This is a genomic window from Polaribacter sp. IC066, assembly GCF_007997085.1.
Classification (GTDB): domain Bacteria; phylum Bacteroidota; class Bacteroidia; order Flavobacteriales; family Flavobacteriaceae; genus Polaribacter.
This window is the reverse complement of record NZ_VORR01000030.1, coordinates 1-53,538: the sequence shown is the minus strand read 5'-3', so window position 1 is coordinate 53,538 and position 53,538 is coordinate 1. Positions and strand designations below refer to the sequence as shown.

41 protein-coding genes are annotated in these 53,538 nt (G+C 31.0%); 19 read left to right on the top strand and 22 right to left on the bottom strand.

What is annotated here, in order from left to right; translation table 11 throughout:
* Positions 1 to 406: 406 nt before the first annotated feature.
* The 6 genes from ES044_RS11290 to ES044_RS11265 all read right to left on the bottom strand — a co-directional run bounded on the left by ES044_RS11290 (position 407) and on the right by ES044_RS11265 (position 5,533).
* A complete protein-coding gene (locus ES044_RS11290; RefSeq protein WP_147119368.1) occupies positions 407 to 649 on the bottom strand; it encodes a hypothetical protein in 243 nt (80 codons plus the stop codon).
* A 198-nt stretch (positions 650 to 847) separates the two neighbouring features.
* Entirely contained in the window at positions 848 to 3,289 is a 2,442-nt protein-coding gene (locus ES044_RS11285; RefSeq protein ID WP_147119367.1) for a M1 family metallopeptidase, read from the bottom strand.
* A gap of 150 nt (positions 3,290 to 3,439) precedes the next feature.
* Positions 3,440 to 3,979: a DUF4252 domain-containing protein gene (locus tag ES044_RS11280; protein ID WP_147119366.1), complete on the bottom strand. Its 540-nt coding sequence runs from the start codon at positions 3,977 to 3,979 to the stop codon at positions 3,440 to 3,442.
* 62 nt (positions 3,980 to 4,041) lie between these two features.
* Positions 4,042 to 4,560, bottom strand: a complete 519-nt coding sequence (locus ES044_RS11275; RefSeq protein ID WP_147119365.1) for a DUF4252 domain-containing protein — start codon at positions 4,558 to 4,560, stop codon at positions 4,042 to 4,044.
* Positions 4,561 to 4,602: 42 nt separating this feature from the next.
* A complete protein-coding gene (locus ES044_RS11270; RefSeq protein WP_147119364.1) occupies positions 4,603 to 5,037 on the bottom strand; it encodes a hypothetical protein in 435 nt (144 codons plus the stop codon).
* Entirely contained in the window at positions 5,024 to 5,533 is a 510-nt protein-coding gene (locus tag ES044_RS11265) for an RNA polymerase sigma factor (protein ID WP_147119363.1), read from the bottom strand. The genes ES044_RS11270 and ES044_RS11265 overlap by 14 nt, the downstream gene beginning before the upstream one ends.
* Positions 5,534 to 5,688: 155 nt before the next feature.
* Here ES044_RS11265 and ES044_RS11260 point away from each other — a divergent pair, with 155 nt between their 5' ends.
* On the top strand, positions 5,689 to 7,158 hold the full coding sequence (locus ES044_RS11260; protein ID WP_147119362.1) for a S41 family peptidase: 1,470 nt from the start codon (positions 5,689 to 5,691) through the stop codon (positions 7,156 to 7,158).
* A 1-nt stretch (position 7,159) separates the two neighbouring features.
* The gene (locus ES044_RS11255; protein ID WP_147119361.1) at positions 7,160 to 8,623 is read left to right on the top strand and encodes a S41 family peptidase; all 1,464 of its coding nucleotides are present in this window, start codon (positions 7,160 to 7,162) and stop codon (positions 8,621 to 8,623) included.
* 465 nt (positions 8,624 to 9,088) lie between these two features.
* Here ES044_RS11255 and ES044_RS11250 read toward each other — a convergent pair whose 3' ends face one another.
* A complete protein-coding gene (locus ES044_RS11250; protein WP_147119360.1) occupies positions 9,089 to 9,994 on the bottom strand; it encodes a DUF72 domain-containing protein in 906 nt (301 codons plus the stop codon).
* 75 nt (positions 9,995 to 10,069) lie between these two features.
* Complete coding sequence (locus tag ES044_RS11245) at positions 10,070 to 11,038, bottom strand: patatin family protein (RefSeq protein ID WP_147119359.1); 969 nt, start codon at positions 11,036 to 11,038, stop codon at positions 10,070 to 10,072.
* A gap of 45 nt (positions 11,039 to 11,083) precedes the next feature.
* Here ES044_RS11245 and ES044_RS11240 point away from each other — a divergent pair, with 45 nt between their 5' ends.
* From ES044_RS11240 to pepT, 3 genes are all read left to right on the top strand, one after another.
* On the top strand, positions 11,084 to 12,127 hold the full coding sequence (locus tag ES044_RS11240; protein ID WP_147119358.1) for an oxidoreductase: 1,044 nt from the start codon (positions 11,084 to 11,086) through the stop codon (positions 12,125 to 12,127).
* 70 nt (positions 12,128 to 12,197) lie between these two features.
* Positions 12,198 to 12,755, top strand: a complete 558-nt coding sequence (locus tag ES044_RS11235) for a hypothetical protein (RefSeq protein WP_147119357.1) — start codon at positions 12,198 to 12,200, stop codon at positions 12,753 to 12,755.
* Positions 12,755 to 13,996: a peptidase T gene (gene pepT, locus ES044_RS11230; RefSeq protein WP_147119356.1), complete on the top strand. Its 1,242-nt coding sequence runs from the start codon at positions 12,755 to 12,757 to the stop codon at positions 13,994 to 13,996. Before ES044_RS11235 ends, pepT begins: the two co-directional genes overlap by 1 nt.
* Before the next feature lie 63 nt (positions 13,997 to 14,059).
* Here the strand turns inward: pepT and ES044_RS11225 are convergent, their stop codons facing one another.
* Positions 14,060 to 14,599, bottom strand: coding sequence for a 1-acyl-sn-glycerol-3-phosphate acyltransferase (locus tag ES044_RS11225; protein ID WP_147119355.1), 540 nt, complete (start codon positions 14,597 to 14,599; stop codon positions 14,060 to 14,062).
* A 239-nt stretch (positions 14,600 to 14,838) separates the two neighbouring features.
* Here ES044_RS11225 and rmuC point away from each other — a divergent pair, with 239 nt between their 5' ends.
* A complete protein-coding gene (rmuC, locus tag ES044_RS11220) occupies positions 14,839 to 16,182 on the top strand; it encodes a DNA recombination protein RmuC (RefSeq protein WP_147119354.1) in 1,344 nt (447 codons plus the stop codon).
* 410 nt (positions 16,183 to 16,592) lie between these two features.
* Here the strand turns inward: rmuC and ES044_RS11215 are convergent, their stop codons facing one another.
* Together ES044_RS11215 and glyA are read right to left on the bottom strand one after the other, a co-directional pair.
* A complete protein-coding gene (locus ES044_RS11215) occupies positions 16,593 to 17,837 on the bottom strand; it encodes a cation:proton antiporter (protein WP_147119353.1) in 1,245 nt (414 codons plus the stop codon).
* Positions 17,838 to 17,979: 142 nt separating this feature from the next.
* Positions 17,980 to 19,254, bottom strand: a complete 1,275-nt coding sequence (gene glyA, locus ES044_RS11210) for a serine hydroxymethyltransferase (RefSeq protein WP_147119352.1) — start codon at positions 19,252 to 19,254, stop codon at positions 17,980 to 17,982.
* Between the two features lie 197 nt (positions 19,255 to 19,451).
* On the opposite strand from glyA, the gene fahA reads away from it, so the two are divergent.
* From fahA to ES044_RS11185, 5 genes are all read left to right on the top strand, one after another.
* Complete coding sequence (gene fahA / locus ES044_RS11205; protein WP_147119351.1) at positions 19,452 to 20,729, top strand: fumarylacetoacetase; 1,278 nt, start codon at positions 19,452 to 19,454, stop codon at positions 20,727 to 20,729.
* Positions 20,730 to 21,136: 407 nt separating this feature from the next.
* Positions 21,137 to 22,240, top strand: a complete 1,104-nt coding sequence (locus ES044_RS11200) for an aminotransferase class V-fold PLP-dependent enzyme (RefSeq protein ID WP_147119350.1) — start codon at positions 21,137 to 21,139, stop codon at positions 22,238 to 22,240.
* A gap of 613 nt (positions 22,241 to 22,853) precedes the next feature.
* Positions 22,854 to 24,209: a dihydroorotase gene (locus tag ES044_RS11195; protein WP_147119349.1), complete on the top strand. Its 1,356-nt coding sequence runs from the start codon at positions 22,854 to 22,856 to the stop codon at positions 24,207 to 24,209.
* A gap of 15 nt (positions 24,210 to 24,224) precedes the next feature.
* The gene (locus ES044_RS11190) at positions 24,225 to 25,061 is read left to right on the top strand and encodes a DUF6671 family protein (protein WP_147119348.1); all 837 of its coding nucleotides are present in this window, start codon (positions 24,225 to 24,227) and stop codon (positions 25,059 to 25,061) included.
* Positions 25,062 to 25,355: 294 nt separating this feature from the next.
* Positions 25,356 to 26,879 carry a carbon-nitrogen hydrolase family protein gene (locus ES044_RS11185; RefSeq protein WP_147119347.1) on the top strand — a complete coding sequence of 508 codons (1,524 nt, stop codon included), beginning with the start codon at positions 25,356 to 25,358 and terminating at the stop codon, positions 26,877 to 26,879.
* Positions 26,880 to 26,996: 117 nt separating this feature from the next.
* Here ES044_RS11185 and ES044_RS11180 read toward each other — a convergent pair whose 3' ends face one another.
* The 6 genes from ES044_RS11180 to ytxJ all read right to left on the bottom strand — a co-directional run bounded on the left by ES044_RS11180 (position 26,997) and on the right by ytxJ (position 32,998).
* A complete protein-coding gene (locus ES044_RS11180) occupies positions 26,997 to 27,278 on the bottom strand; it encodes a hypothetical protein (protein WP_147119346.1) in 282 nt (93 codons plus the stop codon).
* A gap of 5 nt (positions 27,279 to 27,283) precedes the next feature.
* Positions 27,284 to 28,261 (bottom strand): deoxyhypusine synthase family protein, encoded by a 978-nt coding sequence (locus tag ES044_RS11175; RefSeq protein WP_147119345.1) that lies wholly within the window; start codon positions 28,259 to 28,261, stop codon positions 27,284 to 27,286.
* Positions 28,251 to 29,195 carry an agmatinase gene (gene speB, locus ES044_RS11170; protein WP_147119344.1) on the bottom strand — a complete coding sequence of 315 codons (945 nt, stop codon included), beginning with the start codon at positions 29,193 to 29,195 and terminating at the stop codon, positions 28,251 to 28,253. The genes ES044_RS11175 and speB overlap by 11 nt, the downstream gene beginning before the upstream one ends.
* A gap of 42 nt (positions 29,196 to 29,237) precedes the next feature.
* Entirely contained in the window at positions 29,238 to 30,629 is a 1,392-nt protein-coding gene (locus ES044_RS11165) for an arginine decarboxylase (protein ID WP_147119343.1), read from the bottom strand.
* Between the two features lie 359 nt (positions 30,630 to 30,988).
* The gene (locus tag ES044_RS11160; protein WP_147119342.1) at positions 30,989 to 32,536 is read right to left on the bottom strand and encodes a DEAD/DEAH box helicase; all 1,548 of its coding nucleotides are present in this window, start codon (positions 32,534 to 32,536) and stop codon (positions 30,989 to 30,991) included.
* A 60-nt stretch (positions 32,537 to 32,596) separates the two neighbouring features.
* Positions 32,597 to 32,998 carry a bacillithiol system redox-active protein YtxJ gene (gene ytxJ, locus ES044_RS11155; RefSeq protein WP_147119341.1) on the bottom strand — a complete coding sequence of 134 codons (402 nt, stop codon included), beginning with the start codon at positions 32,996 to 32,998 and terminating at the stop codon, positions 32,597 to 32,599.
* Positions 32,999 to 33,197: 199 nt separating this feature from the next.
* Between ytxJ and clpB the strand changes: the two genes are divergently transcribed.
* Both clpB and ES044_RS11145 read left to right on the top strand, forming a co-directional pair.
* On the top strand, positions 33,198 to 35,807 hold the full coding sequence (gene clpB / locus ES044_RS11150; RefSeq protein ID WP_147119340.1) for an ATP-dependent chaperone ClpB: 2,610 nt from the start codon (positions 33,198 to 33,200) through the stop codon (positions 35,805 to 35,807).
* 183 nt (positions 35,808 to 35,990) lie between these two features.
* The gene (locus tag ES044_RS11145; RefSeq protein WP_147119339.1) at positions 35,991 to 36,488 is read left to right on the top strand and encodes a SixA phosphatase family protein; all 498 of its coding nucleotides are present in this window, start codon (positions 35,991 to 35,993) and stop codon (positions 36,486 to 36,488) included.
* Positions 36,489 to 36,599: 111 nt separating this feature from the next.
* Here the strand turns inward: ES044_RS11145 and ES044_RS11140 are convergent, their stop codons facing one another.
* A complete protein-coding gene (locus tag ES044_RS11140) occupies positions 36,600 to 37,328 on the bottom strand; it encodes a DUF6503 family protein (protein WP_147119338.1) in 729 nt (242 codons plus the stop codon).
* A 102-nt stretch (positions 37,329 to 37,430) separates the two neighbouring features.
* On the opposite strand from ES044_RS11140, the gene smpB reads away from it, so the two are divergent.
* From smpB to ES044_RS11120, 4 genes are all read left to right on the top strand, one after another.
* Complete coding sequence (smpB, locus tag ES044_RS11135; protein ID WP_018942058.1) at positions 37,431 to 37,898, top strand: SsrA-binding protein SmpB; 468 nt, start codon at positions 37,431 to 37,433, stop codon at positions 37,896 to 37,898.
* An 11-nt stretch (positions 37,899 to 37,909) separates the two neighbouring features.
* A complete protein-coding gene (locus tag ES044_RS11130; RefSeq protein ID WP_147119337.1) occupies positions 37,910 to 38,488 on the top strand; it encodes a Maf-like protein in 579 nt (192 codons plus the stop codon).
* Positions 38,489 to 38,549: 61 nt separating this feature from the next.
* Positions 38,550 to 39,503 carry a transketolase family protein gene (locus ES044_RS11125; RefSeq protein WP_147119336.1) on the top strand — a complete coding sequence of 318 codons (954 nt, stop codon included), beginning with the start codon at positions 38,550 to 38,552 and terminating at the stop codon, positions 39,501 to 39,503.
* A gap of 48 nt (positions 39,504 to 39,551) precedes the next feature.
* Positions 39,552 to 40,163 (top strand): porin family protein, encoded by a 612-nt coding sequence (locus ES044_RS11120; RefSeq protein ID WP_147119335.1) that lies wholly within the window; start codon positions 39,552 to 39,554, stop codon positions 40,161 to 40,163.
* Between the two features lie 250 nt (positions 40,164 to 40,413).
* On the opposite strand, the gene ES044_RS11115 is transcribed toward ES044_RS11120, so the two are convergent.
* Both ES044_RS11115 and bcp read right to left on the bottom strand, forming a co-directional pair.
* Positions 40,414 to 46,503, bottom strand: coding sequence for a T9SS type A sorting domain-containing protein (locus tag ES044_RS11115; protein WP_147187167.1), 6,090 nt, complete (start codon positions 46,501 to 46,503; stop codon positions 40,414 to 40,416).
* A 147-nt stretch (positions 46,504 to 46,650) separates the two neighbouring features.
* Positions 46,651 to 47,103: a thioredoxin-dependent thiol peroxidase gene (bcp, locus tag ES044_RS11110; protein WP_147119333.1), complete on the bottom strand. Its 453-nt coding sequence runs from the start codon at positions 47,101 to 47,103 to the stop codon at positions 46,651 to 46,653.
* 114 nt (positions 47,104 to 47,217) lie between these two features.
* Between bcp and ES044_RS11105 the strand changes: the two genes are divergently transcribed.
* A complete protein-coding gene (locus tag ES044_RS11105) occupies positions 47,218 to 47,874 on the top strand; it encodes an endonuclease III domain-containing protein (RefSeq protein WP_147119332.1) in 657 nt (218 codons plus the stop codon).
* 415 nt (positions 47,875 to 48,289) lie between these two features.
* Here the strand turns inward: ES044_RS11105 and ES044_RS11100 are convergent, their stop codons facing one another.
* Together ES044_RS11100 and ES044_RS11095 are read right to left on the bottom strand one after the other, a co-directional pair.
* Positions 48,290 to 48,913 carry an SDR family oxidoreductase gene (locus ES044_RS11100; RefSeq protein WP_147119331.1) on the bottom strand — a complete coding sequence of 208 codons (624 nt, stop codon included), beginning with the start codon at positions 48,911 to 48,913 and terminating at the stop codon, positions 48,290 to 48,292.
* 787 nt (positions 48,914 to 49,700) lie between these two features.
* Positions 49,701 to 50,288 carry an RNA polymerase sigma factor gene (locus tag ES044_RS11095; protein WP_147119330.1) on the bottom strand — a complete coding sequence of 196 codons (588 nt, stop codon included), beginning with the start codon at positions 50,286 to 50,288 and terminating at the stop codon, positions 49,701 to 49,703.
* Between the two features lie 215 nt (positions 50,289 to 50,503).
* On the opposite strand from ES044_RS11095, the gene uvrA reads away from it, so the two are divergent.
* Positions 50,504 to 53,296, top strand: a complete 2,793-nt coding sequence (gene uvrA, locus ES044_RS11090) for an excinuclease ABC subunit UvrA (protein WP_147119329.1) — start codon at positions 50,504 to 50,506, stop codon at positions 53,294 to 53,296.
* Positions 53,297 to 53,538: the final 242 nt, after the last annotated feature.

The window sequence follows — 53,538 nt, the reverse complement described above, 5'->3', positions numbered from 1 at the left end:
GCACAATATTTTGCTAGAATTAGAGGATATATTACAACGCTCAAAAAAAATAAACAAAAAGTACTAGAAAATATTCAGCTTGCTTTTAGCAAAAATCCGTTCCTACCGGAAATGGCTGAATAGTTACAAACAAAGTATACATTAGAATAAAATATAAAAACGATTACTAACCTTGCAGTTAAAAGCACTTTTTATCTAAATTGTGCGCGAGATTAGTAAATCGTTTTCAAAGTGTCTTATTACAATAAAAGGCTTTTTTTAGTTCATAAAGTTTATGTTTAATTTATCTTAAAAGCATGGCAATAAGTTGATAATAAAGTTAGTATTGTTGCTAATTTAAACCTAAAGATAAAATAAGTTATTCATAATTATACGTTAAGTTTTCGTATATTTTCACATTAAAAAATTAAAATACAAGTTGAAATGAGCATAAGATGAGATTTATAGCAGTTAATGTTACTTCGTGCTCTGAAGCAGCTTCTTTTTGATCTGGATTGCCGGTTAAATTATTACTTCCCATTGTAAAAGTGCCTCCATCAATGTCTTTCATAACCACACTACTTGGCAAAGTTTGCGCTCTTAAAATTGATTTTGGAATAAAAAAAGAGAAAATTAAAAGTGTAAGAATAACGTGTAATTGTGTTTTCATTATTTGGTTTTTAACGGTTGCTTGTTTTGTGAAAGTAGGTGTAAATAAGTAGATAATCCTAAAAACAGACTACAATCTTATGTATAACACTTTCTAAATACCGTTAAAACAAGCGTAATTATTGTAAATGCTGCCATAGATTAGATAAAAACCAATCAAAATAAGTCAAAAATTTATAGATAAAAAGAATTAAAACATTTACAACAACTTCGCCATAGCCGTTTTAATAATTTCTATGTTTCTTTCTCTGTTTGGTTTGTCTACTTTCTTTTGATCATTAATCATATCTCGCATTAAATTAATAACTACTTTATCGAAGTTAAAACCCTTAAACTGTTTTCCTTTTAAAATCATATCATCTACCACATTCTGGATAGCTTCTGTATTATTGCTTTCAGAAATTTGTGTAAATGCTTTTTGATATAACACTTTTGTACTGTCGTCATTGGTTAAAAACATACCAGAAATAACAGTTTTTGCTATAAAAGGCAACTCAGATGCGTCATTTTCTTCAATAAAAATTCTAGTTAAAGGTGTTGCTAATATTTTACGCACTTCATCTGGCAATTCTTTAGATTTTTTAATGGCCGTTGGTTTATCAATATAATAAAGAGAAACAAGTGCTTTTCCTAAAACAGAATACGATTTACTTTCTAATGCTTTTGTAAAAATCGGTTGTAATTCAGGGTCTGTTAATTTCCCTAATGTATTTAAAGCCTCTGCTTGCACAATTGTTTTTGCATCACTATTTGCCATTTGCATAATTTTTTTAATCGCATCTTTTTTAGAAAACTTATTAATCAAATCTATTTGTTGCAACGCTAACTGTCTAATTTTAAATGAAGGATCACTTAAAGCAGCAACCACTGCGTTAAAAGCATCTTTATCATCTTGTTTTTGAACAACTTCTAATAAAGCTTCTCTTCTATGTGCATAATTATCGGCATGTTTTAATTGAAACATATAATCGCTGAACACTTTATTTTCATAGATCGTACACACTAAAGTATTATCTGCATTTACCTGAATTAAATTAGGCTGTTTGTCATAAGGAAAGGTAAAAGAAGCATCATTACCATCTACAAAAACGTTGTGTCTTGTTTTGTTGTTGCCTTCAAAAACATCAATGGCAAAAGGAAACTTAAAGGTTTCTCCTTGCAATTGAATCATATTTACAGTGACTGTTTTTTGCAACGTATTGTAATCATAAGAAATTTCTATTTTGGGATGATTTGCCCCAAAATACCATTGGTTAAAGAACCAATTTAAATCTTTACCCGTTAATTCTTCGAAAACCAAACGCAATTCGTGCACTTCAGCGGCCTGGTATTTATATTTGGTTAAATACTGTTTTAATCCCAAGAAAAAAGCCTCATCACCTAAATAATTACGCAACATGTGTAAGATAGCGCCACCTTTATTGTAGCTAACTAAATCAAACATATCTTCTTTATCGTCATATCTATAACGAACTAAACTTTTGTTTTCATTTTGCCCGTTTTTATACGCCTTTACTTGCTCAAAATAATGCATTTCTGCAGCTACTTTTCCGTGTTTGTAAGCCTGCCATAAATACTCGCTATAATTGGCAAAAGATTCGTTTAAGGTAAGATTAGACCAACTCTCTGAAGTTACCAAATTACCAAACCAATGATGAAAAACTTCATGAGCAATGGTATTTTCTTGCACATTTTCATCGATTAACTGTCCTGGTTTTTGATAAGCTTGTTCTCCATGAACAACAGCTGTGGTATTTTCCATAGCGCCAGAAACATAATCTCTTACTACAATTTGACTATATTTTTCCCATGGATACTCAACACCCAACTTATCAGAAAAGAAACCAATCATCTCTGGCGTTAATCCAAAAATATCCTTAGCGTAGGGTGCATATTCCTTCTCTACATAATAATTTACAGGAATGTTTTTGTAAGAGTCCTTAATAATTTCAAATTCGCCAACCGCCATAAAAGCTAAATAAGGAGCATGTTTTTGATCAAATTTCCAATAATCAGTTCTGTTATTTCCGTTGGATGTTTGCGAGATTAAACTTCCGTTAGAAAGTGTTTTGTATTGATTAGGAACTGTAATATATATTTCTTGTGATGTTTTTTGATTCGGAGCATCTATGGTAGGAAACCAAGCACTGTTTGCTTCGGTTTCACCTTGCGTCCAGATTTGCGTTGGTTTATTTTTATCGGCACCATCGGCATTTATAAAATAAAGCCCTTTTGCATCTGTAATCGCTAAACTGCCTTTATCTTTTACTTTTTCTGGTCTTGCAATATATTTAATGTAGATGGTAAATTCTTCATCTTTTTTATAGGTTTTTGGTAAGTCGATACTTAAATCATAATCGTCATACGCATATACTAACTTTTTAGTATTCATAGAAACGTCCTCAATAATCATCGATTTTGCATCTAACGTAATTTTATCAGTGCTATAAAAATGAGGTTTTGCTGTAACCCAAGCTTCCCCATTCATTGTTTTTTCTTTAAAATTAAAATCGACTTTTAATTTTGTGTGTACTAAATCATGTATTTTTTCTCTTTCGGGTCTATAATTTGCCTGAATTTGAGCAAAACCAATAGTTGACCAAACCATAAAAACTAGCAATACGATTTTCTGAAACTTCATAAATATCATTTTCTTCGAGCTTCAAAAATAGTAAATAAGCTGATAGAAGCTGTTAATTGGTCGTTAAATTCAAAAAGCATACCAAAACAGCATAAAAAAGCTGCAATCTCTAAAGAAATTACAGCTTTTAAAATGCGTTTATACGGTTTACTATTGAAACATTTTGGCAAAATTCTTTAAAGAATCATTATCTGCGTCCATTTGCATGCTATTCATCACTTCCATAATTTTTGCAGGATTCATGTTTTCTCCTAATAATCTTGCAATACCAACGCCAACATCCTTGCTGTAGCCAAAAGCAATTACTTCATCTATAGATTCTGTCTCTCCTGCATAATAAATTTTTACATTCATACCTTTTGCCCTCATAGACATTAAGGCTTTATAATCATCATTATCTTTAAAGATATTTTTTAACGTTGCTTTTTCAGTTTCGTACGCCACATTGTTTTCTGCTGTCTTTTTTAAAAAAACAACATTTATTTTCTTAATACTTTGTATCGTTTCTTTTACTTCATCAGAAACAGCTGCTTTTGCACTTAAAACAGAACTTACGGGCAAGTCTCCTGTAAAGAAACCTTTTTTGCCGCTTGCATCTACTAAATAGGATTGTAAAGATTTTTCATTTTTACAAGAACTTGCAAAAAGAACTAAAAATACTAGCGAAAATAAGGTGGTTAATTTTTTCATTATATCAGTTTTTATGATAAAAAGTCAGATCTATAAAAACCTGACTTTTAATCTTGGTTGATTTACTTGTTTTCTCTCACAATTTTATCGGTAAAATCAGACATTTTGTTAATGTCTATATTACCTGTTAAAGACATCACTATTGCTTCAGACATTCCTTTTGTTTGCTTGTCAATCCCTTTTACAAACATTAAAACTTCACTCACGTAATCTTTGTTTTTAGTGGCTTTTACATAAATTTTAATACGCGAATTATCATCTTTTATTCGCATTAACTGCGTTAAATTAGCTTTCTTAATAGCAGAATTTACCATTTTTTCCATTTTAGAAGCAATTTCTAAATTACTTGTAGAAAACATTTTAAATTCACTTAAATCGTTAATCATTTCAAAAGCCTGCATTACTTCATTCGCTTTTACGTCTGCGCTTTTTGTTTTAAACTTGTTTAGCAATTCAAAAGCGTCTTTGGTTACAATGACCATATCTACGCCATCCATATCTTCTAAAGTGTCGAAAATAGACTGTGCGCTGGTGAACATTGGTGCTACCATAAACGCTATTAATAAGATTATTTTTTTCATACTATCTGTGTTTACTTGGTTTCAATAATTTTTTACTTGGTTTTATTTTAATGCTTTATTTGCTTTGCTTTGGTATGCATATAAAGTGGCAACTGCTTGTTCTCCTTTTTTTAGGTTTGTAGACAACAACTTTAACCCTTTACTTACTTGCGCATAAATTAGTGCTGCTTTTTTTCTTTGTTGATGTTCATCATATTGATGTTTGCCAATAAAGACACTAATCAAAAGTGCTACTGCTGCTGCTACAGAGAGCCATTTTAAGTTTCTAGTTTTAGATTTCGTAGGTTTTAACTTAACGGTTTTTGTGTAAGTTTCATCTTTTGCAAGCTCAAAATAAGAAAATAAATACATGTACTCTTGCAAGTGTGGTGCAACGTCCTCTTTTGTAAAATAGTTTTTTAGGGTTGCCTCTTCTTGCAGCGTAGTTTCTGCATTTTCGTATTTTTCTACTAATTTTTCTATGTTAGCTAACTCCATAGTTGTGTTTTTTAGTTAATTCTTCTCTTATTGTTTTTCTTGCTCTAGATAATGCAACCCTTACTGCAGTTGGTTTCATATCAACCATTTTACAGATTTCCTCAAAATCATATTGTTCAATATCTCTTAACTGAATAATAATTTTTTGTTGTTCGGGTAATTTTTCTATCAATACATGCACTTGGTTTACGCTGTCTTGATATTCTAGTTTCTTATCTAAAGACGTTTCTTTTTCTTTATAATTACTATGAACTAATGTTAAATTACTTGCTTGTTTACTTTTTAAGCGATCATAACAGTAATTTTTTGTCATGGTCATGGCAAAGGCTTCAACGTTTTTATAATCAGCTATTTTCTCTTTATTTTTCCACAATTTAAAAATAAGTTCTTGGGTAGCATCTTCTGCTTCTTCTCTAGAAACTAGCAATCTTTTTGCCAATCTAAAGACCTTATCTTTAAAGGGTAAAACAACTTTTAAAAAGTCTGATTCATTCATTTATTGTTGTTGTTTATCTACTTTTTTAAAATTGATACTAGTAGGTTTACATATTTAAGACGAACTATAATTTAATTTGTTACATGTTAATTTTTAACACGTACTAAATATGTTTAAATTGCGTTAAATTTACTACAATCAAAAGACTTTTTTACATGAAGATTTTTTTTAAAGTTATTTACCTTTCTCTCTTTATCGCAGCGTTTGTAAGTTGTTCTAAAGAATATGAAATTCCGCAAGATTTAGTGGTACAAGACTTTGTTTGGAAAGGTTTAAATGCATATTATTTGCATCAAGATAAAATTGAAGATTTGTCTGACAGACGCTTTAGCTCTGACCAGCAATTAAATACCTTTTTAAATACGTTTCCTAATTATAATTCTCTGTTCTCTAATTTGTTAATTCCTTCGGATGTAAAGTCTTTATTAGTAGAAGATTTTAATACAATTGCACCACCAGCATTAAGAACTGACTTTACAAATGGTTTAGAGTTTGGTGTTTTTCAAGAACAAGATTCAGACACTCTTATTGGCTATGCGTTAGATATTTTACCTCTTTCTTACGCCGCTAATGAACCAATTTCTAGAGGCGATTATTTTTATGCTATTGTAAACACTGCTAATGATACAATCCGTTTACAGAGAGACAATTACATCGATTTACTTGTAAATTATACACAAGATACGTTAAAGCTAGTTATGGTAGATTATGATGGTATCGATATTACTTTAACTGGTAAAAAAGTGGCGTTAGTAAAGAAGCAATACAATTATGAAGCTGTTAATTTTACAAAAACAATGGTAAAAAATGCTGATAAAATTGGCTACATCATGTACAATAACGATTTTTCTACCAATTATATAAATGATTTGAATAATACCTTTTTAGAACTTAAAAATGAAGCTGTTAATGAGTTAATTTTAGATGTTAGGTATAATATTGGTGGAGGAAGTTTTGCTGAAAATATTGCACAAATTGCAAGTATGATAACGGGGCAATTTGAAGATGAAGTTTTTATCAAAGAAGAGTGGAATGCAAAGGCGCAACCTTGGTTTATAGCGTATCAACCAGATGCTATTTTAACAAAGTTTCCAGAGAAATTAAATGAAAACACAACCATTAATAGCCTTAATTTAACAGATATTTACCTTGTTTTAAATGGCAATAATTTTACGGGTTCTTCTGCTGTAGAATTACTTATCAATAGCTTAAAACCATATATAAATGTGCACGTTATTGGCAATCAAACCGCAGGAAATAACACAGGAGCTATCACTTTATACAATTCTGAAGATTATAATTTTCCGTTAAAAAAGGAAACTCATTCGGTAGCTTTAAAGCCTGTTGTGTTAAGTTTCTTAAATAAAGACGACCAAACCTATGAAAACGGATTTTCGCCTAATTTAAGTCTGTGTGCAAATGAGGACGCTTTAAATTTAGGTGTTTTAGGAGAAGATTCAGATCCTATTCTAAACAGTGTTTTAGCCTATATTGCAACCGGAACGGCAATTTCTAATACCAATTGTAATCCTAATAATTTTGAATATCTATATCATAGTATAAACTTGCAAAGATCTCGAGATACCGGCGTATTTATAGAACAAGATTTACCAAACACAAACTAGAATGAAAAAAATTACGCTTCTTTTAATAGCAACGATATTCCTTATTTCTTGTGAAAAAAGTGAAAAATCTACCATAGAACCAACAAGCAATGACGATATAAATTATTTTATATGGAAAGGTTTAACAAATTACTATTTATGGCAAAAAGAAGTACCTGATTTAGTAGATGATAGGTTTTCTGGTTTCGATGATTTATATACCTATTTTAGAGGATATTCATCGCCCCAAGATGTTTTCGAAAGTTTGTTAAAAAGACCAGAAGATCGTTTTTCTTGGATTGTTGAAGATTATATTGCTTTAGAGAATTCTTTTCAGGGAATTAATTTAAGCAACGGAATGGAGTTTGGTTTGGTACGGTATAAAAATGGTTCTAGTGACGTTTTTGGATATGTGCGCTATGTTGTTGCGAATTCTGATGCCGCCGATAAAAGAATTGAAAGAGGTGCAATTTTTAATACAATTGATGGGGCTCAATTAACTGAAACTAATTTTAATGGGTTACTTTTTGGCAACAATACAAATTACACTGTGGGTTTTGCTGATTTTAATGATGGCAACCCTACTGCTAACACAAATTCAACATCGCTATTAAAAACTGAAATTCAAGAAAACCCAATAGCGGTCTCAAAAGTAATCACCGAAGGAAATCAAAAAACAGGCTATTTACTTTACAACCAGTTTGCAAAAAATTATGATGGCCAATTAAATGCTGTTTTTGCAAATTTTAAAGCTGAAAATGTAGATCAATTGATTATCGATTTAAGATATAATCCAGGAGGCTCATCAACCACTGCCACCTATTTAGGAAGTATGGTTACGGGGCAGTTTACTGGGCAATTATACTCTCAAGAAGTTTGGAATGATAAAGTAAGAAATGCTTTACCAGCAGATCGATTTATTAACAATTTTACAAATCAAATTAGAAATATAGATGCAAATGGCACCGTTGTTTTACAAGAAAGCATTCATAGTTTGGGGTTAAATAAAGTTTACTTTATTGTGAGTAATGGCTCTGCTTCAGCATCAGAATTAGTAATTAATTCTTTAAGTTCGCATATTAACGTGCGCGTTGTTGGTAAAACAACAAGAGGAAAACAAGTGGGTTCTATTACCTTATATGATTCAGATGATTTACAAAGATCTGGCAATAATCTAAACCCAAATCATCGATATGCCATGCAACCTTTAGTGTTTGAGATAAGTAATAAAGACAATGTAAATTATCCGAACGGAATTATACCAGCAAGTGCCAATTTTCCGGGTATTGAGTTGGGCGAATCTTATGGGAATTTGGGGGTTCTTGGCGAACGCTCTGATCCTTTATTAAGCGCTACTTTAGATTATATTGCTACGGGCGCTAAAACTATTTTTTCTAAAAAAAATAGCTACGATTTTGAAGAAATATACAGTTCTAAATTAGCAACACCCGCAAGTGATAATATGTTTGTTGATATAAAAAAATAATTATTTAAAATAATGGCAGTGTTATTTCTGAATAGTTAATTATTAGTGTCCGATTAAAAATCTTTTTAGTTTGATAAACTCTCTTAAAATAATAGATCTCGCGAATTTTTTAAATGACACCTTGCTTTTTGAAAATAATTTCATAAAAATAAAGGAGACAATTTTATTTCAAGTTATGTTTGTTTGTCAAATAGTTAGGATTAAGTCTGGGTTCTTGAGTCTAAAAGAGCAGCAATCTTGAGTCTTTTATCGAAAAAGAATAATATTTAATAATGATTTTTATTAGCAAATGTATGGTTCAGCGCAGTTTAAGTTTCAATTATTAGGATAAATAGTTTTAGACTTGAGCCTATTGTAAGCCTTGTAAAAAGAGACAAACAGACAAAGTGAATTTAGTTCAATAGCTCTTATATAAAAACTTACATTTAATGCTTTGAAACAGTTTTAAAAACGGACTGCTATATGTTAAAACAAACTCATCTGTACATCGGGCGTTGTATCATTATTCTTATTCGGAATTTTTAAGGCTAAACCAAATTCGGAATTTATTTCTTTGATAAAATAAGTGGCTAATAATGGCACTTCTTCTTGTAAATTTTGATGAATAAAAAAGTGAATATTTTGTAAGCCGGCAGCTTGCCATTCTTTTAATTTTTGCACCCAACTATCTAACCGATCATAATCTACAGGATGGTTTGCACCCACAAATCGTATAAAAACTTCATTATTTGTTAAACGCATGTGCATCATATCTCTTCTACCAGCGGCATCAACTAAAACATTTGCAATATTATTTTCTTCTAATAAATGCGCAAAATTCTTAAAAACTGTTGCATCTTCAAACCAATCTTTATGACGAACTTCAATAGCTAAAGGCAAATCTTTAGGCCAATTTTCTACAAAATTTTGCAAAAAATCAAAGTTTTTAGGACTAAAATTAGCAGGTAATTGTAAGAATATGGTTCCTAATTTTTCTTGAAGTGTGCTAAAATTATTAATGTAAGAATTTACCACTTCTTCTAAGCCGTTTAACCGTTTAAAATGACTAATTTCTTGACCTAATTTAGGAAAAAATTTAAAGGTACTAGGCGTTTTTGCCTTCCACTTTTCAAATTGTTGTGCATCGAAATTTCTATAAAAAGTAGCATTTAATTCTATAGAATTAAACTGTTTGGCATAATACTCTAGCTCATCTTTTGTTCTTTTCGGATAAAACCCTTTTAGATTCGCTTTATTCCAGCTTGCACAACCCACAAAAAAAGAAGGTTTGTCTGTTTTTTTGAACGTTGCTAAAATTCGTACCGTTTCAGGATGTGTTTTTGCTAAAGTAAAATCGATTTGTTCAGGATTGTCTATGCGTCCGAAATTCATACTTTATTTTTTTGCACCTAGTTTTACTAAGAGTTAGCCTGTTTTTTTTTGCAGATTTACAAATTAAAATTGTGTCTAAATTTTTAAGTTATCTACATCATCAATGCCTTCTTCAATTTCTTTATCTGTTAAAATATCAGGTCTAAACTCGCTCATTAACTCCTCGCGTTTAGATTTTGCGTATTTAAAACCAGATTTCCACCATTTACGCATTAATGTTTCATCAAAAACTAGCGAATTTGTGGTTAAAACAGTCGGTGTATAATATAAATTCAGCTTTACATTTTTATTAGTTGCCGCTAGTTTACCAATTGTAATATTATGCCTTTCTACATGTGCTAGCATAAAATCGAACACATCAAAAAGAAGTGAAAACGGATTTTTAGAAGGAATCTTATTAATTTGTGTTACTTCTGTTTCTAAAATAATTGCATCAATCTCTTTGGCTCCTCTTAAAATAGCTTCTCTTATTGGCACTAAAGAGCCAAAACCGCCGTCTGCATAATGACAGTGATTTTTTTCTAACAGGCTCATAAATGGCACGTAGTTACAAGAACCCCAAATCCAATCACAAAAATCTTCATAGGTGCACTCATTACTAGATTTATATTCAATTTGATTGGCAGTTAAATTAGAAACAGTTACCACAACTTCTTTACCACTTTTTTTAATGTCATCAAACATTTTTTTGGTGATTTTATTCTTAATCAAATTTCGAAGATTTTTACTTTCGCCAAAAGTTTTTCTTCCGTTTATTAAATTCCAAAGTGTATTTAAATGATTAATACTCACCACTTTTTCGCCAGCAACAACTTTTACAATAAAAGGACTGTTGCTAAAAATAGTTTCTTGATTTACGTTTGTATACACTTCCTTTAGCTCGTCTAACATACCCAACGCTAAATGAGAAACCATTAAACTCCCCGTAGAAGTGCCAATAAACAAGTCGTAACTTCTATTTTCTTTTTCCATAAGGTATTGAGCAACTCCGCCGGCAAAGGCTCCTTTACTTCCACCACCAGAAATTACCAAGGCTTTTTTCATGATCTGTTATAATTTGTTTACTTTAGTTCTATAAAAATATTAAAAATGAAAAGAATATCGGTACTAATTGTAGCTTTCCTTTTAATTATCTCTTGTACAAAAAAAGAACTAGCCAGAACTATAGAAAGTATTACTATTAAAAAGTTTGACATCGAAAACTCAAGCATTAGAGCAATTAAAGCAATTGACTCTAAAGTAGTTTATTATGCGGGTTCTAATGGTGATGTTGGGGGTACTTTAGACGGCGGTACATCGTGGACTAAAACAGATATTAGATACAAAGACTCCATTATTCCTCATTTTAGAAGTTTAGCCTTTAATGGTTCAGATTATTTTGCTTTATCTATAGAAAATCCTGCGCTGTTATATAAAATATCTAAAGGAGTAGCAACTTTGCAGTATCTAGAAGAAAATGATAAAGTTTTTTACGATTCGCTTACGTTTTTTGATGATACTTTACACGGAATTGCCGTTGGAGATCCAACAGAAAATTGTGCTTCTATTCTTATTACAGAAGACGGTGGAGAAACTTGGAATAAAATAACCTGTGATAATTTACCAGAAATAACGGAAGGTGAAGCCTTTTTTGCGGCGAGTAATACCAATATTAAAACCATGGGAAGTACTGCTTGGATTGCTTCTGGTGGTAAAAAAGCACGTATTTTAAAGTCGGAAGATTTTGGCAAAACTTGGCAAATTTATGAAACCCCAATTATTCATGGGAATGGGCCTCAAGGAATTTACTCGATTGATTTTGCTGATGAAAATAACGGAATTATAATTGGTGGCGATTATACAAAACCATTAGAAAACAAAGCAAATAAAGCAATTACGAAAGATGGTGGTAAAACATGGACTTTAATAGCCGATCAACAAAATCCTAATTTTAAAAGTTGTGTGCAGTATGTGCCTAATACTGGTGGAAAAGAAATTTTTGCTGTTGGATTTACAGGTGTTTCCTTTTCTAATGATGGCGGTATTTCTTGGAAAGAAGTTTCTAAAGATCGTTATTACGCTATTCAGTTTGTAGATAAAAACACAGCCTGGTTAGGCGGTCAACAAAAAATGGGCAAATTAATTCTAAAATAATTTCAGAATATTTAGGTTCTAAAGAAAGCTAAAACACTTACCAAAAGCACTTTAAACATTTGTAAGAATCATGAAATATGGTTTTATTTTTATCGCTTTACTCCTATTTTTTTCGTGCAACAAAAAAACAGGCATTAGCAAGCATCTTAATTGTGAAACAACTGAATTTAAAAATTTAGAAAAGGTAGAAGATGTAAAGAATTTATTCTCTGTAGATTTTCCGAAAAACTGGAAAATTAATTTATATCAAGATGAAATTCAATCTTCTATTTTTGCTGCAGATACGACAAAACAACTTACCGAAACCATCTTGTTAGACGTTACTTTTATCAACCAAAAAATAAATTTAGACGAATCATTTTTATTAAAACAAGAGCAAGAAAATCTCGTTAACAACCTCATTAAAATAAAAACAAAAGAATTTATATTTCTAGAAAAGCCATCTATTTATATGATATATAGAGGCAAAAAAGGAAAATTCTCTTATCAAATATGTACTATCTTTATACAGATAAATGAAGAAAATTCTATGTTAGCAAAAACCGAAATTTATGGGGATATACATATTAACAACCGTTTTTGTAGCGCATTTTCACTTCTAGAAAACATCAAATTAAATCAAGAATAATGATTCATAAACAACACATTATAAGTCGCTTTATAAAATATGTAACCATTGATACAGAATCCGACCCTAACAACCCGGCGTTTCCAAGTACTGCAAAACAATGGAATTTAGCCAAAGTGTTAGAAAAGGAGCTCAATGAAATAGGGATGCAAGAGGTAGTATTAGATGAGAACTGTTATCTCATGGCTACTTTACCCAGTAATTTAACCTATCAAGTGCCTACAATTGGCTTTATTTCTCATATAGATACAAGTCCAGATTTTACAGGAGCAAACGTAAAACCCCAAATTATAGAAAATTATGATGGCAAAGACATCATTTTAAATAAGGAAAAAAACATTATTTTATCTCCAGATTATTTTGATGATTTATTGCAATACAAAGGTCAGACGATCATTACAACAGATGGTACTACGCTTTTAGGTGCTGATGATAAAGCCGGAATTACAGAAATTGTTTCTGCGATGGAATATTTAATTAAACATCCAGAAATTAAGCATGGCAAAATAAGAATCTGCTTTACGCCAGACGAAGAAGTAGGCAAAGGTGCTCATCTGTTTGATGTAGAAAAGTTTGGTGCAGAGTGGGCATACACCATGGATGGAAGCCAAATTGGCGAATTAGAATTTGAAAACTTTAATGCAGCTTCTGCAAAAATAACCATTTCAGGTAAAATTGTACATCCGGGTTATGCAAAAGGAAAAATGATTAATTCTATGTTAATTGGCAATGACTTTATTGCCGCAGTACCTGCGGATGAAGTTCCTGAAAAAACTACAGGCTATGAAGGTTTTTTTCATTTACATGATATGAAGGGCAATGTAGAAGAAACTGTTTTAGAGTATATTATTAGAGATCACGATTTAGATCTTTTTGAACAAAGAAAATATTTGATGCAAAAAATAGCGTTTGATTTTAATGAACGTTTAGAGCAAAATTTAGTGCATGTTGAGATTAAAAATCAATATTTTAATATGAAAGAAAAAATAACTCCTGTAATGCATATTGTAAATATTGCCGAAGAAGTTATGAAAGATATGGGTTTATCACCCTTAATAAAGCCGATTAGAGGCGGTACAGACGGTTCTCAACTTTCTTACAAAGGGTTGCCTTGTCCTAATATTTTTGCAGGGGGCCATAATTTTCATGGACGTTTTGAATATGTACCCGTAGAATCGATGATAAAAGCTACAGAAGTGATTGTAGGAATAGCACAAAAAGTTTCAGAAAAATATGCATAAAAAAATCTCCAAGAATTACTTCTTGGAGATTCTGTAATACAAATAAAAAACTATTAAAATATTTTATGAAAGTTCAGGGTTTTTCCCTTTTACATTAGAGTAAAAAGCCTTAAAAAACTCAAAATCCTTGTTTAGATCGTTTGTTGTATAATACGGTTCAGAAATTTTTAGCTTTTTATTTTCAAAATCTAACGTCGCCATTACAATGGGCACATTTGCGCCTTTAGCAATATAATAAAATCCGGTTTTCCATGTATTTACCTTTTTACGAGTTCCTTCTGGAGACAATGCTAACCTAAAAACTTCTTTTTTATGAAAGATTTCTATAATGGCATCTACCAAATTATTACTCTGACTTCTATCTACTGGTGTGCCCCCTAGAAGTCTAAAAAAGTAACCAAAAGGCCATGTAAAAAGTGACTTTTTTCCAACAAAATTTATCATAATTCCAGAACTCATTCTCGCTAAAATGCTAATAGGAAAATCTAACCAGCTTGTGTGTGGCGCAGCGATTACCACATACTTTTTTACTTCTTTAGAGAAATCTCCATCTAATCTCCACCCTAATAGTGTAAAGAATATAAAACTTGCTACTTTTTTCATTTTGATTTTTGAATTCGTCAACAAAATTAAGCATTTAAATAGATATTGAATAAAAATTGAATTGCAATTTACTGTTAAAAGCGGAAGAACTTAAAAATGGTTCTTTTATGTAATAAATAGCATCTAAATATTTTAAAGAATGTCCTTTAAATTGCATCAACTTTATATGTCATGGTAAAGACTAAAAATCAATAAAGCTACATTAATTACTTACTTTTACGCTATTAAAAACTGATACCATGACAGAACTCATAACGTATTTATTAATAGCCCTAATTTTTAGTTTCATAGGTTTTTTTATAGGAAAATTACTTTCTAAACTAAATTTCGAAAAACAAAGAACGAGCATCGAAAAAGAAAAATCTACTTTAGAAGAACGGGTTACTTTGCTGCAACAATCTAAAGACATGGTAGAAGATAATTTTATCGAACTTCAAAAAGATATCAAGAAAAATCAACTAGAAAAAGAAACATTAATAACGTTAAACACTCGCCAAGATTCAGAAATACAGAATTTGCAATTAAAATTAACGGAACATCAAAGTGAGGTAGAAAAATTGCAAGATAAATTTACAGTAGAATTTGAGAATCTAGCCAATAAAATTTTAGAAGAAAAATCGAATAAATTCACGCTACAAAACAAAGAAAATTTAAAAATCATTTTAAATCCGCTGCAAGAAAAAATAAAAGTTTTTGAAGATAAGGTGGATAAAACTCATAAAGAAAGTATCGATTATCATGCCGCTTTACGTCAGCAAATTTTGGGCTTAAAAGAATTAAATCAGCAAATGAGTAAAGACACTTTAAATTTAACAAAAGCTTTAAAAGGCGATAGTAAAATGCAAGGAAATTGGGGCGAACTAGTGTTAGAACGTGTTTTAGAAAAATCTGGTTTAGAGAAAGATAGAGAGTATTATGTGCAACAAAGCTTTACCACAGAAGAAGGTAAAAGAGTACTGCCAGATGTGGTGATTCACTTACCAGATAATAAAAAAATGATTGTAGATTCTAAAGTTTCTTTAACAGCATACGAACGCTTTATAAATGAAGATGATGTTCTTTTAAAAGAACAATTTTTAAAAGAACACGTTGCTTCTTTAAAGCGTCATATTGAGCAATTATCAGAAAAAAAATATGAAGATATTTATCAAATAGAATCACCAGATTTTGTACTCCTTTTTATTCCGATTGAGCCTGCATTTGCAGTCGCTTTAAATGCAGATACGTATTTATATAACAAAGCATTTGAAAAAAATATTATTATTGTGACACCTTCTACATTATTAGCAACTTTACGAACTATAGATTCTATGTGGAATAATGAAAAACAACAAAGAAATGCTTTAGAAATTGCAAAACAAGCAGGAGCACTATACGATAAGTTTGATGGTCTTTTAAAAGATTTAGTGGGCATTGGAAAGCGCATTGATGATAGTAAAAAAGAATATTCAAATGCTATGAATAAGCTTTTTGATGGTAGAGGCAACTTAATTAGTAGCGTAGAAAAATTAAAAAAGATGGGCGCTAAAGCCAAAAAATCACTTCCAGAAAATAGTATCAACCGAGCAAAAAACGAGCATTAATTTGCTATTGAGTTAAAATTTGAATGGATACACCACAAAATATTTCTTTTATATTTTGATTTAGATTGGTAAATAAAATAGGGAAATTATGAGCGATTTTAAAAAAAACAATACAGATTAAGAAGGTTTTCTACAAACTGTAATTTTTAGGTCAATTTAAGTAGCATATTTAACGAGACCTCAAAGGTCTTTGAAACCTTTGAGGTCTGAAAGCTACTTTTAGAAAACTAGAAAAACATCGAACTACATTAAAGAACGTATAACAATAATCGTATTATTCCAAATAGTATGAACCACTGCATTTAAATTAAGCTTACTTCGTTCTTATCAAAAAAATAGTATAATCAAGGTTTTACTAATAAACCAAAAAAAAATAATTTACGCATGCATCGTTATAAATTTTAACTTTATTACAAGATTTTTTTTAGCTTTTGCACTAATTTACCAACGGTTAATCCTTGTACAATAATAGAAAAAACAACCACAATATAAGTAATTACAAGAAATAAATCACGGTGCATTTCTGTAGACAATCCCAAGGCCAAGGCAATAGAAATGCCACCTCGTAATCCTCCCCAAGTCATAATTAAATTTGTTTTAGGAACAAAGTCTAATTTCTTTTTAAATAAATTAATAGGAAGGAATAATGAAATATATCTACAAGCTAATACCACAGGAATTGCGATTAGACCCGCAACAATATATTTTCCTTCAAAAACTAATAGCAACATTTCCATACCAATTAAAACGAATAAAACTGCGTTTAAAAGAATATCTATCAATTCCCAAAATTTATCTACATACTTTTCTGTAATTTCAGACATGGATGCATTTCTAACAGTATCATTACCAACAATTAAACCTGCTGTAACCATGGCCAATGGCGCAGATAAATGCAATTTATGAGCGATGACTGTTCCGCCCATTACAGCCGCTAAAGTAATAATCACTTCAATATCATAATCATCAATAGAACGCATTAATTTATAAGAAACCCAGCCTAAAACACCACCTAAAGCAATACCACCTAAAACTTCTTGTCCAAATAATTGAAGGATGTCGGTAGCGCTTGTGTTTTCTGCGCCTAAATTTGCCATTTGAAAAATCGTTAAAAACACAACAACTCCTACTCCATCGTTAAACAAAGATTCGCCAACAATTTTGGTCTCTAACTTTTTAGGAACTTCTGCTTTCTTTAAAATTCCTAAAACTGCAATTGGGTCTGTAGGCGAAATTAATGCCCCAAACAAAAGACAATAAATGAAATCGATCTCAAAATTTAAAACCTGAAAAATAAAGAACATGGCAATACCAACTAAAAAAGTAGACGTTAAAACCCCTAATGTAGAAAATAAAAGAATGGGCCAACGTTGAATTTTTAATTGCTCGAAGTTAGTATGTAAGGCACCTGCAAATAATAAGAAACTTAACATTTCGTCTAATAACACCGTTTTAAAATCGATGCTCGAAATAATAGATTTTTCGAGATCTAACAATGTAGAATCGACCACACTTATGAGCAAAACAATTAGGGTAAAGATGATGGTAATAATCATTAACCCAATTGTATTGGGCATTTTTAAAAACCGTACGTTAATATACCCGAAAATTGCAGATAAGAAAATTAAAACTGTAGCAATAAAATAAGCATCCATAAATTTTTTTTAATTGGAAATATATAAAAAAGCATCAAGAATTAACTTGATGCTTATTATTTAAACTAGGATCTAACTTTTTAGTTTAAGTAAGTTGTCTTTTTAAACAAAACTTTACCAAAACCAATTTAGAATTTATATTTTACATTACAAATAATCTACGAGAACCCATCATATCAGCAACTCTCTCACTTATTTCATGTAATTTTACATCATTACTTGCATTTATAATCGCTTCATCAATAAAATCAACAACCGCTTTCATATCTTTAGTTTTTAAACCCCTCGTTGTAACTGCAGGCGTTCCAACACGGATTCCTGAAGTTACAAATGGAGATTTATCATCAAAAGGAACCATATTTTTGTTTACAGTAATTTCAGCTTTTCCTAAAGCAATTTCTGCATCTTTTCCAGAAATATTTTTGTTACGTAAATCGATGAGCATACAGTGATTGTCTGTACCGCCAGAAATTATATTATACCCTTTGGCAACAAATTCTTTTGCCATTTCTGCAGCATTTTCTTTTACTTGAATTTGATATTCCAAAAACTCATCTGTTAAAGCTTCACCAAAAGCAATTGCCTTCGCAGCAATTACATGTTCTAAAGGACCTCCTTGGTTTCCAGGGAAAACAGCAGAATTTAACAAAGTAGACATCATTTTCAATTTTCCGTTTTTCAATTTTTGACCAAACGGATTTTCAAAATCTTTACCAACCATGATAATTCCACCTCTAGGACCACGTAAGGTTTTATGTGTTGTAGACGTAACGATATGACAATGAGGTAATGGATCGTTTAAAATTCCTTTTGCAATCATACCTGCCGGATGCGAAATATCTGCTAATAAAATAGCGCCAACAGAATCTGCAATTTCTCTAAAGCGTTTAAAATCAATATCTCTAGAATAGGCAGAGGCACCTGCAATAATTAATTTTGGCTGTTCTTTAGTAGCCGTTTCTTGAATTTTATCATAATTTAAAACACCTGTTTCTTTCTCTACTCCGTAAAAAGTTGGATTGTATAAGGTACCTGAAAAATTTACAGAAGAACCATGTGTTAAATGACCACCATGAGATAAATCAAAACCTAAAATAGTATCACCGGGTTTTAAGCATGCAAAAAATACAGCTGTATTTGCTTGAGAACCAGAGTGAGGTTGCACATTTACATATTCTGCACCAAATAATTCTTTAGCTCTATCAATAGCAATTTGTTCTACGATATCAACAATTTCACAACCTCCATAATACCTTTTACCAGGATACCCTTCAGCATATTTATTGGTTAAAATAGAACCTTGCGCTAACATTACTTGATCACTTACAAAGTTTTCTGAAGCGATTAACTCTAAACCATTTAATTGTCTTTCTTTTTCTTCCTGAATAAGGTCAAAGATTTGATTGTCTATTTGCATTTTTGTAGTTTTAAAACAAGTACCAAAAGTAACTAAAAACGAGGTTTTAAAGAACAAGTTTTAAGAATATTTAATAACTTTTATAGCGTTTTATATAAAGGATGGTAAAGTGATGTTAAAAATGTATTTTTCACATGTTTTTTAGTTTAAAATGACAAAAATTAATTAGATTTGAGGAACTAAACAAATTCAAAAGAATGATCATTACAGCAAATAATCCAAAAAGAAAATCTTGGTTAAAAGTTAAGGGGAATTCAGATTTCCCAATTCAAAATATTCCTTTTGGCGTTTTTATAACAAGAGATGATATTATAACCATAGGAAGTAGAATTGGTGATTTCGCCATCGATTTAGGTGCGTTTCATCAATTAGGATACTTTGAAGGAATACCGCTTACAGATGATATTTTTTTACAAGATAATTTAAATGATTTTATTGCAGACGGTCGTAAAACTTGGCGTTTGGTAAGAAATAGAATAGCAGAAGTTTTTGATGTAACCAATGGTACTTTAAGAGATAACGCAAATCATAAAGATAAAATTATCTTTAGAATGGATGAAGTAGAGATGTTATTGCCTGTTGCTGTTGGTGATTATACAGATTTTTACTCTAGCAAAGAGCACGCTACAAACGTAGGTTCTCTATTTAGAGATCCAGAGAATGCATTATTGCCAAACTGGTTGCACATTCCGGTTGGCTATCATGGTAGAAGTTCTTCTATAATCCCTTCAGGAGTTCCTATTAGAAGACCTTACGGACAAACAAAACCAGCCGAAGGAAGCAATACTCCGGGGTTCGGCCCAACTAAATTATTAGATTTTGAATTGGAAATGGCATTTATTACAACGGATGCTAATGTTTTAGGAGAAAGAATTCCGATTGAAGAAACAGAAGAATATATTTTTGGATTGGTACAATTTAACGATTGGTCTGCAAGAGATATTCAAGCTTGGGAATATGTGCCTTTAGGACCCTTTTTAGGAAAGAGCTTTGCCTCTACAATTTCTCCTTGGATTGTAACTTTAGATGCTTTAGAGCCTTTTAGAACCGAGAACCCAAAACAAGTTATAGAGCCACTACCCTACTTAAAACAAGAAGGAAAAGGAAGTTACGATATTCATTTACAAGTAGGAATCAAACCAGAAAATGGCGAAGAAACTGTAGTTGCTAATTCTAACTTTAAGTACATGTATTGGACGATGGCGCAACAATTAGCGCATCATACTGTAAATGGTTGCCCGGTAGAAGCTGGAGATATGATGGGTTCTGGTACTATTTCTGGACCAACAAAAGATAGTTACGGTTCTATGTTAGAGTTAACTTGGAAAGGTCAAAACCCAATCACACTAAAAGACGGAACAACTCGTAAATTTATCAATGATAATGATACGGTAATTATGCGTGCTCATTGTAAAAATGATAAAGTTCGTATTGGTTTTGGTGAGTGTATTGGTAAAGTTTTGCCTGCTAAATAAAATGTTGTTTTAGAGTGATCAAAACAAAATCCGTTTCAAATATGAAACGGATTTTTGCTTTTACTATCTTTTTTAACATTAGTGTCCGATTAAGAATATTTTTAGTTTAACAAACCCAGCTAAAATAAAGGATTTTGCGAATTTTTTAAATGAAACCTTGCTTTTTGAAAATAATTTCATGGAGATAAAGTAAACAAATTTAAGTTATGTTTGTTTGTTTGTTTGTTTGTTTGTCAGCTAGTTAGAATCAAGTCTTGGTTCCCTGCCTGCCGGCATTCAGGTTGGTTTTAAAAGCGCAACAATCTTACTTCTTTTATCGGAAAAGAATGATTTTTTAATTGAATTTTGATTTAAAAATACACCGCTAAAACTATAATGGTACTTTAAAATATTTAAAGCAAAAAAAAATGAATGTAGAACAAATTAGAGATTTATTTCCTGTAACAAAAGAAGCTATTTATTTTAATAATGCATCACAAGGGCCTCTAAATTCATTGGTATACAATGCGCTTCAAACGCATTTAGAAACAGAAATAAATCCTTTAGAAAAAAAAGGTTTTAATCGGGATGTAATACGAATTTTACTTTCCAAAATATTAGGGGGCTTACCCGAAGAATATGCTTTAACAACGAGTACCGGTGTTGGTTTAGGAATTATAGCACAAGGTTTAGAATTTAAAAAAGGAGATAATATTATTATTCCTGAACGCGAACATTGGAACAATGCTTTTCCTTGGTTACAATTAGAACAAAAAGGTGTTGAAATTAGATTCGCAAAATTAAATGAGGACCACAGTATCGATCCGCAAGCTATTGAAAAATTGATCGATCACAATACAAAAGTTGTGGCCATTGCAGCTGTTCGATATAACAGTGGATTTAGACCTAACCTTTCTGCCATAGGGAAAATTGCACATCAAAAAGGCGCTTTATTTGTGGTAGATGCCGCGCAAGCTGCTGGGATGATTCCTATCGATGTAGAAAAGTATCAAATTGATATTATGGCAGGTTGCGGATTTAAATGGTTACTAGGATTGCACGGCACAGGTTTTTTATACGTAAGTAAAAGGGTTATAAAAAGAATTACGCCAGTGTTACCAGGCATGTATGCGGCAGAGAGAATTCATGATAAACTTTCTTTATTTGATGATGCTAGAAAGTTTGAAACAGGAACGCTGCCCTATTCGTTATTTGATGCTTGGTCTGCAGGTCTTCAATTAGTGCTGGATATTGGTGTCGATAATATTTACAAAAAGGCTATAGAAAACACCGATCTTATTATTGAAGGACTTCAAAAAAAAGAATACAAAATCATAACACCAATTAGAAAAAAAGAGGAAAGAACAGCCATTATTCATTTTAACACGGGTTCTTTAGAAACTACAGAGGCCCTTTATAAAAAATTGAGAGCGCATAAAGTTATTTTAACATTACAAGTTGAAAACATTAGAGTGAGTCCTAATTTTTTTAACACAAAAGAAGAAATTAAAACTTTTTTAGAGTTGCTTTAAATTTCTTGATTCTTTTTAAAGTTGAATTCTTGCAGATGAAATTAAAAGAATAAATCATTTGTAAATTTATAAATGTTAGGAAAAATATAATTATGACTGCAAACTGTAAAATGATAAAGTTCGCTTTAGTTGTAACAAATGCGTTCGTAATTTTTTCGCAGCTGTATCGTTTTACAGATCGTCATTAAAACTTAAGGCAGCTTTTAAGATTAAACCTCACAAAATTTGAGGTTTTTTTTTGTTTTTAAGTCAAAAAACGAATTAGTTTTAACCTCACAAAAAATAAGAATAATTTTACATCTTAATGAATACCTAAATCCGTTAAACAGATGTTAAAAAAGCAGATAAGTTTACAATAGCAGTAGCAATACTATTATATTTGAACGTAAGTTAAGAAACACTTAAATTATATGTCATTTGTCATCATAAAACTTTTAAAAAGTAACGCAGAACCAAAACAATTTTGGCTATTTGTATTATAAGAGTATCATTTCAAATGTTAATTTGAAATCTATTCGTTTATATGTATTTAAGTTTAACATCATGATTAAAAATGATTTGACCCCTCAAAGTTGGGAGAGTTTAAAAGTTCAAAACAAAGAAAAAAAACAAAATGAAAAAGAATATATTAATTAGGAATACAACAATTGTAAATGAAGGAAAATCATTTATTGCAGATGTACTTTTGGGAGACGGACGAATTCAACAGATTGGAAATATTGCTATTGAACCAGAATACAAAGTAATCGACGGAACAAGCAAACACCTATTTCCAGGAATTATTGACGGACAAGTTCATTTTAGAGATCCCGGACTCACACATAAAGGAGATTTATATACCGAAAGCAAAGCGGCTATTGCGGGTGGTGTTACTTCCTTTATTGATATGCCAAATACAGTTCCGAATATACTAACGGTTAAAAGTCTAGAAGAAAAGTATGAAATTGCTTCAAAAAAATCTTTAGCCAATTATTCGTTTTTTTTAGGTGTTAATGGCGATAATATTGATGAAGTCATAAAAATGGATACGAGTAAATTTATTGGTGTTTCTGATGACGGCTTGTATTTTACTAAAAAAGGAAATTTACTTGCAGACAATCCAGAAACCATGGAAAAACTATTTGCAAACTGCAAATCTATTATCGCCATTCATTCAGAAAAAGAAGAGATTGTAGAAAGAAATGAACAGGCATTTAGAGAAAAATATGGTGAGGAAATTCCAGCAAAATTTCATCCCATTATAAGAAGTACTGAAGGTTGTTATGAAGCAACAAAACGGGCAATTGAATTGGCTAAAAAACACAATGTTCGGTTGCACATTTTACATTTAACGACGGAGGCAGAAACCCACTTATTCCGAAACGACATTCCGTTACAAGATAAAAAAATAACAACAGAGGTTTCTGTGCATCACCTTTGGTTTTCAGACAAAGACTATGACGAATTAGGGATGCTGATTAAATGGAACCCTGCGATTAAAACCGAACAGGACAAAGCAGGTTTGTTAAAGGCAGTGCTTGATGATCGCATCGATATTATAACCACCGACCACGCACCGCATACTTTAGAAGAAAAACAACAAACCTATTTTAAATCGATGTCAGGCGCTCCAATGGTGCAACACACACTAAATTGTATGTTAGAGTTTTACAAACAAAACAAAATTTCTTTAGAAAAGATAGTTGAGAAAATGTGCCACAATCCTGCAATTCTCTATAATATGACAAACAGAGGATTTATTCGAGAGGGATATCACGCAGACTTAACCCTAGTCGATTTAAATAGCCCTTGGACCGTTGCTAAAGACAATTTGCTTTATAAATGTGGTTGGTCGCCACTAGAAGGAACTACATTTCAAACTAAAATTAAACAAACCTTCGTTAATGGAAATTTAGTGTTTGATGATGGTATTTGGCATGAGGAAGTTAAAGGTATGTCTATCAATTTCACGAATACAAATGAAAATTAAAAACAGACATCTATCATGTTTAAAGGCAGGAGCATAATTATAGCAACAAAGCACGAAAAAGAAAAGGTGATTGCACCGTTAATAGCGGGTAGTTTAGGTGTAATTAGTTTTGTAAATGCAAATTTTGATACGGATACTTTAGGAACTTTTTCTGGGGAAGTTAAAAGAAAACTCGATCCTATAGCAACAGCAAGAAAAAAATGTTTGTTAGCAATGGAGTTAAGCAATTGCGATTTAGGAATAGCAAGTGAAGGTTCTTTTGGTGCACATCCTTCTCTATTTTTTGCAAGCGCAGATGATGAATTTTTGATATTTATTGATAAAAAAAACGATTTAGAAATTGTTGCTAGAGAATTAAGTACCGCAACTAATTTTAACGGGAGTGAAATTAAAAATGAGCAAGAACTTTTAGAGTTTGCTGATTTGGTGCTGTTCCCTTCACACGGATTGATCCTTCGTACATCAAAAACGAGTAATAAAGACATCATAAAAGACATTAAAAATTTAGAAGATTTAAAAAAGTCCTTTCATTTCATGTTTGATACCTTTAAAAGTGTGTATGCAGAAACTGATATGAGAGCCATGCACAACCCAAGTAGAATGGTCGTAATTGAGACTGCTACTAAAAAATTAGTAGACAAAATAAACTCCTGTTGCCCTCAATGTACTACTCCTGGTTTTAGTATTACAGATGTTCAAAAAGGATTAGAATGTGATTTGTGCGGATCACCGACCAACTCCACGTTAAGTTTTATACATAGCTGCAAAAAATGTAATTTCAAAAAAGAAGAAATGTATCCACATCAAAAAACAACAGAAGACCCAATGTATTGCGACTATTGCAACCCATAATTAATAAAAAGAAAACGAACATGAATCGTAAAATATCTTTTTAGACTTTAAAACATACTTATAATTTTAAAAATGGTTCTGTGTTTCTAAATATCTTTTGTATTTCATAAGGTTAAAAATAAAAAATACGTGAAATTGTAAATAATTTTAACTCCAGAATCACACTTCTTACCCACTATAATTCAGACTATTAGTCGAGTTTAAAATATTTTTTTATTTTTAAAAACCAATCCTTTTTTTATCTAATTTTGCAGTCATAAAATGGTCTATTTTAAAAAACCATAACCATTAAAAATGATACAAAATATAGAAAACATTGAGCTTCATTATTTAACTTTAAATGATTACAAACAGTTAAAAGAAGCTATGATTGAGGCATATGCAAGCATGCCAAATTCTTATTGGAGAGAAAATCAAATAAAATCTTTAATTGATAAATTTCCTGAAGGACAAGTTGTAATTAAAATTAACGGAGAGTTGGCAGGATGTGCACTTTCTATAATTTTAGATTACGACAGCTTTGATGAGAAACATACGTATGAAGATATAACGGGCAATTATACCTTTAACACGCATACAGAAGATGGTGATGTTTTATATGGCATTGATGTTTTTATAAAGAGTGAATACAGAGGTTTACGCTTAGGCAGAAGATTATACGATTACAGAAAAGAGTTAACAGAAAAGCTAAACTTAAGAGGAATTGCTTTTGGTGGTAGAATTCCGAATTATCATAAATACGCAACTACACTTACACCAAAAGAATATATAGAAAAGGTAAAACGTAAAGAAATTCATGATCCTGTTTTAAATTTTCAGATTTCGAATGATTTTCATCCATCAAAAATATTAAAAGGATATTTAGAGGGTGATGAAAATTCTGGAGAGTTTGCCGTATTATTAGAATGGGATAATATTTATTATGCTAAAAAATCAAAAAAAGCATCTAAAAAGAAAACGGTTGTTCGTTTAGGATTGATTCAATGGCAAATGCGTTTGTACAAAGATTTAGAAGAATTAATGCAACAAGCAGAATATTTTGTAGATGCTGTTTCTGCATATCGTTCTGATTTTGCGCTATTTCCAGAGTTTTTTAACGCGCCATTAATGGCAGATAATAATCATTTACCAGAAAGTGAAGCCATTAGAGAGTTGGCAAAACATACCCCAAAAATTGTTCAAAAATTTTCGGAATTAGCCATCAGTTACAACATCAATATTATTACTGGTAGTATGCCAGAAATTAGAGACGAGTTGTTGTACAATGTAGGTTATATCTGCAAAAGAGACGGGTCTACAGAGCGTTATGAAAAATTACATGTAACACCCGATGAAGCGAAGGTATGGGGAATGCAAGGCGGAAATGAATTAAGAACTTTTGATACGGATTGTGGTAAAATTGGTGTTTTAATTTGTTATGATTCAGAGTTTCCTGAATTAAGTAGATTATTAGCAGATGAAGGCATGGATATTTTGTTTATTCCGTTTTTAACAGACACACAAAACGGCTATTCTAGAGTGCGCCATTGTGCGCAAGCAAGAGCCATCGAAAACGAGTGCTATGTGGCTATTGCTGGGAGTGTAGGTAATTTACCAAAAGTGAATAACATGGATATTCAGTATGCACAATCGATGGTTTTTACACCTTGTGATTTTTCTTTTCCGGCAAACGGAATTAAAGCAGAAGCAACTACAAACACAGAAATGATTTTAATTGCGGATGTAGATTTAGATTTATTAAAAGACTTAAATCAATTTGGTAGTGTTCGAAACTTAAAAGATAGAAGAAAAGATATTTTTGAGTTGCGTAAAAAGTAGTTTTAGTAGAAGAATTCACAAGCATTTTCATTAAAAAAAATCTCTAAAAGTTGATTTTTAATCATAAAAAAAAAGCTCCGATATTTCGGAGCTATTTTTCTTTATGCTATTTTTTATTTAATCTTCATCCTCTTCTAAATCATCTAAATCTAAATCGCTTTCATCTTCAAATGAATCTTCATCTTCTGCATAATCTTCCATAGTTTGCTCAAGTTTAGAACTAATTTTAACTAAATAAATAGTGTCTTCTGTCTTTACTTCTACGGCTTTTATGGTTTCCCCTTTTGCATTTTTAAAGGAAATTACATCTGAATACTCATATCCGTCAGGGTACTTTTCAACTAACATATCTAAAATATCAGTTGTCAATTTTGCATATTCTACAATGACTCTTTTCATAACAGTTACATTTCTAATAAATAAGCAAAAATTAAGGGTGCAACAATCGTTGCATCACTTTCGATTATAAATTTAGGCGTATTAATATCTAACTTACCCCAAGTAATTTTTTCGTTTGGTACAGCACCAGAATACGAACCATAGCTTGTTGTAGAATCAGAAATCTGACAAAAATAACTCCAAAAAGGTGTATCAGTTCTTTCCATATCTTGATACAACATTGGTACTACACAAATAGGAAAATCACCAGCGATTCCTCCTCCTATTTGAAAGAAACCAATTCCGTTAGCTGAATTTTCTGTATACCAATCTGCTAAAAAAGTCATATACTCAATACCAGATTTCATGGTAGTTGCTTTTAACTCTCCTTTCATTACATACGATGCAAAAATATTACCCATGGTTGAATCTTCCCAGCCAGGACAAATAATTGGTAAGTTTTTTTCTGCAGCAGCATACATCCAAGAATCTTTAATATCTATTTCATAATGCTCTTCCAAAACTCCAGAAAGCAATAATTTGTACATATATTCATGTGGTAAAAAACGCTCATTATTTGCTTCAGCATCTTTCCATATTTTTACAATATGTTTTTGAATTCTTCTAAAAGCTTCTTCTTCTGGAATACAAGTATCTGTAACCCTATTTAATCCCTTTTCTAATAAATCCCATTCGTCTTGTGGCGTTAAATCTCTATAGTTAGGTACTCTCTTATAATGAGAATGCGCAACTAAATTCATTACATCTTCCTCTAAATTGGCACCGGTACAAGAAATAATATGTACTTTATCTTGGCGAATCATTTCTGCAAAAATCTTTCCTATTTCTGCGGTACTCATAGCCCCTGCTAAAGAAACTAGCATTTTAGAGCCCTTTTCTAATTGCACTTCATATCCTTTTGCAGCATCTACTAATGCAGCCGCGTTAAAATGCAGAAAATATTTTTCTATAAATTCTGAAATTGGTTTTTTATTAGTATTCATCTTCTTCATTTTTAAATTTTGATAACTTGCTAAATGGGTTTGAGTCGTCTTTTTCATCTCGACTGTCGTAAGAGTCTTGGTTTTCTGCAAACTTGTAGCTTAACATTTTATAAAAAAGTTTAGCTGCTAAAAAATCAGATGATTTTTCATCCTTATTTGGGCATAACTCTACCATATCAAATCCTACCACATTTTTCTCTTCAAAAACACGTTTAAGAAATTCTAATGTTTCATAATAAAATAAACCTCCCGGTTCTGGAGTTCCTGTAGAGGGCATTATAGAAGGATCTAGTACATCTAAATCAAACGTAATAAAAATATTATTTGTTAATTGATCTAAAACATCATCTATCCAGTCTTCATTTGCAGCCATTTCATGCGCAAAAAACACCTTATCAAGATTCATTTCTCTCTTTTCTGAAATATCCATACTTCTAATTCCTACCTGAACCAAGTTGGTGTTTTTATTTGCTTCGTACACTGCACACGCATGGTTGCATTTAGAACCATCATATTCTTTGCGTAAATCTGCGTGCGCATCAATATGAAGAACTGTTAAATTATCGAAACATTCGTTAAATGCTCTAATAGTTCCTATAGAAATTGAATGCTCACCACCAAAAACAGTTACAAATTTATTTCTGTTAAGGTATTTTTTAGTTGTTTGATGCACTTCTTCTACAACCGCTTCTGGAGACGATTTTTCTGTAATTGCATCTGCTAAAAACACCCCTTTTTTGTACACTTCAGAATCTGTTTCTATATCGTACAACTCCATGTTTTCTGATGCCTCTAAAAATGCTTGCGGCCCTTTATCAGCTCCTTTTTGCCATGTACTTGTACCGTCATAAGGAACAGGAATAATTACTATTTTTGATGTGGATAGGTTTCCAAACTCTTGTGGAATGCCTGCGTATGTTTTATTGTTATTCATGTTGTTTTTTTTGATCAAGAAATTTTCTTCTTGTAATTTGTTTTAATATCCTAAAATTGAAAGTAATTCGCTACTTTTTTGTTGTTCCTTAAACAGTTTAATCTGTAGTTCTCCATTTTCATCTCGATCTATAATTAAATGTTTAGGATGCGGAACCAAGCAATGTTGTAAGCCACCAAAACCACCAATAGTTTCTTGGTAAGCACCTGTATTAAAAAAGCCTATATACAAGGGTTTGTCTTTTTCATACACGGGCAAATAAATTCCGTTAACATGTTGCTCTGAATTGTAATAATCATCACTATCACAGGTTAAACCACCTAATAAAACACGCTCATATTGTCTGTTCCATTTATTTAATGGCAACATAATAAAACGCTTATTAATTGCCCAAGTATCTGGCAATGTTGTGATAAAAGAGGAATTAATCATGTTCCACAACTCTCTGTCGTTTTGTTTTTTCTGATATAAAACTTCGTAAATAGCAGCACCAGATTCTCCTACGGTAAAACTACCAAATTCAGTATAAATATTAGGTACATCTACTTCTGCTTCGTCACAAGCTTGCTGTATTTGATGTACAATCTCATCGATCATATAGGCATAATCAAAATCAAAAGCTAATGAGTTTTTTATAGGAAAACCACCTCCAATATTTAAACTGTCTAAAGAAGTACACACTTTTTTTAAGTTGATGTATACATTTAAACACTTCATTAATTCGTTCCAATAATACGCATTGTCTTTAATACCAGTATTGATAAAAAAGTGCAGCATTTTTAAATCTACTTGCTTGCTATTAGAAATTTCTCGTTCGTAAAATGAAACGATATTTTTATAGCCAATCCCTAATCTAGAAGTATAAAATTCAAATTTTGGTTCTTCTTCAGAAGCAATTCTAATCCCTACTTTAAATTTTTTCTTTGTTTCTTTTCGCAAAAGCGATAATTCTTCGTAGTTATCGATAATAGGAACGCAATTTTTATGACCCGAATTGATCAACTCTCCAATATTTTTAATGTATTGATCGCGCTTAAAACCGTTACAAATAATAAAAGTATCATCTTTTATTTTTCCCTCTTGCTTTAAACTTTTTACAATATCAATATCGAAAGCAGAAGATGTTTCGATGTGGATGTCATTTTTTAAAGCTTCATGTAAAATGTGTTTAAAATGAGAGCTTTTAGTACAATAACTATAAAAATATTTGCCTTTATAGTCATGCTTTTCAATACTATTTTTAAACCATCCTTTTGCTTTGTTGATGTTTTCTGTTATTTTTGGAAGGTAGGTGAATTTTAATGGAGCGCCATAATTTGCTGTTAATTCCATTAAATTAATACCATGCCAAAACAATTTATTGTTTTCTGTTTTAAACTCCTCCTGAGGAAAATCGAAGGTTTGCTCTACTAAATCTATGTATTTTGTATTCACTTTTGTTTTTAAATTTATTAAATGATAAATGTGTCTTAGCTAAAAAAGTGTTTTTTAGACTATGAAAATAAGCCTTAAAAGAAAGGGTTTATCACTGTAATATTTTTAAATAAACAACATGCAACTTTGAAAAAAGATGTAGTTCGTGGGGTAAAGAAGATGGAGATATCTTAATTTTTTCGGTACATTTCCAAAATGCTTGGTAACCATTATTCTCCATAAAATGATTACGCACGAAATAAGAAAAACTAAACATTTTTACTTAAACAAGTATGTAAATATAAATAATATTTAAATACAAAAATATAAAAACAAAAAAAAGTGAAAATAAATTTCACTTTTAATTTTTCTTGTAAAGATTACTCTTCCGGCGGGTAACCATGAATTTCTTCAAAGTCTTCGTCAAAATTAGCACGTAAATAGGCATTTAATTTCTTCCTGTAATCATCTTTTAACCACGTAACAAAATTATGAGTGCTTTTAGAAATACATTTTGCGTATCTGTTAATTCGATCATCGATTTCCTCTCCTAGCATTCTGGCCAGAATTAAGGCATCAAATACATCTTCACTATTTTCTATGCACATTTTTGCATGATGTTCTATCGACTTTTCTAAAACTCGTTTAGAAGATTCTCCAGATCTAATTGTATCAATATAAATGAATTTCATATCGAAATAAGTATCCTTTGATTTTTCAAACTCTTTTTTTACATCCGCAGGCAATTCATATCTAAACGTACTTTCTATTTCTTCATCAGATAAAATTGCATTTAGATAATAATCTGGTGCTCTAAACATTTTTTGCCAATCTAAATCTGCGCCCCAAGGCCCAAATCTATGAAAGTTGTTTCCCAAATCAATCACATCAAAGGTACTGTTACTTCCAAAAATACGAGAACCACGACCAATCATCTGATAATATAAGGTCAAAGATTTCGTTGCTCTATTTAGAATAATCGCCTCAATACTTGGTTCATCAAAACCAGTGGTTAAAATACTCACAGAAGTAATAATGGCATTTGGTGTTTTATGAAACCACTTTAAAATAAACTCTCTTTCTTTTCTTGTATTCGTATTATCTAGATGCGCAATAGGATATCCTGCTTTTTTAAAAGCGTGGTATACCTGAATCGATGTGTTAATTCCGTTATTAAAGATTAATGTTTTCTTCCCTTTTGCGGTTTCTTCATAGGCTGCAATAAGTTTAGAAAGCATGTCGGTATTGGTATACAAATCTTCAGAAGATTTCACCGTATAATCTCCGTTTGCACCAACTTCTAAAGACGTTAAACCTACGTTATAAGAGTACATATTACCCTTTGCCAGGTATTCACTATCAATTAAATCTTGAATTGATTCTCCCACAAATAATTCTTGATAATTCTCATACATTGGTAATTTAATGTTAGAACTCAAAGGGGTTGCAGTAACTCCTAAAATAAAAGAATCGTGAAAGAATTTAAATATTTTTGTGAAAGAATTATAATGTGCTTCATCTACAATAACCAATCCGATATCAGAAATATCTAGTTTGTCATCATTCAACCTATTTTTTAAGGTTTCTACCATGGCCACAAAACAATGAAAATCTTCCTGATCTTCTAAATTTGCAGTAGAATTGATTATTTTATTATTGACACCAAACTCTACTAACATTTTAGAAGTCTGCTTACTCAATTCAATTCTGTGCGTAAGCACTAAAACTTTCTTTTTAAATTTTTCTATATATCGCCTGACAATTTCAGAGAAAATAACGGTTTTACCACCCCCCGTTGGTAACTGGTACAACAGATGATAATCTTGTGGTGCGGTATCAAACCTTTCAAAAATCTCTGTAAGAGCATCTTTTTGATATCCGTATAATTCTTTTCCAATACTAGTTTCTGTAGTCTTAGTTTCTGCCAAAATTTATAAAAATTTAAAATACAAAAATAAGACTTAAATAAGGTTTAATGCAAGTTTATCCTATATAAATCTTGATAAATTTACTTCTGTGATTTCAGAATGAGACGCATGGTGCACAGAAACTTCATTTTTAACAACAATTAATTGTGGTGATTGATGCGTAACATCAAACAAAACTCCAATCTCTGCAGAAATATCTCTGTGATTTAATAAATCTAAATAATAGACTTTTAAATTTTGATGTTCTTCTAAAAATAAGCTCTGAAACTGCTTAATAACCACTTTACTAATTCCGCAACGCGTAGAATCTTTAAAAATTAAAACAGCTTCTATTTTAGATTGTTCTTTAATCTCGTTTAACTGATCTAAAGATGTTAAAGGAATCCAATTTAAATATGACTTTTTTTCTTCTTTTGACTTCTCTCCGTCTTTACTTCCAAATATGTTATTTAATATACCCATTTCTTGTTTTATGATTTTAAAAGTGCAAATATACGGAACTTTATTCAGTCAAAAAGTCAGTGTTAATAAGGTTTTTAACGACAATTTGGCTGATTGTAGAAAAATATGAAATTGGTATTATAATTGATTCTAGTGAAATGTAAAAAAGTAACAAATAACGCAAGAACGCTTGCTCTCTTGCAAAAAAAAATAAAAGAAAATGAACTTGAATAATTATACAACAAAGTCTCAAGAAACCATACAATTGGCGCAACAATTGGCGCAAGGCTATGGACACAATCAAATAGAAAACGAACATATTTTTAAGGCTTTATCTCAAGTAGATGAAAATGTATTGCCTTTTTTGTTAAAAAAATTAAACATCAATATTGATACTGTAAATCAAATTGTAGAGAAACAATTAGAGAGTTTACCAAAAGTTTCTGGAGCCGATTTAATGATCTCTAGAGAAGCCAATAAATCTCTAAATGAAGCAGCCATCATCGCCAAAAACATGAAGGATGACTATGTTTCTATTGAACATTTAATTTTAGCCATTTTTAAATCTAAAAGTAATATTGCCCAAGTTTTAAAAGACCAAGGCGTTACCGAAAAACATTTAACGGCGGCAATTGAAGAATTAAGAAAAGGAGAAAGAGTAACTTCTCAAAGTCAAGAAGAAACGTATAATTCTTTAAATAAATTTGCTAAAAATTTAAATGAATTGGCTAAAAACGGCAAACTAGATCCCGTAATTGGTAGAGATGAAGAAATTAGACGCTTGCTTCAAATTTTATCGAGAAGAACAAAAAATAATCCAATTTTAGTTGGTGAACCCGGAACAGGAAAAACTGCCATTGCAGAAGGTTTGGCCCACAGAATTGTAGATGGCGATGTGCCAGAAAATTTAAAAGATAAATTAATTTTTTCTTTAGATATGGGCGCCTTAATTGCTGGTGCAAAATATAAAGGTGAGTTTGAAGAGCGTTTAAAAGCAGTCATTAAAGAGGTAACATCGTCTGAAGGAGATATTGTTTTATTTATTGATGAAATTCATACACTTGTGGGGGCTGGCGGCGGAAGTGGCGCTATGGATGCTGCAAATATATTAAAACCTGCTTTAGCTCGTGGCGAATTGCGTGCTATCGGCGCAACAACTCTAGATGAATATCAGAAATATTTTGAAAAAGACAAAGCGTTAGAACGTCGTTTTCAAAAGGTTTTAGTCAATGAGCCTGATACGGAAAGTGCCATCTCTATTTTAAGAGGAATTAAAGATAAATATGAAACACACCACAAAGTTCGTATTAAAGACGAGGCAATTATTGGTGCTGTAGAATTGTCTCAACGTTATATTACCAATCGTTTTTTACCTGATAAAGCAATTGATTTAATGGATGAAGCAATGGCAAAACTGCGTATGGAAATCAATTCTAAACCAGAAGAATTGGATGTTTTAGACAGAAAAGTAATGCAATTAGAAATTGAAATTGAAGCTATTAAACGCGAAAAAGACGAAACCAAATTAAAATCTTTACGTTCTGATTTGGCAAATCTAAAAGAAGAACGCAATGAAATGAATGCCAAGTGGAAATCTGAAAAAGAGGTTGTCGATAACATTCAGAATGCAAAAGCAGCAATTGAAGATTTTAAAGTGGAAGCTGAAAAAGCAGAGCGTGAAGGAGATTATGGTAAGGTTGCTGAAATACGTTACGGAAAAATTAAAGAAGCGCAAGGAGAATTAGAGAAGTTTCAAAAAGTGTTAGCAGAAAATCAATCAGAGAAATCTTTAATCAAAGAAGAAGTAACCTATGATGATATTGCAGAAGTAGTTGCAAAATGGACGGGCGTTCCGGTAACTAAAATGATTCAGTCTGAACGCGAAAAATTACTAAAACTCGAAGATCAGTTGCATAAAAGAGTTGTTGGACAAGAAGAAGCTATTGTAGCTGTTTCAGATGCAGTAAGAAGATCTAGAGCTGGTTTGCAAAACCCCAACAAACCCATTGGTAGTTTCTTGTTTTTAGGAACTACAGGAGTTGGAAAAACAGAATTAGCAAAAGCATTAGCAGAGTATTTATTTGATGATGAAAATGCCATGACGCGTATTGATATGAGCGAATATCAAGAACGCCATTCTGTAAGCCGTTTATTAGGTGCGCCTCCGGGATATGTTGGTTATGATGAAGGCGGACAGCTGACAGAGGCAGTAAGAAGAAGGCCGTATTCTGTGGTTTTATTAGATGAAATTGAAAAAGCACATCCAGATACTTTTAATGTTTTATTACAAGTTTTAGATGAAGGTAGATTAACCGATAATAAAGGACGTGTTGCAGATTTTAAAAACACCATCATTATTATGACCTCTAATATGGGTAGTCATATTATACAAGAAAAATTTGCAGATTTAAAATCAGATATAGATGCCGCAACAGAATTGGCAAAAATTGAAGTGATGGGCCTATTAAAAAAATCTGTAAGACCAGAGTTTTTAAACCGAATTGATGATATCATTATGTTTACACCTTTAAAAAAGAAAGATATTTTTAAGATCGTAAAGTTACAAATAGACCATTTAAAGAAAATGATTGGCAAGCAAGAAATTACTTTAGATGCAACTGACGAAGCAATTACTTATTTAGCTACAAAAGGGTATCAACCAGAATTTGGAGCAAGACCTGTAAAAAGAGTCATTCAGAAAGAAGTGTTAAATCAACTTTCTAAAGAAATTTTATCAGGAAAAGTAACAACCGATAGCATTATTCTTTTAGATGCTTTTGATGACAGACTAGTTTTTAGAAATCAGTCAGATTTAACAGAAAATAGTTAAAAAGCTGTTTTTGTGAGAAGGAACAACGAAGCAATCTGTATGTAAAAATTAACAGATTGCTTCGTTCCTTGAAATGACACTTTCATATAGTTTGGTTAGTTGATTAGTTCGTTGAGAAAAAGTGGTGTTTAAAAAACATCGCTTTTTCTTTTTTAAGTACATTTGGCTTTCAAATCAATTATTATGAAAAAATATTTTTTTCTTCTTGTTTTTACCGTTAGCCTAATAAGCGCTTGCTCTTCGGATGAAACAACTACGTATTATTTAATTCGTCATGCAGAAAAAGACAGAACAGATAAAGCAAATAAAAATCCGAATTTAAGCGAAAAAGGATTAAAAAGAGCACAAAGATGGGCAACCTATTTTGCTGATATTAATTTAGATGCGGTGTATGCTACAAAATACAACAGAACTATGCAGACTGCAAAACCAACATCCGAAAGTAAAAAATTAGAAATTAAAACGTATCATACAAGTAAAATGTACGATTCTATATTTCAAAAAGAAACCAAAGGAAAAACAGTTTTAATAGTGGGTCATAGCAATACCACGCCTTTTTTTACAAATAATATTTTGGCCGAAAAAAAGTATAAAGACATGGATGATAATGACAATGCCAGTTTATATATTGTAATGATTACTGCGGATAAAAAAACTAGCAGCATTGTAAAAGTAGATTAATACAAATTAGTAGTCAGCTACTTTTTAAAGATGAATCACGATAAAACTTAAAAGAATTATTGCGAGGCATTTTTTAACATACATTTTGGTTGCTGCCAAATTAAAACACCATCAGTCTAAAATTTTAACCTGAATATCTTCTAAAATAATTTCAGATATTTTTTTGAGTTGCTTATTCTCAAAAGCACTATCTAAATTTGATAGTTTTATTTTAGCGTCTAATGGTTTAAAGTTCTGATAATCTACAAAACGAATTCCGTTTCTACTACACTGTTCTTTTAAGACTCTAAAACGTTTGCCGCCACCATTTATATGATAGGAATAGGCTAAATAATCAACTAAAAAGTTCTCTTTTCCAATCCAATAGATAAAAACATCTTCAAAATCCTCTCCACCTCCATTTTCAGAAAAAGTAATCTCTACTTTATAATATTCTTTTTCTTTTATGGTTGATGAAGGAAGTAATTTTTTACGAACGGCTTTATCATTCAAACCAAAAGGTAAGACAGAAAAATAATGTACAGAGTTTATGGAATTTCGATATTTAAAGGCCATCGAATCTGCAACGTTTATCGTTTGCCCAAGTATCAACCTTTTAAAACCAGTATTATCTAAAATATCTTGAATAGAATCAAAAGATCTCATTAGCTGAAATTTTCCGTTTTCTCGAAGAGCGGCATATTCTCGATTTCTAAATTTAAAGCTAACTTCAGAGTTTTTAATTTTATCGGCACCAGACAAAACAATTGTTTTATCAATAATTTGCTGGGCTGTTAAGGTAGTTTCTTGTGGTTTACAAGAAAAAATAAGGAAAAGTAATACACTATAAAAGTAACGCATTTTATTTTTCGATTTTGGTCTTTAAATTGGCTGCTAAATTACATTTCTTAATCGTAATCAATAATGTATCTTTGTTAAAATTATTAAACAAAAAATCAGTCCATGACTGTTCAGAAAAAGATAAATATAAAGAACAAAAAAGCCCGTTTTGAATTTGAAATTCTAGACAAGTTTGTTGCTGGCATTCAATTAACAGGAACAGAGATTAAATCGATACGATTAAGTCAGGCTAGAATTACAGAAAGTTTTTGCGAATTTAATGATGGCGGAGAATTGTTTATTGTGAATATGTACATTCAAGAATACATGTTTGGACATCATTTTAATCATAAACCTAAAAGCGAACGCAGATTATTATTGAACAAACGTGAATTGCGCGGTTTAAAAAAAGATGTGGAAGCAAAAGGAAATACAATTGTACCGTTGCGCCTATTTATAAACGATAGAGGGTTTGCAAAATTAGAAATTGCGCTCGCCAAAGGGAAACAAACACATGATAAACGTGAAGTTTTAAAAGACAGAGACAACAAACGTGATTTAGCGAGAGTTAAAAAGACTTTTAACAACTAATTTCATACTTTATGTTAAAAGAGAAATTAAAAGAATACAATGTAATTTTAGCCTCTAAATCTCCCAGAAGACAGCAGTTTTTTAAAGATTTAGAAATCGATTTTACCATTCAATTAAAAGAAGTCGAAGAAATTTATCCACAAGAATTAAAAGGCACTCAAATTACTGATTTTTTAGCAGATTTAAAATCGAAAGCTTTTACAGATGTATCAGAAAAAGATATTTTAATTACTTCAGATACCATTGTTTGGTTAGAAAACAAAGCGCTAGGAAAGCCAAAAGATGCCCAAGAAGCCTTTAAAATGTTAAGAAGTTTATCGAATAAAACACATGAAGTAATTACCTCTATTTGCATCAAAAATAAAGACTTTCATAAAATTATAAATGATGTTACTACAGTTTCATTTAAAGAGATCTCTAATGATGAAATAAATTATTATATCAAAAATTACAAACCTTTTGACAAAGCTGGCGGTTACGGAATTCAAGAATGGATTGGTTTTATTGCCATAACGAGTATAGAAGGCAGCTATTTTAATGTAGTTGGGCTGCCTGTTCATAAACTCTATAAAGAATTGATGGATTTATAAAGGCAGACTTTAAAATAAAAGTTTATTTTTACCCAAAATTTTTACAACACAATATTTTATCATGAAAAAATACACATACACAGAAAAGAAAGATACACGCTCTGGTTTTGGAGATGGCTTAACAGAATTAGGCAGAACAAACCCAAATGTAGTTGCTTTATGTGCAGATTTAATAGGTTCTTTAAAAATGGATCAGTTTATTAAAGAAAATCCTGAAAGATTTTTCCAGATTGGTATTGCAGAAGCAAACATGATTGGTATTGCTGCTGGTTTAACTATTGGAGGCAAAATACCGTTTACAGGTACCTTTGCTAACTTTTCTACAGGTAGAGTTTATGACCAAATTCGTCAATCTATAGCGTATTCTGGTAAAAATGTAAAAATTTGTGCTTCTCATGCAGGGGTTACTTTAGGTGAAGATGGCGCAACACATCAAATTTTAGAAGATATCGGTTTGATGAAAATGTTACCAGGAATGACAGTTATCAATCCTTGTGATTACAATCAAACAAAGGCAGCAACCATTGCGATTGCAGATTTTGACGGTCCTGTTTATTTACGTTTTGGTCGTCCAAAAGTACCTGTATTTATGCCAGCTGATGAAAAATTTGAAATCGGAAAAGGAATTCAATTGACAGAAGGAACGGATGTAACAATTGTTGCAACAGGCCATTTAGTTTGGGAATCTTTGCAAGCTGCAGAACAATTAGAAGCAGAAGGTATTTCTGTAGAAGTGATTAATATTCATACTATTAAACCTTTAGATGAAGAGATTATCTTAAAATCGGTTGCTAAAACAGGTTGTATTGTAACTGCTGAAGAGCACAATAAATTTGGTGGTTTAGGAGAAAGTGTTTCAAGAACATTGGCTTTAAATACACCTACTCCGCAAGAATTTGTTGCAACGAATGATACTTTTGGTGAATCTGGAACGCCAGAGCAATTAATGGCAAAATATGGTTTAGATGCAGCTGCCGTTGTAAAAGCAGTTAAAAAAGTACTTGCTAGAAAATAGTAAATTTTCACTATTTTTATAGTCATTGTTTATTTAAAAATTTAAAATATGAAAAGAATAATTTTAGTAATTTGTTTGGCTTTTGGATGTAGCCAAATATCAAGTGCACAATTGGATTTTGGTGTAAAAGGAGGAATTAATTACAATTCAAATTCTATAGAAGAAACTGGGCAAGATGTATTTGGTGGCGCTACAAGTAAAACAGGTTTTCATGCAGGCATTTGGTTACGCGCTAAAATACCTCTTTTAGGTTTGTATATACGACCAGAGTTGGTTTACACTAATTTAGAAAATGAGATAGTTTACAACAGACCAGGAGAAGTCGTCGGTGAGGTAACAACACACACATTTCAAAAAATTGACATTCCTGTTTTATTAGGAAAAAAGATTTTTGGAATTGGTAATGTTTTTATTGGTCCTTCTTTTCAATATATTTTGGCTTCTGACTTTCAAATTGATGATATTTCTAGTGTGGACTCTAATGGTTTTACAATGGGACTTCAGTTTGGTGGCGGTATTGAATTTGGTAAGTTGGGAATAGATGTTCGGTGGGAAAGAGCTTTTTCTGGAGTCGAATCTTCTTTTGGTGGCAGTCTAGGTGATGTAAATTACGATACAAGAATAAACCAAATTATTATAGGGTTGTCTATAAGTCTGTAAAGTAAAAATTTATAATTACAAAAAAGAGAGAAAAACAAAACGTTTTTCTCTCTTTTTTTTTGTGACTTATCTGTGTGTTCGAAGCAGTTATTAATCAACTATCAACAAAGATATTAATTAATTTATTTAGTGTTTTAGACACCACTTAATTAATATTAAACAACTTATTAATAAATACTTATGTTTACTTAAAACAAATTAAAAATTAATTAAAACTCGTTTTTGATGCACATACTATTTATACTTCTTACTATTTTTTAACTAATTTATGATTGATAGATCCTTTATCAGTGATTACGCTAACAAAGTACATTCCGCTCGACAAATTACTGATATCAATTAAATCAATTTTACTTTTTAGAACTAAACTACCAATTGCATTAAATATTTCTATGTTTTTTAAGACTAGATTATTTGCCAATGAAACCTGAATCGTTGTTTTAGCAGGATTTGGAAAAATTGAAATATTCTCTTTCAAAAAATCTTGAATGTTTAAAGCCGCTTCTGCACAATATGTATTATAACTCGCTGTAGCATCTTTTTTCCAATTTACATTGGCAATTGCATTATCCACATTATCTACCTGAATACAGGTTAAATTTGGGTTACCAGTGGCATCAACTTTTAAAAGAGTACTATTTGAATTATTATTCAAGTTTAAATAAGTAAGCCTATTATTTGAAATCATTAACTCAGTGATGCTAGTAACTTTAGAAATATCAATTGCTTCAATTAAATTATTAGTCACATTTAATTTTTTAATTCCGGTAGCATTATCTCTTGTAATACTTCTTTTTTCGCCCGTTCTTTTTGATGAAACAACGACAGTAGCACTATTTAACAAACTACTAATATCTGTAATACTATTGCCAGAAATGTTAATACTTGCTGCATTTGTAAAAGCTTCTAAACCTGTAACAGAAGTTATATTTTGACCGCTTAAATCTAAATAGCCTGTAAATGCTTGCGCTTCTTCATAGGTTATCATTCCGTCACCATCACCATCTACACCTGAAGCACTATTTAACGCAGTATTTAAATTTGTATCTGTTGTATAAACCTCCCATTCTGCGCTACAATCTGTGTTGTAATTTGCACCCGAGTCTTTATCCGTCCAATTTGTATTTGAATAGGCAACATCATCTACTGCAATACATTTTAAATCTGGATTGTTTAGAATTGAAAATGAAGTAATAGCGTCATTATTACTATTGCTTAAAAAGGCTCTTTCAATTTTATTATCATTTAAAAACAACGTATTTAATTTTTTATTCTGGTTAATATCAATATTAACGATTTGGTTATTATTTAAATATAATTGATTTAATTCAGTATTTATAGAAAGATCAATTCCTGTTAAATTATTGTTTTCTGCATGAAGCACTATTAAATTTGGATTTTGAGTAATATCTAACTTTGTTAGCAAATTGCCATTACACCACAAATAGTTCTCTAATTTGATGTTTTTGCTCACATCTAAAGTTGATATCGTATTGGTTGAAAAACTTAACCCTTTTAATTGGATATTTTTACTGACATCAATAGAATTGATTTGATTTCTGTCAAAAACTAATTGTTCTAGGTTTACCAATGCTGTAACCTCTAAATTAGTTAACTCATTATCGTTAATATATAAAACTTTAAGGGCAATATTACTGCTTACATCTACCGATGTTAAAAGGTTTGAACTACAGCTAAAAGTCTCTAAATTAACAAATCCTTCAATACCTGTAATATCAGATATGTTTTTAGAACTTACATCTAATAAAGTAACTTTGTTAGCATCTGCTTGTAAAATAGTGCCGTTTAATCCGTTGGTATCCCAACCTAAATCGATTAAAGCCTGTTCAAAATTTGTATCTGGAATTGCAATTGCGTTGTTTAGACTGTCACAATCCAGACTAAAACTTAATTCAACATCTACATTGGTAAAGTTTGTTGTTGCAAAATCGACATCATCAACAGTGACGCAGGTTAAATTAGGATTGTTTGTAATAGTGAGGTTTGTTATATTGGTATTGTTTCCGTTTCTAATGTTTAAAGACGCTAAGTTGTTATTATCACCGATATCGATTAAAGTTAATTTAGAGTTTTGTGATACATCTAAACTAGTAATATTGGTTTGATATACATAAATTTCTATCAATTCTGGTGTATTTAAAACATCAATTTCGGAAATAGGGTTTACACCAATTGCTAAAACTTCTAACAAATTATTTTGAGAAAGATCGATATTAGAAAGATTGTTTCTATTTACATTTAATAAATTTAATTCAAGATTGTTACTTACATCCACTGTTGATAAATTTCTAGTACCCGCTAAAATTAATTGTTTTAAAGCCAAATTAGTAGCAACATTTATGCTAGAGAGTCTGTTTGTTTCTGCCTCCCCACTTAAATCTTCAGGATTACCACCTAACCATAAATATTCTAATACTATATTATTAGCGACATCAATTTCGGTTAGCTGATTATCATAAGCTCGAATACTAGTTAACTTTGTATTTTGTGAAACATCTAGACTAGAAATTTGATTGCCATCAATTAAAACGCTAGAAATATTTGTATTCTTTGATATGTCTAAATTCGTTAAATTATTATTTGAAACCCAAAGATTTAATAGGTTTGTGTTTTGCGAAAGATCTAAACTTGACATTTTTTGAAAAGGAATCTTTAACTCTTCTAAATTTGGCAAACCAGACAAATCTAAAGAAGAGACTTTATTATATGCAAGCTGCACATAAGTTAAGTTTGGCGAGTTGCCAAAATAAACATTTTCTAAATTAGACAAAGTGGTTAAAGTAACATTTGTTAACTTCGTATTATGACTAACATCTATGGCTGTTATTCTTGCACTACCTCCAAATATTGAAAAAACTTCTAAATTATAATTTAAAGAAACATCGATACGTTCTAAATCATTTCCGTTTAAATATAAGTTTTTAAGATTTGCATTTTGGGTTACATTAATAGTTGTTAAACTATTATTATTTGCCGATAAATAATACAAATTAGGCATTAAATCAATACCGGCTAAAGAAGAAATATTCTTTGTGTCGATATTTAAACTATCGATGGCTTGCGCATCTGCTTGTAAAATAGTGCCGTTTAATCCATTCGTATCCCAGCCTAAATCGATTAAAGCCTGTTCGAAATTTGTATCTGGAATTGCAATTGCGTTGTTTAGACTTTCACAATCTAAACTAAAACTTAATTCAGCATCTACATTGGTAAAGTTTGTTGTTGCAAAATCGACATCATCAACAGTTGCGCAGGTTAAATTAGGATTGTTCGATAAATTTATTTCGGTAATGTTTACATTATTTCCGTTTTTTAGATTTACGAACGTTAAATTACTATTATTTTGTGCGTAAAGTCTTGTAATTTTATTACTAGATAAATCGAGTGCCGTGATTCCTGTGTTGTAAATTCCTACATTAAAAAGTTCTGGTTGATTTGTTAAATCTACGGATGTTAAATTTAAATTATCTGCCAACCAAATTTGCTCTAAATTTATATTATTAGATAAATCTACAGAGCTAATATCGGTTTCTTCTGCCGTCATTACAGTCATTGCTACTTGATTAGAAACATCAATGGTAGCGATAGGATTTATTCCAACAGCTAAATTATCAATCTTTGCATTATTGCTTACATCTATAGTACTTAACTTATTATTTTCTACCCAAGCAATTCTTAATTCGGGGTTCTTCGTTAAGTCGATATTGGTTATTTGATTATTATACACTCTTAAATCTTCTAATAAAACATTGCTTGTAATGTCTAATGAATTTAGTTGTGAAGTATGCAATGTAAGATGCGTTAATTTACTATTCTGACTTAAATCAATACTAGAAATAGGATTGCCATAAGCATACAATCGCACTAACTCTGGCAAAACACTTACATTTAAAGTAGTAATTTCATTGTTCCATGCATACAAACGTTCTATTTTGGTATTGTTAGAAACATCTAAAATAGTAATTGCATTATCCGAAACATACAACCAAATTAATTCAGTATTGTTAGAAACATCAATCGCTGATAATTGATTGCCATGAACAAATAAATCTTTTAAATTGATTAGCATTGAAATATCTACAGTAGTAAATTGATTTCTCATAACTCCAAATCGTTCTAGAGCTAAATTGTTAGAAACATCAATTGTTGTTAATTGATTGTCGTTTACAAAAAGTGACGTTAAATTGGTGTTTACAGAAACATCTATTGCGGTTAATTGATTTTCGCCTAAACTTACATTCGTTAGATTTGGGTTTGAAGATAAATCTACCGTTGCAATTTCATTCTCTCTAACATCTAAATACACCAAGTTTGGCATAAAAGCAATTCCTGAAATATCAGTGATTTTAGCTGAAACGTTTGGCGTAAATTCATTTGTTAAAGGATTCTCTATCTTTAAACTATCGATGGCTTGCGCATCCGCTAGTAAAAGAGTTCCGTTTAATCCATTCGTATCCCAACCTAAATCGATTAATGCTTGTTCGAAGTTGGTGTCTGGAATGTTCACGTTAGTTGAACTGCAATCTGCGTTGTAAGAAGCTATAGTTTCTTTTTTCCAGCTTCCTTCCGCAAGATTCGTTTCGGCTGTATTTACATTATCTACCTGAATACATTGTAAGTCTGGATTATTTGTTACTTCAAATTCAGTTAAAGTTCCATTAGCTCCATTTTTTATATTTAATGTCAATAAATTATTTCCATTTACATGAACGGTTTGCAAATTTGGATTGTTTGAGAAATCAATGTTTCTCAAATTACCTGTTATATTAGAGCCATAGTAGGTTCTTAATTCAGTATTATTTGAGGTATCTAGACTGTTTAAAGGATTATTTTCTGTTGTTAAAGATTCTAACACAGATAAACTCAAGAGATCTATATCTTGAATGTTATTATTATATACTAAAAGTTTTTTTAATTTTATGTTTTTTGTGACATCTAAAGAATTTATAAAATTTCCTCCTAACTGAAGATCAGTTAATTCTAAATTATTTGTAACATCAATTGAAGAAATACCAATATTATTTGCTCCAAGTTCTAGTAACCCTGACATATTGGTAACATCTATACTTGTTATATTTTCACTCTCATTCAACCACAATTTGGTGATTTTTGGGTTGTTACTAAAGTCTATGGTAGATAAATTATTTAAAGTTGCATAAACTAATTCTAAATCTGGTGATTTTGTAAAATCTACAGAGGTTACGCCTAAATTATCTATTCCTATCCCTTTTAATTTTGTGTACAGAGAGGTATCGAAAGCGCCTAAATTTAGTGGGTTGTTTCCTATAAAAAGATATTCTAAATTTATATTATTAGCGAGGTCTACAAAGGTTAAACTGTTATTTTGAATCTCAAAATATGATAATTGAGTATTATTTGTAACATCAACGGAAGTAATTTGATTATTATTTAAATTTAATGATGTTAAGTCGGGCAGGTTTGTTACGTCAATTTCGGTTAGTTCGTTATCAAAAGCCTGAAGAGCAATTAACTTTGTATTTTGTGAAACATCTAAACTAGAAATTTGATTACCGTTTGCATATAAGTATTCTAAATTTGGATGGTTAGAAACTTCTAGTTGGCTTAAATTATTGCTTAAAACCAGCAATTGCTCTAATTTTAAATTATTTGATAAATCAATACTCGCTATATTATTTTCACCTACTTGTAATCTCAATAAACTGACAAGATTGGTCACATCCAAACTATTTAAAACATTGGTGTTTGCATATACAGTTTCCAACTTATTATTGTTCGATAAATTGATATTGGCTATTTCATTTCTTCCAAAATTTATAAAGTTCAATTCAAGTAAATTAGAAACATCTAATGTTGTTAATTGATTATCTGAAATTTGAAGTGCTGTTATTTTCGTGTTACTAGACAAGTCTACAGACGTCAAATTATTATTTCTAACATTTAATTCTATAATATTTAATAACAGACTAATATCTAAAGTGGCTAGTTCATTGCCGTATAAAGACAAGTTTGTTAATGCTGTATTCTGTAATACATCCAAAGAATTAATAGTATTATTTCCTGCATCTAAAGAAACTAAATTGCTCATTCCTTCAATGCCTGTTAAATCTGTTATTTTTGCAGATACATTAGGTAGCAATGAATTATTTATTGGATTTGCAATCTTTAAACTATCGATGGCTTGCGCATCCGCTAGTAAAATAGTTCCGTTTAAACCATTCGAATCCCAACCTAAATCGATTAAGGCTTGTTCGAAGTTGGTGTCTGGAATTGCAACTGTTTGGGCTAAAAAATTTAAGCCCCAAAAAAAGCTTACTAAAAAAATTAGTTTTGTCTTCATAATAATTTGTTTTAAAATTTTTAATATGTTCAAAGATTAAAAAACAGAAGAAGCCAAACAATACCTAGTGCTAGGTATATTTTATCACAAAAAAAAGAGAGTTGATTTTCATCAGCTCTCTTTACTATTATCAATTTACAGAAAATACTAGCCCAAAATTTGGGCAGCATGTGCTTTTGTTTTTACCTTTAAAATAATGTCTTCAATTATTCCTTTATCATCAATAACAAACGTAGTTCTATGAATTCCGTCATATTCTTTACCCATAAATTTCTTTGGTCCCCAAACGTTAAAAGCTTCAATAACAGCTTTGTTTTCATCGGCTAAAAGCGGGAAGGGTAACTCGTATTTGTTGATGAAGTTTTGTTGTCTTTTTGCAGAATCTGCACTCACACCTAAAACATCATATCCTTTTGCTAAAAAAGATTGATAATTATCTCTTAAATCACATGCTTCATTCGTACAGCCGGGTGTACTTGCTTTTGGATAAAAAAATAAAACTAATTTTTTACCAGCATAATCTGCTAATTTAATGGTGTTGCCCTCTTGATCTTGTGCTTCAAATTGTGGAGCGTTATCTCCTATTTTTAATGATGTCATCTTTTTGTTTTAAACAAAGATACAAAGTGAACCTATGTTTTTTGTTTTAGAAATTAATTTTATTTCTATTTTAACATCGTAACTTGCCGACTTTGAAACTTGGTAACTGAAAAAATGAACAAACAAGAAAAAGTACAATTCGTAATTGATACATTAGAAGAATTATATCCAGAAATACCAATACCTTTAGAACACAAAGATCCTTACACCCTTTTAATTGCGGTCTTATTATCTGCACAATGTACAGACGTTCGGGTAAATAAAATTACGCCTTTATTGTTCGCTAAAGCGGATAATCCTTTTGATATGGTAAAAATGTCTGTAGAAGAAATTAAGGCAATTATTCGTCCTTGTGGTTTATCGCCCATGAAAAGCAAAGGGATTTATGGGTTATCAAAAATTATTATCGAAAAATATAATGGCGAAGTGCCGCAATCTTTTGAAGGTTTAGAAGAGTTACCAGCCGTTGGTCATAAAACCGCAAGTGTTGTGATGAGTCAGGCTTTTGGAGTTCCTGCTTTTCCTGTAGATACGCATATTCATAGACTCATGTGGCGTTGGAATTTAACCAACGGAAAAAACGTAACGCAAACAGAAAAAGATGCAAAACGTCTGTTTCCAAAAGAATTATGGAACGATTTGCATTTACAAATTATTTGGTATGGTCGTGATTATTCGCCTGCTCGTGGTTGGAATTTAGACAATGATATTATCACTAAAACAATTGGTAGGAAACCAGTTTTAGATTCATATTACAAAAAATTAAAGTAGATTTTAATTTTATCTGTTGATTTGGCTTTTTTATAGAAATTCGCCGATAAAAATTATGATGATTCACAGAGAGAGAGACTCAAATGTGTATCACAAATTTTGACACAAATTTCACGGATTTTTACATATGATTGCTTAAAAAATTTAAATGAAAAAATTCCCAATGAAAAAAGAGATTCACATAATTTTTTTAAAACGCCGTCTTTGCGAAGGAGTTAGAACTGAAACAATATGTTTTCAATACTGCCTTAACTAATTTAATTAGCCCATAAAAAAAACCAGAAATTTGTTTACTTCAAATTCAAAATAATATCAAAAAAAATCTTTTAAAACTTTCTCCGAAGTTTTAAAAGATTTTTTTTTCTAATGTCATATTGAATAAAATCAAAATAGAAAATTAAAAAGAAGTTTTTTTCTAGTTAGGAATCGCTTGCCCTATTAAAGTTTCTCCTTTAATAATTTCAAAAGTTTCGTTTATAGTCGCAGAATCATGCAAAACCCTCACTAAAGTTTGTGCAACATCGTCTCTACTAATTTCTCCTGACTTGTTTAATTCTTTAGTCAATTCAATTTTTCCTTGTCCTAATTCATCTGTTAAAGCGCCTGGTCTTACTATTGAAAAAGTAAGATTACTTTCTCTTAAATACGCATCGGCATTTTGTTTTGCTTGAAAATACGCTTGTAAATTTTCAGATTCCTCTGGATTGTCGACGCCCATAGAACTCAACATTATAAATTTCTTAATCTTTTCTTTTTTAGCTGCGTCAATTAATTTCTTTGCTCCCTCTTCATCTACTGCGATTACATTTTTTCCTCCAGAACCCGCTGCAAAAATTATTTTATCAATATTTTTTACTGTGTGAGAAACATCTTCTTCCAAATCTGCTAAAACAGTTTTTATAGCTCTCTTTTCAAATTGTTCTTTTTGATTTTCTTTTCTAACCATAGCAATTGGATTAAAATATTGTGACGATTCTAGAAGAGTTACTATTTTTTTTCCGGTGGTGCCATTTGCACCTGCTACTAATATATTTTCCATAATTGCAAGTTGCGAAAAAAGAGCATTTTGTTTTAGTTCATTTAAATTTTATAATAACGCATTTGATTAGGATAAAAATATCTTAAAGCGATTTTTAAATAAAAGTCATGTGGATTTTTATTAGTGAAACTCAATTTTAAAAATTTACAGAACTATGAATTCAAAATTGTAAGTTGAACTTGGCTATCCGTTAGGCAGGCTTGTTTTAGTATCTAGTGTGATCTTGGGTTTGATACTTCGATAGTTCTGCGTCTGAGGTGTCCATTAGACAGAGGTTTGAAGGATTTTTAGGGATACTTGCTAAAAAATAGTAATTGGTAAATAGTTGCGCTAGGGATTGAAACGACATCCTTTTTTGAGGAACGAAAAAAAGATATAGTGTAAAGCCTGCTTGCCGGTAGGTAGGCCAAACCTTTTTAGAGAACGCCCAAAATAGTATTTAAAAGAGTTTTATAACAAACAGCCGTACACTGCAGTTTTAATAGTAGCTTTCTTCTTTGCAGTTTATAGCAATCGTACACGAAATAAGAAAGTTAACAGGAGCTCCATAAAAAAAGCCTCAACATTCGTTGAAGCTTTTTCGTTCTTAATTCAAATTCAGTTCAATGAAATCTTTTGATTCAGTTTTCACAATAGTTAGCGATTTAGAAAAATTAATCAAAAATTGAACTGTTTCTTTCTTGGGTTGCATCTGAATGTCAGATGACTTTCTTGAGTAAAGTTGCATCATATATACTGTTTAATTTGTTGGTTATAAAGTAGTAACGACGCAATTTTTACAATATTGTTAATTCACCAAAATAATTTTATGTTTATCTATTAATTTCCGCATATTTATCAAAGCATATCGCATTCTACCCAAAGCAGTATTAATACTTACACCGGTATTTTCGCTAATTTCTTTAAAACTCATGTCTTTATACATCCGCATAATTAAAACTTCTTTCTGTTCTTGGGGCAACTCATTTACGAGGTCTCTTACATCAGAAAAAATCTGTTCTTGAATTATCTGTTTTTCAGCGTTTAAATTTCCATCACCTAAAACAGAAAAGATATCAAACGTATCCGTATTCTTAAAAGAGGGCATTCTGTTCGCTTTTCTAAAATGATCGATCACTAAATTATGCGCAATTCTCATCACCCAAGGTAAAAACTTACCTTCCTCGTTATAATTTCCTTTTTTTAATGTTTTGATTACTTTTATAAAAGTATCTTGAAAAATATCTTCTGTAATATCTCTATCTTTAACTTTGCTATAAATAAAGCTAAATAATCTTTGTTGATGTCTTTTTATTAAAATCCCAAGAGACGCTTCTTTTCCTTGGATATAATCGCTGACTAAAGTACTGTCTGTAATTAATTTTTTTTCTATCATAACCACTACTCGAAGAACAAGATGTTCCTCTAATTTATTGTTTTATTAATAATTTTAAAAGTAGTTTTTTACTATGTGCGTCTAATTTAGAGATTTATAAGTACTCAAAGATATAATTTATTTTGAAATAAGCAAATTTTTTAACAAATTCAATACCAATCTTTTTTTCAGGTCGATAAAAATAGTGGTATTTTTATACTTTATAATTTAGATGAATGAAGCCTGATATTTCCACAATAAGTCCTAAAGAAAACATCATTATTAAAGGAGCAAAACTCCACAATTTAAAAAATATTGATGTTGTAATTCCCAGAAATAAATTAGTTGTAATTACAGGACTTTCGGGTTCTGGAAAATCTTCTTTAGCCTTTGATACGCTATATGCAGAAGGTCAGAGGCGTTATGTAGAAAGTTTATCGTCTTACGCGCGCCAATTTTTAGGGAAATTACACAAACCGAAAGTAGATTATATAAAAGGAATTGCACCTGCAATTGCTATTGAGCAAAAAGTAAATTCTACAAACCCGAGATCTACTGTTGGTACATCTACAGAAATTTACGATTATATAAAGTTACTATATGCCAGAATCGGTAAGACAATCTCTCCTATTTCTGGTCAAGAAGTAAAAAAAGACACCACTTCTGATGTTGTAAACTTTGTAAAAAAGTTTGATGAAAAAACCAAGCTTTTATTATTGGCACCTGTTACAATTGATGAAGACCGAGATTTAAAAACTGTTTTGCAAGTTTTAGAGCAACAAGGCTATGCCCGCTTAAAATGGAACGATACCGTATACAGAATTGCAGATTTTCCGCAAGAGAAGTTTAAAAACGAAACTTTATTTTTAGTGGTTGACCGAGTCGTTACGAAAAACGATGAAGATTTTTTAAATAGATTGGCAGATGCTGTTCAAACTGCCTTTTATGAAGGAAAAGGAATTTGTTTTATCGAAAATTTGGCAGACAATAAAGTAAGTGAATTTAGCAATAAATTCGATTTAGACGGCATGGCTTTTTTAGAGCCAAACACCCATTTATTTAGTTTTAACAATCCTTATGGAGCTTGCCCAACTTGTGAAGGTTATGGCAATGTAGTGGGTATTGATAAAGATTTAGTAATTCCGAATACAGGTTTGTCTATTTTTGAAGATGCTATTTTCCCTTTTAAAACACCTTCGTATCTTCATTATAAAGAGCATTTAATCGATGTTGCGTATCAGTTTGATATTCCGGTTCACAAACCTTGGTTTGAATTATCAGAAGAACAGAAAGAATTAGTGTGGAATGGCAATACCTCTTTTAACGGAATTGATCATTTTTTTACTGTTTTAGAAGAAAAAAGCTATAAAATTCAGAATAGAGTCATGCTTTCTCGCTATCGCGGAAAAACAAAATGTACAACGTGTCACGGAAAAAGATTACGCGAAGAAACAAATTATGTAAAAATTGGCGGAAAAACAATTTCTGATTTAGTAACGCTTCCTTTAGATGAATTAACAGTCTTTTTTAAAGAATTGAAATTAGATAAATACGATGTAGAAATAGCAAAACGTTTGTTGACAGAAATTAACAATCGTTTAAAATTTTTAACCGATGTGGGCTTGAATTATTTAACCATCAATAGAACATCAAATACACTTTCTGGCGGCGAAAGTCAGCGTATTAATTTAGCAACTTCTTTAGGAAGTTCTTTAGTAGGTTCTATGTATATTTTAGATGAACCAAGTATTGGTTTACACCCAAAAGATACAGAGCGTTTAATTGGTGTTTTAAAAGATTTACGTGATTTAGGCAACACAGTTGTTGTGGTAGAACATGATGAAGACATCATGAAAGAGGCAGATTATATTATAGATATTGGCCCAGAAGCAGGAACTTTTGGGGGGCATGTTGTAGCCGAAGGAAATTTTGAAGAAATATTAAAATCTGATTCTTTAACCGCTAAATATTTAAATGAAGAATTAAAAATTGAAGTGCCTACAAAACGGAGAACATCAAAAAATAGCATTCAAATAATTGGCGCTAGAGAACATAATTTACAAAATATAGATGTTACGTTTCCGTTGAATTGTTTGTCTGTAATTACGGGTGTTTCTGGTTCAGGGAAAAGTACGTTGGTAAAAAGTATTCTTTACCCAACCATGCAAAAAAAATTGGTTGGTTATGGTGATAAAATTGGTCAACATACCGCTATAAAAGGAGATTATGATAACTTAAAACATGTTGAGTTTATAGATCAAAACCCTATTGGTAGATCTTCACGTTCTAATCCTGTAACCTATATAAAGGCGTATGATGATATTAGAGCGCTGTTTTCTAATCAGAAATTATCAACCATCAGGAACTATAAACCCAAACATTTTTCTTTTAACGTAGAAGGTGGTCGTTGTGAAGTTTGCAAAGGCGAAGGTGAAGTTACTATAGAAATGCAATTTATGGCAGATGTGCATTTAGAGTGCGATGTCTGTAATGGAAAACGTTTCAAAAAAGAAGTTTTAGAAGTAAAGTTTGAAGGAAAATCTATTGATGATATTTTAAATTTAACCATTGATGATGCGGTTGCTTTTTTCTCTGAAAATCTCGTAAAAAAAATAGCTAGCAAGTTAAAACCTTTGCAAGATGTAGGTTTGGGCTATGTGCAATTGGGGCAATCCTCCTCTACCCTTTCTGGCGGTGAAGCACAAAGAATAAAATTGGCGTCGTTTTTAGTAAAAGGAAATACAAAGGAAAAAGCTTTATTTATTTTTGATGAACCCACAACGGGTTTACACTTTCATGATATTAAAAAACTGTTAGCCTCCTTTAATGCCTTAATTAACAAAGGACACTCTATTGTTGTCATTGAACATAATATAGAATTGATAAAATGTGCTGATTATATTATTGATTTAGGTTTAGAAGGCGGTAAAAATGGTGGAAGTCTTATTTTTCAGGGAACTCCTGAAGAATTAGCTAGAAATAAAAAATCGTATACGGCAAAATATTTAGCTGAAAAATTAACCTTTTAGAATATTTTTACGATTAAAATTTAAAATAAGATAAAATATTTGTAACTATTCAGCCTAGATTTCAAAAAAGAGCTAGTTATTAACAATTCTATCCTTGCTTTTAGGAAAAAGAACTTTCTTGTTAACATTTGTTAGTTACTAGGTAACAATTACATGTTTGATTTTTAGTGCTTTTAAATTGTGTTTGTTTCCTTTGTATCAAAGCATTATAAATTGAACTCCGACAAAAAACGTATTGCAGA

What these genes read in the sequence shown, in the direction of transcription:
- ES044_RS11290 (WP_147119368.1), bottom strand. Translation starts at nt 649, where the DNA reads ATGAAAACACAATTACACGTTATTCTTACACTTTTAATTTTCTCTTTT.
- ES044_RS11285 (WP_147119367.1), bottom strand. Translation starts at nt 3,289, where the DNA reads ATGAAGTTTCAGAAAATCGTATTGCTAGTTTTTATGGTTTGGTCAACT.
- ES044_RS11280 (WP_147119366.1), bottom strand. Translation starts at nt 3,979, where the DNA reads ATGAAAAAATTAACCACCTTATTTTCGCTAGTATTTTTAGTTCTTTTT.
- ES044_RS11275 (WP_147119365.1), bottom strand. Translation starts at nt 4,560, where the DNA reads ATGAAAAAAATAATCTTATTAATAGCGTTTATGGTAGCACCAATGTTC.
- ES044_RS11270 (WP_147119364.1), bottom strand. Translation starts at nt 5,037, where the DNA reads ATGGAGTTAGCTAACATAGAAAAATTAGTAGAAAAATACGAAAATGCA.
- ES044_RS11265 (WP_147119363.1), bottom strand. Translation starts at nt 5,533, where the DNA reads ATGAATGAATCAGACTTTTTAAAAGTTGTTTTACCCTTTAAAGATAAG.
- ES044_RS11260 (WP_147119362.1), top strand. Translation starts at nt 5,689, where the DNA reads ATGAAGATTTTTTTTAAAGTTATTTACCTTTCTCTCTTTATCGCAGCG.
- ES044_RS11255 (WP_147119361.1), top strand. Translation starts at nt 7,160, where the DNA reads ATGAAAAAAATTACGCTTCTTTTAATAGCAACGATATTCCTTATTTCT.
- ES044_RS11250 (WP_147119360.1), bottom strand. Translation starts at nt 9,994, where the DNA reads ATGAATTTCGGACGCATAGACAATCCTGAACAAATCGATTTTACTTTA.
- ES044_RS11245 (WP_147119359.1), bottom strand. Translation starts at nt 11,038, where the DNA reads ATGAAAAAAGCCTTGGTAATTTCTGGTGGTGGAAGTAAAGGAGCCTTT.
- ES044_RS11240 (WP_147119358.1), top strand. Translation starts at nt 11,084, where the DNA reads ATGAAAAGAATATCGGTACTAATTGTAGCTTTCCTTTTAATTATCTCT.
- ES044_RS11235 (WP_147119357.1), top strand. Translation starts at nt 12,198, where the DNA reads ATGAAATATGGTTTTATTTTTATCGCTTTACTCCTATTTTTTTCGTGC.
- pepT (WP_147119356.1), top strand. Translation starts at nt 12,755, where the DNA reads ATGATTCATAAACAACACATTATAAGTCGCTTTATAAAATATGTAACC.
- ES044_RS11225 (WP_147119355.1), bottom strand. Translation starts at nt 14,599, where the DNA reads ATGAAAAAAGTAGCAAGTTTTATATTCTTTACACTATTAGGGTGGAGA.
- rmuC (WP_147119354.1), top strand. Translation starts at nt 14,839, where the DNA reads ATGACAGAACTCATAACGTATTTATTAATAGCCCTAATTTTTAGTTTC.
- ES044_RS11215 (WP_147119353.1), bottom strand. Translation starts at nt 17,837, where the DNA reads ATGGATGCTTATTTTATTGCTACAGTTTTAATTTTCTTATCTGCAATT.
- glyA (WP_147119352.1), bottom strand. Translation starts at nt 19,254, where the DNA reads ATGCAAATAGACAATCAAATCTTTGACCTTATTCAGGAAGAAAAAGAA.
- fahA (WP_147119351.1), top strand. Translation starts at nt 19,452, where the DNA reads ATGATCATTACAGCAAATAATCCAAAAAGAAAATCTTGGTTAAAAGTT.
- ES044_RS11200 (WP_147119350.1), top strand. Translation starts at nt 21,137, where the DNA reads ATGAATGTAGAACAAATTAGAGATTTATTTCCTGTAACAAAAGAAGCT.
- ES044_RS11195 (WP_147119349.1), top strand. Translation starts at nt 22,854, where the DNA reads ATGAAAAAGAATATATTAATTAGGAATACAACAATTGTAAATGAAGGA.
- ES044_RS11190 (WP_147119348.1), top strand. Translation starts at nt 24,225, where the DNA reads ATGTTTAAAGGCAGGAGCATAATTATAGCAACAAAGCACGAAAAAGAA.
- ES044_RS11185 (WP_147119347.1), top strand. Translation starts at nt 25,356, where the DNA reads ATGATACAAAATATAGAAAACATTGAGCTTCATTATTTAACTTTAAAT.
- ES044_RS11180 (WP_147119346.1), bottom strand. Translation starts at nt 27,278, where the DNA reads ATGAAAAGAGTCATTGTAGAATATGCAAAATTGACAACTGATATTTTA.
- ES044_RS11175 (WP_147119345.1), bottom strand. Translation starts at nt 28,261, where the DNA reads ATGAATACTAATAAAAAACCAATTTCAGAATTTATAGAAAAATATTTT.
- speB (WP_147119344.1), bottom strand. Translation starts at nt 29,195, where the DNA reads ATGAATAACAATAAAACATACGCAGGCATTCCACAAGAGTTTGGAAAC.
- ytxJ (WP_147119341.1), bottom strand. Translation starts at nt 32,998, where the DNA reads ATGGGTATATTAAATAACATATTTGGAAGTAAAGACGGAGAGAAGTCA.
- clpB (WP_147119340.1), top strand. Translation starts at nt 33,198, where the DNA reads ATGAACTTGAATAATTATACAACAAAGTCTCAAGAAACCATACAATTG.
- ES044_RS11145 (WP_147119339.1), top strand. Translation starts at nt 35,991, where the DNA reads ATGAAAAAATATTTTTTTCTTCTTGTTTTTACCGTTAGCCTAATAAGC.
- ES044_RS11140 (WP_147119338.1), bottom strand. Translation starts at nt 37,328, where the DNA reads ATGCGTTACTTTTATAGTGTATTACTTTTCCTTATTTTTTCTTGTAAA.
- smpB (WP_018942058.1), top strand. Translation starts at nt 37,431, where the DNA reads ATGACTGTTCAGAAAAAGATAAATATAAAGAACAAAAAAGCCCGTTTT.
- ES044_RS11130 (WP_147119337.1), top strand. Translation starts at nt 37,910, where the DNA reads ATGTTAAAAGAGAAATTAAAAGAATACAATGTAATTTTAGCCTCTAAA.
- ES044_RS11125 (WP_147119336.1), top strand. Translation starts at nt 38,550, where the DNA reads ATGAAAAAATACACATACACAGAAAAGAAAGATACACGCTCTGGTTTT.
- ES044_RS11120 (WP_147119335.1), top strand. Translation starts at nt 39,552, where the DNA reads ATGAAAAGAATAATTTTAGTAATTTGTTTGGCTTTTGGATGTAGCCAA.
- ES044_RS11115 (WP_147187167.1), bottom strand. Translation starts at nt 46,503, where the DNA reads ATGAAGACAAAACTAATTTTTTTAGTAAGCTTTTTTTGGGGCTTAAAT.
- bcp (WP_147119333.1), bottom strand. Translation starts at nt 47,103, where the DNA reads ATGACATCATTAAAAATAGGAGATAACGCTCCACAATTTGAAGCACAA.
- ES044_RS11105 (WP_147119332.1), top strand. Translation starts at nt 47,218, where the DNA reads ATGAACAAACAAGAAAAAGTACAATTCGTAATTGATACATTAGAAGAA.
- ES044_RS11100 (WP_147119331.1), bottom strand. Translation starts at nt 48,913, where the DNA reads ATGGAAAATATATTAGTAGCAGGTGCAAATGGCACCACCGGAAAAAAA.
- ES044_RS11095 (WP_147119330.1), bottom strand. Translation starts at nt 50,288, where the DNA reads ATGATAGAAAAAAAATTAATTACAGACAGTACTTTAGTCAGCGATTAT.
- uvrA (WP_147119329.1), top strand. Translation starts at nt 50,504, where the DNA reads ATGAAGCCTGATATTTCCACAATAAGTCCTAAAGAAAACATCATTATT.